This is a genomic window from Aeromonas sp. Y311-2, from assembly GCF_027706025.1.
In the GTDB taxonomy this organism is placed as follows: Bacteria; Pseudomonadota; Gammaproteobacteria; order Enterobacterales; family Aeromonadaceae; genus Aeromonas; species Aeromonas veronii.
On record NZ_JAPDCL010000030.1, the window covers coordinates 1 to 46761 of the forward strand.

47 protein-coding genes, 1 pseudogene and 1 other annotated feature are annotated in these 46761 nt (G+C 55.3%); of the genes and pseudogenes, 20 read left to right on the forward strand and 28 right to left on the reverse strand.

What is annotated here, in order from left to right:
- Nucleotides 1–82 precede the first annotated feature (82 nt).
- On the reverse strand, nucleotides 83–1138 hold the full coding sequence (gene dinB / locus OKC42_RS20330; protein ID WP_080559470.1) for a DNA polymerase IV: 1056 nt from the start codon (nucleotides 1136–1138) through the stop codon (nucleotides 83–85).
- Nucleotides 1139–1269: 131 nt separating this feature from the next.
- Here dinB and OKC42_RS20335 point away from each other — a divergent pair, with 131 nt between their 5' ends.
- A complete protein-coding gene (locus OKC42_RS20335) occupies nucleotides 1270–1476 on the forward strand; it encodes a hypothetical protein (protein ID WP_106842353.1) in 207 nt (68 codons plus the stop codon).
- 111 nt (nucleotides 1477–1587) lie between these two features.
- Here OKC42_RS20335 and OKC42_RS20340 read toward each other — a convergent pair whose 3' ends face one another.
- Together OKC42_RS20340 and OKC42_RS20345 are read right to left on the reverse strand one after the other, a co-directional pair.
- On the reverse strand, nucleotides 1588–2148 hold the full coding sequence (locus OKC42_RS20340) for a DJ-1 family glyoxalase III (protein WP_139405774.1): 561 nt from the start codon (nucleotides 2146–2148) through the stop codon (nucleotides 1588–1590).
- A gap of 37 nt (nucleotides 2149–2185) precedes the next feature.
- Entirely contained in the window at nucleotides 2186–3139 is a 954-nt protein-coding gene (locus tag OKC42_RS20345; protein ID WP_139405772.1) for a ketopantoate reductase family protein, read from the reverse strand.
- Nucleotides 3140–3339: 200 nt separating this feature from the next.
- Between OKC42_RS20345 and OKC42_RS20350 the strand changes: the two genes are divergently transcribed.
- A complete protein-coding gene (locus OKC42_RS20350) occupies nucleotides 3340–3822 on the forward strand; it encodes a YajQ family cyclic di-GMP-binding protein (protein WP_005338634.1) in 483 nt (160 codons plus the stop codon).
- A gap of 108 nt (nucleotides 3823–3930) precedes the next feature.
- Here OKC42_RS20350 and OKC42_RS20355 read toward each other — a convergent pair whose 3' ends face one another.
- The 5 genes from OKC42_RS20355 to OKC42_RS20375 form a co-directional block, all read right to left on the reverse strand.
- Complete coding sequence (locus tag OKC42_RS20355; protein ID WP_069554294.1) at nucleotides 3931–4773, reverse strand: nucleoside-specific channel-forming Tsx family protein; 843 nt, start codon at nucleotides 4771–4773, stop codon at nucleotides 3931–3933.
- Nucleotides 4774–4929: 156 nt separating this feature from the next.
- Nucleotides 4930–6309 (reverse strand): AmpG family muropeptide MFS transporter, encoded by a 1380-nt coding sequence (locus OKC42_RS20360; protein WP_151286741.1) that lies wholly within the window; start codon nucleotides 6307–6309, stop codon nucleotides 4930–4932.
- A gap of 173 nt (nucleotides 6310–6482) precedes the next feature.
- Complete coding sequence (locus OKC42_RS20365) at nucleotides 6483–7058, reverse strand: peptidylprolyl isomerase (RefSeq protein ID WP_151286756.1); 576 nt, start codon at nucleotides 7056–7058, stop codon at nucleotides 6483–6485.
- A gap of 2 nt (nucleotides 7059–7060) precedes the next feature.
- Nucleotides 7061–7645: a YajG family lipoprotein gene (locus OKC42_RS20370; RefSeq protein ID WP_005349692.1), complete on the reverse strand. Its 585-nt coding sequence runs from the start codon at nucleotides 7643–7645 to the stop codon at nucleotides 7061–7063.
- A gap of 17 nt (nucleotides 7646–7662) precedes the next feature.
- A complete protein-coding gene (locus OKC42_RS20375; RefSeq protein WP_270820775.1) occupies nucleotides 7663–8796 on the reverse strand; it encodes a methyltransferase in 1134 nt (377 codons plus the stop codon).
- Between the two features lie 204 nt (nucleotides 8797–9000).
- Here OKC42_RS20375 and OKC42_RS20380 point away from each other — a divergent pair, with 204 nt between their 5' ends.
- The 9 genes from OKC42_RS20380 to nqrM all read left to right on the forward strand — a co-directional run bounded on the left by OKC42_RS20380 (nucleotide 9001) and on the right by nqrM (nucleotide 16860).
- On the forward strand, nucleotides 9001–9315 hold the full coding sequence (locus OKC42_RS20380; RefSeq protein ID WP_270820776.1) for a BolA family protein: 315 nt from the start codon (nucleotides 9001–9003) through the stop codon (nucleotides 9313–9315).
- A 434-nt stretch (nucleotides 9316–9749) separates the two neighbouring features.
- Complete coding sequence (locus OKC42_RS20385) at nucleotides 9750–11093, forward strand: Na(+)-translocating NADH-quinone reductase subunit A (RefSeq protein WP_005349684.1); 1344 nt, start codon at nucleotides 9750–9752, stop codon at nucleotides 11091–11093.
- A gap of 3 nt (nucleotides 11094–11096) precedes the next feature.
- Nucleotides 11097–12326: an NADH:ubiquinone reductase (Na(+)-transporting) subunit B gene (locus tag OKC42_RS20390; protein ID WP_005338642.1), complete on the forward strand. Its 1230-nt coding sequence runs from the start codon at nucleotides 11097–11099 to the stop codon at nucleotides 12324–12326.
- On the forward strand, nucleotides 12316–13104 hold the full coding sequence (locus OKC42_RS20395; RefSeq protein ID WP_005349682.1) for a Na(+)-translocating NADH-quinone reductase subunit C: 789 nt from the start codon (nucleotides 12316–12318) through the stop codon (nucleotides 13102–13104). Before OKC42_RS20390 ends, OKC42_RS20395 begins: the two co-directional genes overlap by 11 nt.
- Nucleotides 13097–13729: an NADH:ubiquinone reductase (Na(+)-transporting) subunit D gene (locus OKC42_RS20400; RefSeq protein ID WP_005338644.1), complete on the forward strand. Its 633-nt coding sequence runs from the start codon at nucleotides 13097–13099 to the stop codon at nucleotides 13727–13729. The genes OKC42_RS20395 and OKC42_RS20400 overlap by 8 nt, the downstream gene beginning before the upstream one ends.
- Nucleotides 13730–13732: 3 nt before the next feature.
- Nucleotides 13733–14329 (forward strand): NADH:ubiquinone reductase (Na(+)-transporting) subunit E, encoded by a 597-nt coding sequence (gene nqrE / locus OKC42_RS20405; RefSeq protein WP_005338645.1) that lies wholly within the window; start codon nucleotides 13733–13735, stop codon nucleotides 14327–14329.
- Between the two features lie 32 nt (nucleotides 14330–14361).
- Nucleotides 14362–15585, forward strand: coding sequence for an NADH:ubiquinone reductase (Na(+)-transporting) subunit F (gene nqrF / locus OKC42_RS20410; RefSeq protein ID WP_005338656.1), 1224 nt, complete (start codon nucleotides 14362–14364; stop codon nucleotides 15583–15585).
- Between the two features lie 3 nt (nucleotides 15586–15588).
- A complete protein-coding gene (locus OKC42_RS20415; protein ID WP_257725688.1) occupies nucleotides 15589–16626 on the forward strand; it encodes an FAD:protein FMN transferase in 1038 nt (345 codons plus the stop codon).
- A gap of 9 nt (nucleotides 16627–16635) precedes the next feature.
- Complete coding sequence (gene nqrM / locus OKC42_RS20420; protein ID WP_005338668.1) at nucleotides 16636–16860, forward strand: (Na+)-NQR maturation NqrM; 225 nt, start codon at nucleotides 16636–16638, stop codon at nucleotides 16858–16860.
- Between the two features lie 73 nt (nucleotides 16861–16933).
- Here nqrM and OKC42_RS20425 read toward each other — a convergent pair whose 3' ends face one another.
- The 17 genes from OKC42_RS20425 to OKC42_RS20505 form a co-directional block, all read right to left on the reverse strand.
- The gene (locus tag OKC42_RS20425) at nucleotides 16934–17473 is read right to left on the reverse strand and encodes a DUF3833 domain-containing protein (protein WP_139440013.1); all 540 of its coding nucleotides are present in this window, start codon (nucleotides 17471–17473) and stop codon (nucleotides 16934–16936) included.
- Nucleotides 17474–17487: 14 nt separating this feature from the next.
- On the reverse strand, nucleotides 17488–18030 hold the full coding sequence (locus OKC42_RS20430) for a chalcone isomerase family protein (RefSeq protein WP_162628351.1): 543 nt from the start codon (nucleotides 18028–18030) through the stop codon (nucleotides 17488–17490).
- Nucleotides 17987–18205: a TIGR02450 family Trp-rich protein gene (locus OKC42_RS20435; RefSeq protein WP_123174202.1), complete on the reverse strand. Its 219-nt coding sequence runs from the start codon at nucleotides 18203–18205 to the stop codon at nucleotides 17987–17989. The genes OKC42_RS20430 and OKC42_RS20435 overlap by 44 nt, the downstream gene beginning before the upstream one ends.
- On the reverse strand, nucleotides 18205–18681 hold the full coding sequence (locus OKC42_RS20440; RefSeq protein ID WP_167556722.1) for a DUF2878 domain-containing protein: 477 nt from the start codon (nucleotides 18679–18681) through the stop codon (nucleotides 18205–18207). The genes OKC42_RS20435 and OKC42_RS20440 overlap by 1 nt, the downstream gene beginning before the upstream one ends.
- A 2-nt stretch (nucleotides 18682–18683) precedes the next feature.
- Nucleotides 18684–19940, reverse strand: a complete 1257-nt coding sequence (locus OKC42_RS20445; protein ID WP_236315798.1) for an SAM-dependent methyltransferase — start codon at nucleotides 19938–19940, stop codon at nucleotides 18684–18686.
- Nucleotides 19940–20722 (reverse strand): DUF1365 domain-containing protein, encoded by a 783-nt coding sequence (locus OKC42_RS20450; RefSeq protein ID WP_106842345.1) that lies wholly within the window; start codon nucleotides 20720–20722, stop codon nucleotides 19940–19942. The genes OKC42_RS20445 and OKC42_RS20450 overlap by 1 nt, the downstream gene beginning before the upstream one ends.
- On the reverse strand, nucleotides 20719–21978 hold the full coding sequence (locus tag OKC42_RS20455; protein ID WP_270820781.1) for an NAD(P)/FAD-dependent oxidoreductase: 1260 nt from the start codon (nucleotides 21976–21978) through the stop codon (nucleotides 20719–20721). Before OKC42_RS20455 ends, OKC42_RS20450 begins: the two co-directional genes overlap by 4 nt.
- Nucleotides 21975–22709 carry an SDR family NAD(P)-dependent oxidoreductase gene (locus OKC42_RS20460; protein ID WP_270820782.1) on the reverse strand — a complete coding sequence of 245 codons (735 nt, stop codon included), beginning with the start codon at nucleotides 22707–22709 and terminating at the stop codon, nucleotides 21975–21977. The genes OKC42_RS20455 and OKC42_RS20460 overlap by 4 nt, the downstream gene beginning before the upstream one ends.
- Entirely contained in the window at nucleotides 22706–23134 is a 429-nt protein-coding gene (locus OKC42_RS20465) for a nuclear transport factor 2 family protein (protein ID WP_270820784.1), read from the reverse strand. The genes OKC42_RS20460 and OKC42_RS20465 overlap by 4 nt, the downstream gene beginning before the upstream one ends.
- A gap of 1 nt (nucleotide 23135) precedes the next feature.
- Nucleotides 23136–24557, reverse strand: a complete 1422-nt coding sequence (gene phrB, locus OKC42_RS20470; protein WP_270820786.1) for a deoxyribodipyrimidine photo-lyase — start codon at nucleotides 24555–24557, stop codon at nucleotides 23136–23138.
- The gene (locus OKC42_RS20475) at nucleotides 24554–25441 is read right to left on the reverse strand and encodes a MerR family transcriptional regulator (RefSeq protein ID WP_106842340.1); all 888 of its coding nucleotides are present in this window, start codon (nucleotides 25439–25441) and stop codon (nucleotides 24554–24556) included. The genes phrB and OKC42_RS20475 overlap by 4 nt, the downstream gene beginning before the upstream one ends.
- Nucleotides 25442–25510: 69 nt before the next feature.
- Complete coding sequence (locus OKC42_RS20480) at nucleotides 25511–26458, reverse strand: YbgA family protein (RefSeq protein WP_005343644.1); 948 nt, start codon at nucleotides 26456–26458, stop codon at nucleotides 25511–25513.
- A 180-nt stretch (nucleotides 26459–26638) separates the two neighbouring features.
- Nucleotides 26639–27280, reverse strand: coding sequence for an outer membrane beta-barrel protein (locus tag OKC42_RS20485; RefSeq protein WP_139463028.1), 642 nt, complete (start codon nucleotides 27278–27280; stop codon nucleotides 26639–26641).
- 189 nt (nucleotides 27281–27469) lie between these two features.
- Nucleotides 27470–28042, reverse strand: coding sequence for a DUF3157 family protein (locus OKC42_RS20490; RefSeq protein WP_151286745.1), 573 nt, complete (start codon nucleotides 28040–28042; stop codon nucleotides 27470–27472).
- A 106-nt stretch (nucleotides 28043–28148) separates the two neighbouring features.
- Nucleotides 28149–28985 carry a hypothetical protein gene (locus tag OKC42_RS20495; RefSeq protein ID WP_019445107.1) on the reverse strand — a complete coding sequence of 279 codons (837 nt, stop codon included), beginning with the start codon at nucleotides 28983–28985 and terminating at the stop codon, nucleotides 28149–28151.
- Nucleotides 28986–29064: 79 nt separating this feature from the next.
- A complete protein-coding gene (locus tag OKC42_RS20500; RefSeq protein ID WP_005338699.1) occupies nucleotides 29065–29343 on the reverse strand; it encodes a DUF6482 family protein in 279 nt (92 codons plus the stop codon).
- A gap of 18 nt (nucleotides 29344–29361) precedes the next feature.
- Nucleotides 29362–29973, reverse strand: a complete 612-nt coding sequence (locus tag OKC42_RS20505) for an HAD family hydrolase (protein ID WP_151286746.1) — start codon at nucleotides 29971–29973, stop codon at nucleotides 29362–29364.
- Between the two features lie 170 nt (nucleotides 29974–30143).
- Nucleotides 30144–30265 (forward strand) — a sequence feature (Phe leader region).
- A gap of 38 nt (nucleotides 30266–30303) precedes the next feature.
- On the opposite strand from OKC42_RS20505, the gene pheA reads away from it, so the two are divergent.
- Entirely contained in the window at nucleotides 30304–31476 is a 1173-nt protein-coding gene (pheA, locus tag OKC42_RS20510) for a prephenate dehydratase (protein WP_101323838.1), read from the forward strand.
- A 76-nt stretch (nucleotides 31477–31552) separates the two neighbouring features.
- Here the strand turns inward: pheA and OKC42_RS20515 are convergent, their stop codons facing one another.
- The gene (locus tag OKC42_RS20515) at nucleotides 31553–31978 is read right to left on the reverse strand and encodes an LPP20 family lipoprotein (protein ID WP_005349622.1); all 426 of its coding nucleotides are present in this window, start codon (nucleotides 31976–31978) and stop codon (nucleotides 31553–31555) included.
- 10 nt (nucleotides 31979–31988) lie between these two features.
- Nucleotides 31989–32609, reverse strand: a complete 621-nt coding sequence (locus OKC42_RS20520; protein ID WP_139741875.1) for a FlgO family outer membrane protein — start codon at nucleotides 32607–32609, stop codon at nucleotides 31989–31991.
- 206 nt (nucleotides 32610–32815) lie between these two features.
- Between OKC42_RS20520 and OKC42_RS20525 the strand changes: the two genes are divergently transcribed.
- From OKC42_RS20525 to OKC42_RS20540, 4 genes are all read left to right on the forward strand, one after another.
- Entirely contained in the window at nucleotides 32816–33970 is a 1155-nt protein-coding gene (locus tag OKC42_RS20525; RefSeq protein ID WP_151286747.1) for a flagellar assembly protein FlgT, read from the forward strand.
- Nucleotides 33971–34316: 346 nt separating this feature from the next.
- Nucleotides 34317–35858: a tyrosine-type recombinase/integrase gene (locus OKC42_RS20530; RefSeq protein ID WP_201983953.1), complete on the forward strand. Its 1542-nt coding sequence runs from the start codon at nucleotides 34317–34319 to the stop codon at nucleotides 35856–35858.
- A 281-nt stretch (nucleotides 35859–36139) separates the two neighbouring features.
- Entirely contained in the window at nucleotides 36140–36538 is a 399-nt protein-coding gene (locus tag OKC42_RS20535) for an antitoxin Xre/MbcA/ParS toxin-binding domain-containing protein (protein WP_134697305.1), read from the forward strand.
- A 127-nt stretch (nucleotides 36539–36665) separates the two neighbouring features.
- Nucleotides 36666–37697, forward strand: a complete 1032-nt coding sequence (locus OKC42_RS20540) for an IS630 family transposase (protein ID WP_049636875.1) — start codon at nucleotides 36666–36668, stop codon at nucleotides 37695–37697.
- Nucleotides 37698–38162: 465 nt separating this feature from the next.
- On the opposite strand, the gene OKC42_RS20545 is transcribed toward OKC42_RS20540, so the two are convergent.
- Nucleotides 38163–39281, reverse strand: a complete 1119-nt coding sequence (locus OKC42_RS20545) for a hypothetical protein (RefSeq protein WP_270820788.1) — start codon at nucleotides 39279–39281, stop codon at nucleotides 38163–38165.
- Between the two features lie 186 nt (nucleotides 39282–39467).
- Here OKC42_RS20545 and OKC42_RS20550 point away from each other — a divergent pair.
- From OKC42_RS20550 to OKC42_RS20570, 4 genes and pseudogenes are all read left to right on the forward strand, one after another.
- A pseudogene (locus OKC42_RS20550) lies at nucleotides 39468–40013 on the forward strand (transposase); the annotation flags it as partial.
- 358 nt (nucleotides 40014–40371) lie between these two features.
- Nucleotides 40372–42228 (forward strand): metallophosphoesterase family protein, encoded by a 1857-nt coding sequence (locus OKC42_RS20560; protein ID WP_100654370.1) that lies wholly within the window; start codon nucleotides 40372–40374, stop codon nucleotides 42226–42228.
- Between the two features lie 761 nt (nucleotides 42229–42989).
- A complete protein-coding gene (locus OKC42_RS20565) occupies nucleotides 42990–44030 on the forward strand; it encodes an IS481-like element ISAs19 family transposase (protein ID WP_100654372.1) in 1041 nt (346 codons plus the stop codon).
- A 245-nt stretch (nucleotides 44031–44275) separates the two neighbouring features.
- A complete protein-coding gene (locus OKC42_RS20570) occupies nucleotides 44276–46153 on the forward strand; it encodes a methyl-accepting chemotaxis protein (RefSeq protein ID WP_100654373.1) in 1878 nt (625 codons plus the stop codon).
- Nucleotides 46154–46761: the final 608 nt, after the last annotated feature.

Sequence of the window (46761 nt, forward strand, 5' to 3'; positions counted from 1 at the left end):
CTCATGATGAACCCTGTTCCATGGCTCCAGATGACAAACATGATCTCATATCAGGGACTTGTTCGCACCTTCCCTAACTCTCTCACAGCAAATCCAGCGAGAGTTGATTAACTTCACCCTCTTTTGGCAAACCCACCACCAAGCCCAGCAGGCGAACCGAACGCCCTTGCGCCCGCTGTAGCCCCTCTTTGAGCAGGGGAACGAACAAGGCTGGCTGATAGCCACCCTGACTGCGATAGACGGTGGTCTGGTGGAAGTCGGCAAACTTGAGTTTAATCCCCTGCCCCATCACCTGCTCGGCAGGGCACGCCAGCTGAAATCGCCGCTCAAGCTCCGGCAGCAGTTGCTGCAATACCGTCAGGCAGGCGGCTTCGTCACAAACATCGCTCGCCAAAGTGGTCTCCACCCCGATGGTTTTGCGGATCCGGTGCGCCTGCACCGGCTGTTCATCCAGCCCCCAGATCCGGGTCGTCAACATCTCCCCCAGCTTGCCAAAACGGCTGCACAGCTCTTGTGCCGACAAGGCCCGCGCATCCTCACAGGTGTAAAGCCCCTGAGCCTCCAGCCGCTCGGCAGTCTTGCGCCCCACCCCGGGCAGTTTGCCGAGGGGCAACTGGCAGACAAATTCGGCCACTTCGTCGGGACGAATGACAAACAGACCATCGGGTTTGCGCTGCTCCGAGGCGAGCTTGGCGAGAAACTTGTTGGGGGCCACTCCGGCCGAGGCGGTCAACCCCAGTTCGGTGACGATGGCTTGCCGGATCTCTTGCGCCATCAGGGTGGCGCTACCGCCACAACAGCGACTGTGGGTCACGTCGAGGTAAGCCTCGTCCAGCGACAGTGGTTCAACCTGATCGGTATAGCGCAGGAAAATGGCCCTGAGCTGACGGGAGATATCCTTGTACACCGCCATTCGCCCCGGGATAAGTACCAGCGGCGGGCAGAGTTTTTTCGCCAGCGCGCTCGGCATGGCGGAGCGCACCCCGAACCGGCGCGCCACATAGTTGCAGGTCGAGATGACACCGCGCCGCTCGGAGGACCCACCGATGGCGAGCGGCACCTCCCGCAATGCGGGGTTATCTCGCATCTCCACCGCGGCAAAAAAACAGTCCATGTCGATATGGATGATCTTGCGCATAACACTGTATAAATAAACAGACATGGCATCATCTTACCCCAAGGATAACCGCAGCTCTATCTCTCTCGTTGCGGCTAAAATAGTAGACTCCAAGGAGACCTTTACTACCACAATGACAAGGAGCGTTCGGGATGAAATATCTTTGGTTGGGACTCTGTTTGCTGCCGTTGACCGGCATCGGCAAGAACAACCCGACGGCAGAGTGCCGCTGGCTCTACGACCGGATTGAGATACTGGAACAGGCCATCAAGAAAGGGGACAAGCTCGGCACAGAACAAGAGTTGTCACGCTGGCGTGAAGAGTTTCGCAAGAAGAAGTGCAAACAGTACGACTACTGAGCCGGACAAGATGGCGTGACCGACAACGGCAGATAACAAACGGGCCCCGATCAAGATAACCGGGGCCCATTTTTCAAAGCATGACCAGCTGGATTCTGCAGCAGAGTGCGCTCAAGGCAGCACCATAGGGCCAGCGACAGTGGCCGCCACCTCATCCCCACGCAGCACCCGGACTAGTTCAAGCGCAAACTCGATGGCACTGCCCGGCCCCTGACTGGTGATAAGGCGATGAGCCTCATCCCTGACGACCCGCTCATGTGACAGCTGCGATGTCGGCAGTCGGGACTGAAAGCCGGGATGACAGGTGACGATGGCACCATCCAGCAGCGCGTGATGTTGCAACACCACCACAGGGGCGGCGCAGATGGCAGCGCGCCAGCGGCCAAGAGCGGCCTGCTCTTTGAGCAGATCGATGGCCAGCGGGGTATCGCGGATCACTTCGCTGCCGGGCAGACCACCGGGTACCACGATGGCTTCAAAGTCCCGACGGGTCAGCTCGTCGATATGACAATCAGCCACCAGCTGTACCCCACGCGATGCCTTCACCTGCCGAGACCCGGCAGGGCAGCAAGAGGCCTGCACCACCTCGATGCTGGCGCGCACTAGGGTATCGACAATCGCAACCGTCTCGATCTCTTCCGACCCGGGGGCCACCAGCACCAGTACACTCACGTTCGCCTCCTTGCTGCTTGCTCTGTCATGTAAGGGCTCAGGCGGCCTGACTCTTCTCTTTGATCGCCTGATAGAGACCCTGATTGACCGGTACGGCAATACCATGCCGGGCAGCTTTGGCCAGCAGGAAGCCGGTGATGGCCTCAATCTCGGTCTCGCGTCCAAGCTCCATATCCTGATGCATGGAGGAGTAATTGTCAGCAGTCAGCTCCACCACTGTCATCACCCGACGCTGCAACTCCTCTGCCGTGGTCGCAACTCCTTCGGCGCACATCACATCCGCCACCTCCACGCAGATCTGCTGCAGGGCATCGGCAAAACGGGGGCCAGCCAGCTCGCCATTTTTCAGCTTGTAGAGGGCCGTCAGGGGATTGATGGCACAGTTGATGGCCAGCTTTTGCCACTGGCGCGTCAATACCTGCTCATCCCAACCAGCCTGCCCCAGTGCCAGCGCCAGCTCGTCCGCGAGCGCGGCATGGGCCTTGGCGGCATCGTTGATCGGGCCAAGCCAGGTTTCACCCTTGCCAGTATGACGGAAGACAAAATGGCCGCACTGCATGGCGCCATGGCTGGTGACACCGGCAATCACCGGATTGTGCGGGAACATCTCGACCACCTGCTCGGCAATGCCCATCCCGTTGTGCAGCAGCACGATCGGCACGCCGGCATCGAGCTTACCCACCAGCGGCGTCAGTGCGGCAATCACCTGACTGGCCTTGGTCATCACCAGCAGACGCTGGATCTTGCCGGGGTTGCTGACAAATCCGCGTTCGATATTGAGCAGCTGGACATGCCCCTCCAGCGAGGTGAAATCGATCCCCGGATGGAGCGTGGACTTATGATGTTCGCGCAACAAGACACGGGTGGATTGACCACTCTGGGTCAGCAGGGAGGCAAAAACGCCGCCGAGGGCGCCACAACCCAACAGTGACCACTTCGGAGTAACGGGTGGAATAACGGGCTGTCGGGAATTTTTTAATCCGCTTGGCATGGTGTGACTCTGTCAGGGTAAGGGTTGCAATCCTCTCAACCTGTTACCGGGGATAAGTGAAGATGTCGCTGGTGGACACTAACGGGTCCACCCGTCCTGTGCGCAGGGGATTCTAGCAGAGCAACCCCATCAAAATCAGCAAATTTGCCCGTTTTCTGGTAGATTTGCCCCCCGATAACGCAACATGAGGAGCTCCGGCTATGCCGTCATTCGATATTGTCTCTGAAGTCAAAATGAACGAGGTGTTGAACGCTGTCGACAACGCCAATCGTGAACTGGCCACCCGTTTCGATTTTCGTGGGGTAGAAGCCAGCTTCGAGTTGAACAAGGAAGAGGTAAAACTGGAAGCCGATGCCGATTTCCAGCTCAAGCAGATGGTCGAAATCCTGCGCGGCGCCCTGCTCAAGCGCAACATCGAAAACAGCTCCATGGAAGTGGGTGACTCGGTTCACTCCGGCAAGCGTTTCCACCTGACCGTCAAATTCAAGCAGGGGATCGAGAAAGAGATCGCCAAGAAGCTGGTCAAGCTGATCAAGGACTCCAAAATCAAGGTACAGGTCGCCATCCAGGGTGATGAAGTACGTGTCACCGGCAAGAAGCGTGACGATCTGCAAGAGACCATGGCACTGGTCCGTGGCGCCGAACTGGGTCAACCGATGCAGTTCCAGAACTTCCGCGACTGATTTATCCACTCAGCCGTGGCGCACTTGATGACTCGCGCCACGCTATCTAAATCGCGGCCATAAAAAAAACCGGAGCAGATGCTCCGGTTTTTTGTACCCCAAGTTTTATTAGAACTTGTAGGTAACAGAGAAGTAGTGGCTGAAGCCGGTGCTCTTCCAAGGAGTACCATCGTATGCAGTGGAACCATCTTTGGTACCATAAGCATCCATAAAGTACTTCAGACCGTAACCAACGGCATAACGATCGGAGTGCCAGTAGATACCGTGGAAAGTAGCCAGGTTGTCGCTGGTACGGTCAGCACGGTCATGGGTATCCAGACCGAACTGATAATCCAGATAGCCTTGGTAGGAGACAAAGCTGCCATTGCCGAAGGTGTAGAAGGGCTTGAACCAGTTCATGGAGAACTGATAACCGTTCCAGTCGCCTTCTTCTTCAGTAAAGAACTGGTTCTCAGTGGAATGACGGGCATACAGGTTCATGCCTACCTTGCCAAACCAAGGAACCATCACATCGGCGCCCAGACCAATCTGATTTTCCATCTGCTTGTCGCCAACGTTGTTCAGGTTGGCAATGTAGAGCTCTTGCACAGGACCAAAGGAGAGATCTTTACCAGTCAGAGCATCCAGAGACATGCGCGGCGCAAACTTCATGAACAGGTTCTGACCATGGTGTTTGTTGCTGTGGCGGGAGTCGAAAATATCGAATACGTCGACATAGCCATACAGATCAAACAGACCGGAGCGACCACCGAATTCCATTTCAAAATAGGTATCGTTGTAGTCCTCTTCACCGGTGGTGAAAGGGCGCTGGTCGATGGTGTGCATTACGTTGAACTGCATCCACTTGTAGTCATTCTTGTGGATATCACCGCTGTAGTCAGCAGCGAAGGCCGGGGTAGCGGCAGCAGCCAGCAGACCGGCAGCGATCAGAGTCTTGGTAAATTTGGCCATTTTATTGGTCTCTTGTGCGTTAGTTGAGGTTTTCCGTAGCCTGCCCACAAGGAGCGAGAGGGATTCTAATCAAATAAAATTGGGGGTGAAACAACTTCTCGGGAACTTTATCCGGAAGTGTGAATCTAATCACCCCCGATTCTACGCAAACGCTTGCTATTTGTCAGCCGTTGAGAGCAACTCACTCCCTTTTCTGGCGACAAGCACAATCAACAACAACACGGGCAAGCCCAGTAAACTGGTTCCGACAAAGAAGGCACTGTAGCCAATCTGCTCCACAACCTGTCCGGAAAAACCGGCCAGCAACTTGGGTAGCAGCAACATTACCGAGCTGAACAGGGCGTACTGAGTGGCCGAAAATGCCACATTGGTCAGGCTGGAGAGATAGGTCACGAAGGCCGCGGTAGCAATACCGGCACTGAGGTTATCCAGCGAGATGATCAGCGTCAGCAGTTCCAGATTGTGACCAACCTGATTGAGCAGAGCAAACAGCAGGTTGGTGCTGGCGGTGAGCAGCGCCCCCAAGAACAGGATGCGCAGCGTGCCGAAGCGCATCACCAGCACGCCCCCCAGCGCCGCACCCACTAACGTCATGATGACGCCAAACACCTTGGTAATGGTGGCAACCTCAGTTTTGCTGAACTGCATATCCACATAGAAGCTGTTGGACATCACCCCCATCACCACATCGGCAACCCGATAGCAGGCGATCAGAGCCAGGATCAGCAGCGCCGAGCTGCCATAGCGACGAAAGAAGTCGGCAAACGGACACCAGACGGCCTCATAGCCCCAGGCCACCGCACTCGCCAGCAGAGTAGGCCACCCTTTTTCCAGGAGCTGCGCCTTGCGTTCGGCCTGTTGTTTACCCTGCTCGGCCAGATCGATATCCGGCTCGTGGCAAAACAGCGTGGTGATAACCCCGAGTGACATCAGACCCGCCATCACCAGATAGGTAATCTGCCAGCCACGATAGTCATAGCCGCTGTTGCTGCCAAACCAGGCTGCCAGCGCCAGCGCACCGGCGCCCGCCATGATCATCGCCAGCCGGTAACCGGTCATGTAGGAGGCAGCCATCGCTGCCTGCAGCCGCTCGGGGGCAGATTCGATGCGATAGGCATCGATAACGATATCCTGCGTGGCCGAGGCAAAGGCCACCAGCAGGGCAAACATCGCCAGCTGGGCCAGCTCGGTCTTGGGATCGCAGAACGCCATGCCGACCAGCGCGGAGGCAATCAGCAGCTGGGAGAAGAACATCCAGCTGCGGCGACGCCCCAGCAGCGTGGAGAGCAACGGCAGCGGCATGCGATCCACCAGCGGCGACCACAGCCATTTAAAGCCATAGGCAAGCGCCACCCAGCTCATATAGCCGATATCGGTCAGGCTGACATCGGCCTCACGCAACCAGAATGAGAGAGTACCGAACACCAGTAGCAACGGCAGACCCGATGAAAACCCCATGGCAAAGAGAATAAACACCCGAAATTCGAGATAAACGGCGAGGGACTCTCTCCAGCTTGGTTTGCGGATCATGTTCAACTACCTGACGACTTTGGAAAAGTGCGTCATTTTGGCAGGTTGATTGCAGATAGCCAAGGCGAGCAAAGAGATAGGCAAAAGAAGTCCGGATAGAGAAAAGGCCCATCCTGAACGGGATGAGCCTTGTATTGTGACCTGACGAGGGCGAGGTGACGAACCGCGTCCGGCGAGAGTTACTTGCCCGCTTTCTTGTCTGCCGGAGTTTCTGCCAGCAAGACCACCTTCTTCAGAATGATGGGACTGGTCGGCACATCGTTGGCGCGCAAAATGGGGCTGTAACCGGTCTGTACCTGAGCCAGTTTGTCGAGCACTTCCATCCCTTGCACCACCTGACCAAATACCGTGTAACCGGCACCGCCATCGGCGTTGAGGTTGTTGTTGTCGACCAGATTGAAATAGAACTGGCGAGTGGCGCTATCGACCGCCTGGGTACGGGCCATGGCGATGGTGCCGCGCTTGTTGGGCAGGCCGCCACGGGATTCGTTGACTACCGGTTCATAGGTCGGCAGCTGCTGGAACTGCTGGTTGTAGCCCCCCCCCTGCACCACGAAATCCTGGATCACCCGGTGGAAGATGCTGCCGTCATAGCTGCCATCCGCCACGTAGCGCAGGAAGTTCTTCACCGTCTGGGGCGCCTGCTTGGACGCCAGCTCCACCACGATATTGCCGTGGTTGGTCTCCATTCTGACTTTCGGGCCTGCGAACGCCAGCGGGGCGATAAGCATGGCCAGCAACCAGAGTTTTTTCATCATCAAACCCCTGCACCATTCGGTTGACCTTTCAGGTAACCGCGCAGCGCATCATCGGCCATGATCTGCTGCAGCACGCTACCCAGTTGCAGGTTCAGTGTAGACTCCAGATCGGCCATGCTTGGCTCGCTCGGGCTCTCCTTGCTGGAGGACATGTTGAACTGCTTGGTCAGACGGTTGCCCTGGAAATCGGCGATCACCTGCAGGCTGACGCGGGACTTGGTGACATAGGTAAAGGTCTTCTCTTCCACATTGACTGCGGCGTTGGAGATCACCAGCGTCAGGTTGGTGGTGCCACTGTTGCCCACTTCCAGACCCTGGCTGCGCAGACCTTCGGCCAGCCGCTCGGCCATCAGCAGGTTGAGCGGACGCTCGCTGTTGACCAGCACGGGGGCTTTCTCTTTATGTTTGATGGAGAAGACGTAGGCAGCCTCACGCTTGTCTACCCCTTCCATGGTGATGCGATTGCCAGAGTAGTATTGCTGGTTGGCGGGTATCACCTGCGGATTGAGCAGCGCTGTCTCCGGCCAATGAGTTGCACACCCGCCCAGCATCAGGGCGGCCAGCAGCAAGAGTGACTTTTTCATCATGGTTTCCTTTGGCTTTAGCGTTTGATGGCTTTCAAAATAACGAATTTGCTGTTCGACGCAACGACTTGTGCGTTGGCAAACAAGCGCTTGAGTTTGTTGTGATAGTCCAGATGACGGTTGCCTACTATCCAGAGTTCACCCCCCTGAGGCAACACCCGGTGCGCATCGCTGAACATCTGCCAGGCGATATGATCGGTGATCGCCTGTAACTGATGGAAAGGAGGGTTGCAGAGGATCCGCTCCGCCGAGCCGACCGCCACCCCGTCGAGACAGTTATTGACCATAAAGCGGGCGCGCGGCAGTGCATCGGGCAGATTGTGCTCGACGTTGAGCTGTGCCGAGGCGACTGCCATATAGGATTCATCGATAAAGGTCACCTCCACCTCGCTGTCTTTGGCGAGCAGCGACAGACCCAGCACCCCGTTGCCACAGCCCAGATCGATCACCTTGCGGGCACTGTGGATGGGCAGGTTGTCCAGCATAAAGCGGGCACCGATATCGAGACTGGTGCGCGAGAAGACGTTGGCATGGTTGTGGATGAGCATGCCACTCCCCTCCAGCGGCCAGACCGTCGGGAAGGGGTTGGCAAGCGCGGGACGTTCTGCCTGCGGCTCGCAGTGAATGAGGCGCGCCTTCTTCCAGGCCAGCGAGGTACGGGTAGGCCCCAAATACTTCTCGAACAACTTGAGGGTGGAGGTATGAATATCCTTCGCCTTGCCGGCAGCGATAACGCGGGTTGCCGGTGTCACCACCTCCCGCAGCGCAAGCAGTTGCTGCTCCAGCAGTGCCTGATATTTGGAGACCTTGATCACCACCAGCGCAGGGGCATCGGGCAGCGGCGCCAGCGCATCCTGCAAGCGGATCCCGCCTGCATCCAGCCCGTTTTCGGCCAGATTGGCCAGGGTCGCCCGCTCACTGATGTAGGAGTCGGTGACGCAGCAGGGGGAGTGTGGATGCAGATAGGCGGCCAGCGCGCCAAAACCGTCATTCATGATGATGACGGGGCCCGCCTGCTCGAGGGGAGACTCCACCTGGGTGTTGATCAGGTATTCGTCAGCCGCATCCCAGGCTTGCAGGGTCTCCTGACTCTGGCGCGGATAGCGGTAGAGCGTGAGCTGGCAATGGGGAGTGTCGAGAAGGGTTTGCATAGGAAGAGTCCAACCTCGGCTTTATTCGTGTATACAGGCGCCAGGGGCGACGCAAAGTGGCGCTATTCTAGCGAGGAGCAGGAATTTCACCAGTTCGATGCGCATCAAGGGAGCAACTGACGGGTGATTTCCCTCTTACGGGGGCTTATTCCATCCCGCGACTGCCGATAGAATGGCCCGACATTCACTCTGGAAGCCGATCCGATGACTATCCAACAACTGATTGAAGCCAAGCTGACCGCCGCCCTCTCCCCCTCCGTGCTGGAGGTGATCAACGAGAGCCACATGCACCGTGTGGAACCAGGATCTGAGAGCCACTTCAAGGTTGTGATCGTCAGCGAGCAATTTGCAGGGCAGCGGCTGCTGGCACGCCATCGTCAGGTCAATTCGGTGCTGGCCGACGAGCTGGCCGGTGCCGTTCATGCACTGGCACTGCATACCTACACAGAGAGCGAGTGGCAGGAAAAAGGCCGCGCCCCGCGCACCCCGAGCTGCGTTGGCAAACCGTCACTCTCCTGAAACCGGTTGTACCACTGGATTCCCCTCGAGAACCTGCCAACAAAAATTAAACATATTTCCCCCATTGGCCCCGAAAAGGCTACATCCAAGGGGGTATATTTCGGCATCAAGGCTTTTTGCTGATAGTAGAGACAAAGGCAAATACCCCCATCGAGGTATCGAAATAAAAAAACCTTTAAAACCACTACTTACAAGGTGTCAGGGGCTTATTCATTGCAGGTTAATTTTGTGATGGCACGGGGATTTTGCCCATTTGGCATGGCAGAAAATGCACCTTAAGTGGTAAACTCAAGCGCTTTTGAGTGAGCCTGCATGTTGAATAATTGTTGAGCCTGCCCACCTGGCGCAACCACAACATCGACTCATTCAACCACCCGTCGTGATGTATTTCTCGGCGCTAACCAACCTCTCCCGTAACGGTAGTGCAAGTAAGTATGATTACAATCAAAAGAGGACTGGACATCCCCGTGCTGGGTGCGCCAGAGCAAGTAATCTACGATGGCCCCGCCATCACCCGTGTTGCGACACTGGGCGAGGAGTTTGTGGGGATGCGACCTACTATGTTCGTCAAAGTAGGTGATCGCGTCATCAAAGGTCAGGATCTTTTTGAAGACAAGAAGAATCCGGGCGTTAAATTCACAGCTCCTGCCACCGGTGTGGTTTCAGAGATCAACCGTGGTGCCAAACGTGTTCTCCAGTCTGTGGTCATCGACCTCGACGGTTCCGATGAACAGGTGACGTTTGAGCATTTTGCCTCTGCCGAGCTGGCCAAGCTCGAGCGCAGCAAGGTGCAAGAGATCCTGGTCGCATCAGGTCAGTGGACTGCTTTGCGTACCCGTCCGTTCAGCAAAGTCCCCGCGGTAGCGTCAGCCCCGCGCGCCATCTTTGTGACTGCAATGGACACCAACCCGCTGGCAGCCGATGCCGAGCTGATTATCAAGGAACAGCCGCAGGCCTTCCTCGATGGTCTGGCCGTATTGACCCGCCTGACCGATGGCGCCGTCTACGTCTGTAAAGGCGAAGGCAGTCTGCCCCACTCTCCGCTGGCTCAGGTCAAGGAAGAGATCTTCGTTGGTCCGCACCCTGCCGGTCTGCCGGGTACCCATATCCACTTCCTGGATCCGGTCAGCAGCACCAAGGTGCAGTGGCACATCAACTATCAGGATGTGATCGCATTCGGCAAGCTGTTCACCACCGGTCAGATCTTCACTGACAAGGTGATCGCGCTGGCTGGCCCGAACGTGCTCAAGCCGCGTCTGCTGCGTACCCGTCTGGGCGCCTGCATCAGCCAGCTCACCAACAATGAGCTGCGTGCCGACGAAAACCGTATCATCTCCGGTTCTATCCTGAGTGGTGCCAAAGCCGAAGGTGTTCACGACTACCTGGGCCGCTACCACAATCAGGTTTGCGTGCTGGGTGAAGGTCGCGAGAAAGAGTTCCTGGGCTGGATCAACCCCAGCGCCAACAAGTTCTCTATCACCCGTACCACCCTCTCTCATCTGATGAAGGGCAAGCTGATCAACTTCACCACCACTACCAACGGTAGTGACCGTTCCATGGTGCCTATCGGCAACTATGAGCGGGTGATGCCACTCGACATCCTGCCAACCCTGCTGCTGCGGGACATGGTCTCCGGCGATACCGACGGTGCGCAAGCACTGGGCTGCCTGGAGCTGGATGAGGAAGATTTGGCGCTCTGTACCTTTGTCTGCCCCGGCAAGACAGAGTACGGCCCGATCTTGCGTGAGTGCCTGACCAAGATTGAACTGGAAGGTTAAGCGATGAGTTTCAAGCAACTTCTTGAAAATATGGAACACCACTTCGAACCGGGTGGAAAGTACGCCAAGTACTATGCCCTGTTCGAAGCGGCGTACACCCTGTTCTACACCCCGGGTAGCGTTACCCGCAACGCCTCCCACGTTCGTGATGCGCTCGATCTGAAGCGCATGATGATCATGGTGTGGCTGGCCGTGTTCCCGGCCATGTTCTGGGGCATGTACAACGTTGGTAACCAGGCGATTGCCGCCATTGCCCACATGGGCTCGGCTGCTGGTGCCAGCAGCTGGCAATATGCCCTGGCTACCATGCTGGGCGCCTCCCTCGATCCGGCTGTAGCCGGTATCGGCAGCAAGATGCTGATCGGCGCCACCCACTTCTTCCCGATCTACATCACCGTCTTCTTTGTCGGTGGTTTCTGGGAAGTGCTGTTCGCCATGGTGCGCAAACACGAGATCAACGAAGGCTTCTTCGTGACCTCCATTCTGTTTGCCCTGATCGTGCCGCCCGAGCTGCCCCTGTGGCAAGCTGCGCTGGGTATCACCTTCGGTGTGGTGATGGCCAAAGAGGTGTTCGGTGGTACCGGCAAGAACTTCCTGAACCCGGCGCTGGCTGGTCGTGCGTTCCTGTTCTTCGCCTACCCGGGCCAGATCTCCGGTGACGCCGTGTGGGTTGCCGTTGACGGCTTCTCCGGCGCGACTGCCCTGAGCCAGTGGGCCCAAGGCGGCCAAATGGCGCTGATCAACGGTGCAACCGGCCAGGCTATCAGCTGGATGGACGCTTTCCTGGGTAACCTGCCGGGTTCCATCGGTGAAGTCTCTACCCTGATGATCCTGCTGGGTGCCGCCATGATCGTCTACATGCGCATCGCCTCCTGGCGCATCATCGCCGGCGTGATGATCGGTATGATCGCCACCTCCCTGCTGTTCAACGTCATCGGTTCCGATACCAACCCCATGTTCAACATGCCGTGGCACTGGCATCTGGTACTGGGTGGCTTCGCCTTCGGTATGGCCTTCATGGCGACCGACCCTGTCTCCGCAGCCTTTACCAACAAAGGCAAGTGGTGGTATGGCGCCCTGATCGGCGTAATGGTCGTGCTGGTTCGCGTGGTCAACCCTGCGTTCCCGGAAGGCATGATGCTGGCCATTCTGTTTGCGAACCTGTTTGCTCCCCTGTTTGACCACTTCGTCGCTCAGGCAAACATCAAGCGGAGGATTGCTCGTGGCGTTTAATAAAGATTCAACCCTCGGCACCGTCAGCGTGGTCACCGGCCTCTGTCTGGCCTGTTCCATCGTGGTATCCGTTGCCGCCGTGGGCCTGCGTTCTACCCAGCAGGAAAACAAGGCGCTGGACAAGCAGAGCAACATTCTCGCCGTAGCCGGTGTGGATGTGAGCGAAGTGGCCAAACGCGACCTGGCCAAACTGTACGGCGAGAAGATCGAAGCGCGTCTGGTGGATCTGGCAACCGGTGACTTTGTTGACGGCGATGCCGACAACTTCGACACCAAGCTGGCAGCCAAAGATCCGGCCCGCAGCATCCGTCTTGCCGCCGCTGACGACAAGGCCAGCCTGCGTCAGATCTCCAAGCAGATCCCGGTATTCTTCGCCAAGGATGCCGAAGGCAAGATCGACAGCATCATCCTGCCCATCTACGGTCAGGGTCTGTGGTCGACCATGTATGCCTTCGTCGCCGTTGCCGCTGATGGCCAGACCATCAAGGGCATCACCTACTATGACCACGGTGAAACACCGGGTCTGGGTGGCGAGATCGAAAACCCGGCCTGGCAGGCGCTGTTCAAGGACAAGAAACTGTTCGACCAGAATGGCATGCCGGCGCTGCGCGTCATCAAGGGCCATGCTCCGGCGGGCTCCGAGCACGAGATCGATGGTCTCTCCGGTGCCACTCTGACCGGTAACGGCGTACAGCATACCTTCGACTTCTGGATGGGTCCCAAGGGCTTCGGTCCTTTCCTGGCCAAGGTTCGTGCAGGAGAAATCAACAATGGCTGACAAGAGCGAAATGAAGAAGTTGCTGTTGACGCCTGTGCTGGGTAACAACCCCATCGCCTTGCAGGTGCTGGGCGTCTGTTCTGCACTGGCGGTTACCAGCCAGATGAAAACTGCGTTTGTAATGACCCTCGCGGTCATGGCGGTCACCGCCTTCTCAAACCTGTTCATCTCCCTGATCCGCAACCAGATCCCGAACAGCGTCCGGATCATCGTGCAGATGGCGATCATCGCCTCACTGGTTATCGTGGTTGACCAGGTGCTCAAGGCGTATGCCTATGACATCTCCAAGCAACTGTCGGTCTTCGTGGGTCTGATCATCACCAACTGTATCGTAATGGGCCGCGCTGAAGCGTACGCCATGAAGAGTGCCCCGCTGCCCTCCTTCCTGGATGGTATCGGCAACGGTCTGGGCTATGGTGCCATTCTGCTGAGTGTCGCGACCGTGCGTGAACTGCTGGGCTCCGGCACCTGGTTCGGCATCGAGCTGCTGCCGCTGGTGAACAACGGTGGCTGGTATGTGCCCAACGGCCTGCTGCTGCTGCCGCCAAGTGCATTCTTCATCATTGGTCTGATCATTTGGGGCGTACGCACCAAGGATCCCAAGCAGGTGGAGGCGAAGGATTAAGGTATGGAACACTATCTGAGTCTGTTGATTAAATCGATCTTCATCGAAAACCTGGCACTCTCCTTCTTCCTGGGGATGTGTACCTTCCTGGCAGTGTCCAAGAAGGTAAAGACCTCCATGGGTCTGGGTATTGCCGTTATTGTGGTGCAGACCATCGCGGTTCCTGCCAACAACCTGATCTACAACTACGTGCTTAAAGATGGCGCTCTGGTATCCGGTCTGGATCTGAGCTTCCTGAGCTTCATCACCTTCATCGGTGTGATTGCAGCACTGGTACAGATCCTGGAGATGGCGCTGGACAAGTACTTCCCGGCACTCTACAACGCGCTGGGTATCTTCCTGCCGCTCATCACCGTGAACTGCGCCATCTTCGGTGGCGTCTCCTTCATGGTGCAGCGTGACTACAACTTCATGGAGTCTGTGGTCTACGGTGTGGGTTCAGGGGCAGGCTGGATGCTGGCGATCGTTGCGCTGGCTGGTATCCGCGAGAAGATGAAGTATTCCGATGTTCCGGAAGGCCTGCGCGGTCTGGGCATCACCTTCATCACCGCCGGTCTGATGGCGCTGGGCTTCATGTCCTTCTCTGGTATCTCCCTGTAATCGGCTTTCCTGCAATCAGAAAGGAACGATAGATGGAAATTATTTTGGGTGTGGTCATGTTTACCGTGATCCTGCTGGCACTGGTGGCAGTCATTCTGTTCGCCAAGTCCAAGCTGGTGACCGCGGGCGACGTGACAATCAGCATCAATGGTGACCCGGCCAAGGCTGTGACCAGCCCGGCCGGTGGCAAGCTGCTCGGCGTGCTGGCTGGCAGCGGTATCTTCGTCTCCTCCGCCTGTGGCGGCGGTGGCTCCTGCGGCCAGTGCAAGGTACGGGTGAAATCCGGTGGCGGCGACATTCTGCCGACCGAACTGGATCACATCAGCAAGGGCGAAGCCCGTCATGGCGAGCGTCTGGCCTGTCAGGTTACCGTTCGCTCCGACATGGATATCGAACTGCCGGAAGAGATCTTCGGGGTGAAGAAGTGGGAATGTACTGTTATCTCCAACGATAACAAGGCCACCTTCATCAAGGAGCTCAAGCTGCAGATCCCCGATGGCGAGAGCGTGCCGTTCCGCGCCGGTGGTTATATCCAGATTGAAGCCCCGGCTCACCACGTGCACTACAAGAACTTCGATATTCCCGAGGAGTATCGCGGTGACTGGGATCGCTTCAAGATTTTTGAGCTGGAGTCCAAGGTCGATGAGCCAATCATCCGTGCCTACTCCATGGCCAACTATCCGGAAGAGTTCGGCATCATCATGCTGAACGTGCGTATCGCGACCCCGCCCCCGAGCAACTGGACTGCCCCTCCGGGACAGATGTCCTCCTACATCTTCAGCCTGAAGGCTGGCGACAAGGTGACTATCTCCGGTCCGTTCGGTGAGTTCTTCGCCAAGGATACCGATGCCGAAATGGTATTCATCGGTGGTGGTGCAGGTATGGCGCCGATGCGTTCCCATATCTTCGACCAGCTGCGTCGCCTGAAGTCCAAGCGCAAGATGAGCTTCTGGTACGGTGCCCGTTCCAAGCGCGAAATGTTCTATGTCGAAGACTTTGACATGCTCGCCGCCGAGAACGAGAACTTCACCTGGAACGTCGCCCTGTCTGATCCGCAACCGGAAGACAACTGGGACGGCTACACCGGCTTCATCCACAACGTGCTCTACGAGAACTATCTCAAGAACCACGAAGCACCGGAAGATTGCGAGTTCTACATGTGTGGACCTCCGGTGATGAACGCTGCCGTCATCAACATGCTCAAAGACTTGGGCGTTGAAGACGAAAACATCCTGTTGGATGACTTTGGTGGTTAATCCATGCACAGTGTTGTAAAGACCTGGCTAGCCTTCGGGCTAGCCTTTTTCTTGACTGGGTGCGGTCAGGAGACGGTCCAATCCAAACCGGAGATCCACATCACCGGTAGCACCATGGGCACTTACTACTCCATCAAGGTGGCGGACAGCGCCATCACCGATCCAGCCAAGCTTCAAGCTGAGGTGGATGTCTTGCTGGAGCGGGTCAACGATCAGATGTCGACCTATCGCCCCGATTCCGAGTTGTCGCGCTTCAACCAGAGCCGTGACAACAAACCGGTAGTGGTCTCCCGCGATACCGCACGGGTCGTCACAGAGGCCATTCACATTGGCCGTGAGAGCCAGGGGGCGCTGGACGTCACCGTTGGCCCCTTGGTCAATCTGTGGGGCTTTGGCCCGGACAAGAAGCCGACCAAGGTCCCCTCCGACGAGCTGATCACCCAGACTCGCCAGAAGACCGGTCTGGGCAACCTGCACGTCATCACCTCGGTGGATGCCGATACCCTGCAAAAAGATATTCCGGATCTCTACGTCGATCTCTCCGCCATCGCCAAGGGCTTTGGTGTGGACAAGGTAGCCGAGTATCTGGAGTCACTGGGTGCGCGCAACTATCTGGTGGAGATTGGCGGCGAGCTGCGGATCAATGGCGTCAACGGCAAGGGTCACCCTTGGCGCGTGGCCATCGAGAAGCCCACCGCAGGCACCGGCACGGTGCAAGAGGTGATCGTGCCCGGTGACAACGGGGTGGCCACCTCCGGCGATTACCGCAACTACTATGAACTGGATGGTCAGCGCTTCTCCCACACCATAGATCCGCGCAGCGGCAAGCCGATCCAACACCGTCTGGTGTCGGTCACCGTGATCCATCCCTCCTGCATGACCGCAGACGGGTTGGCCACCGTGTTTATGGTGATGGGGACCGAGAAGAGCCTGGCCTATGCCAACGAGCGCGGCCTGGCGATCTTCGTGATCACCAAGACGGACAACGGCTTTGAAGAGGCTTACTCCGATGCCTTCAAGCCCTATCTGGCCAAGAAGTAAGAGGTAGAGATGCAGATTTTTCTGATCACCTTCGGGGTATTCATGCTGGTGATAGCCGCCATGGCTATCGGTTACATCTTCCAGAAGAAGACCATCTCCGGCTCCTGCGGCGGTTTGGGTAGCGTCGGCATCGAGAAAGAGTGCGATTGCCCGGAACCCTGCGACAACCGCAAGAAGAAGATGGCCAAGGAAGAAGCCCGTCGCAAGATGCTGGAAGAGAACCGCATCATCTGATGACTCTGGTTTTTCGGTAAACAAAAGCGCGCCATCGGCGCGCTTTTTACTGGCCGTTATCTTGCGTTAACGGTCAGGGCTGACGTTCGATGTAGAGGATCACCTCGCCAAGATGGATACCGAACTTGCTGATCTCGGCACGATTGATCAGACGATCTTCGTCCAGCAGATACATCCAGTCATCGAAGCTCACCCGCACTACCTCGCCATCCGGCAGCGCCAGATCAAGCTGATAACGCCAGTTGAGGGCAAACCCTTGGCTTTTACCCATCGCCTCCCCCACCACATCGGAAGCAGTACCTCGCCAGTGACCGTCAACCCCCTTGCTCAGATACCAGGTACGGGTCTGCTGGCGGCCATCATCAAAGTAGAACTGCTCGAACAGCTCTCCCTTGCCATCCTTCCAACGACCCACCATCTCGACCCGAAAGCGACTAGTCACTTCGCCGCTGCGGTCGGTTACCAGGCCGTGAGCCACCAGTTTGCCGTTGAAGAAACGGGCGAGATCCCAGTTTGGCCCCTGCCCACGATAGTCATCGAGACTGGCACCACAGCCACTCAGCAGCAAAAAGGGGAGCAACAGCAACCAGCGGTATGCACGATAGAAAGGCATCAGAGACTCCATGTTCAGGGTTGGCCACGCAGGCGGCGGGTCAGGGCAGGATCGCGGCTGTTGTCAGCCAGCCAGATGGCGAGAAAAGCGGCCGAGAATTGCGGATCGGCCAGAGTGCCGAGGGGTTTTTCTTGCCACCAGAAGTGGCCTGCCCCGCCCTTGTCGACATAGAAGGTGAGCTTGTCGCCTGCCTGCACATCGGGCCAGAGTGCAGCGAGCTGGCCGAGCCAGCGCTGACGCTCGGCGTCAGAGCCAAGACCGAGCCGCTGCCACTCCACGGCAGTAGCGCTCAGCAGGTCTTCCCGCTCGATGGATCTGGCATAGGTGAGGGTCAGGGCCTGCGGATAGTGACCGGGCTGATAGTGCCCGCTTTCACTGTAGAGGGTGGCATCGTAGAGCTTGAACCAGAGCCAGTTCATCTCCCCCTGACCGACCGGGCGCAGCTGCTGCCAGGGGGCGGCAGAAGCCTGCACTGCGGTTGCAGCCAAGAGCGTAAACGCCAGCAGCAGCGGGTTAATTCCACCCCATATGCCAGTGGTTGGGGTCTTCCAGTTCATGCCAGTCCATCTCCTGTTCCTGCAGGGTGTTGATATCCTGCATCACCACCTGCACCAGCTGCCCTTGCGCATCCCGCTGGCAGGCAACCACCAGATAGAAGCGATCAGTCAGCTCATGCTGGCTCTCTTTGGTCCATTTGGAAAAAAGCAACGAGTCGGTCGAAAAGGTGTTTATCATGACTCACCCTCCAGCTTGACCATTACCCACAGGAGTACGGGTAACCACCACATCCAGATCACAGCCAGCAGCGCCGTGCTGATCCAGATGCCCCAGGGTAAGTGTACTGCCCCCATGGCAGCCCCCGCCACATAGGAGGAGGCACCGCCAAACACGCCAAACAGCGCCTGCTGCCAGCGAGGCAAGCGCAGCAGCCAGCGCATACCGTGGGCCAGCGTCAGGGCAAAACCGAGCCAGAGCAGCACCAGCCAGAGGGGAAAACCGGACGGGAACCGGAACAGGCCGAGCTGCCAGAGCAGCACATCCAGCAGACAGCCGGCCACCGCGATGGGGAGCAGCCGCCAGTCACGCAGGCGGCTGGGTGAGAAGAGAAAGTGCAGCAGCAAGATTGCCAGCAGCGGGCCCGGCTGCTGCCACTTCACCGCCAGCAACCAGTAGAGGTTGAACCCCAGCAGGTGAGCCCACTGCCACATGATCAGTGACCGCTTACTGGCACATCACCCGACCAGCCAGCGGGCCCCGGCTTGGCGGCCTCCAACTGCACCAGACTGATGGTGCGCTCCCAGAATCCCCCCTCGCAATAGGCGAAGTAGAAGTGCCACAGCCGGATGAAATCCTGGCTGTAACCGAGCTTGGGCAGCTCGGGCGCCAACGCCAGAAAGCGCTCGCACCAGTGAGCTAGGGTGCGGGCATAGTGATGGCCGTGATCGTGCAACCGCACCAGCTGCATGTCGGTCTCCCGCGCCAGCAACCCCGCCATCTGGGAGACACTCGGCAGGCAGCCACCGGGGAAGATGTAGCGCTGGATGAAATCAACACCGCGCAGATACTGGGCATGGCGCTGATCGGCGATGGTGATGGCCTGGATGAGCAGGCGACCACCAGGCTTGAGCAGCCGTGACAACTGGCGGAAATAGTCGGGCAGGAAGGCGTGGCCCACCGCCTCGATCATCTCGATGGAGACCAGCTTGTCATAGGTCCCCTCCAGCTTGCGGTAATCCTCCAGCAGCAAGGTGATGCGATCCCCCAGCCCCTCCCGCGCAATCCACTCCTTGGCATAGTCATGTTGGGCCCGGGAGATAGTCGTGGTGGTCACCCGGCAGCCATAGTGGCGGGCGGCATAGACAGCAAGGCCGCCCCAGCCGGTGCCGATCTCCAGCAGATGATCGTCAGGCCCTAACTCGAGCCGCTCGCAGATGGTGCGCAGCTTGGCCTGCTGCCCCTCTTCGAGGGTGGCCTCGGTGCTCGGATAGATGGCGCTCGAGTACTGCATATGGCTGTCGAGAAACCCCTGATAGAGGGTATTGCCGAGATCGTAGTGGGCGGCGATGTTGGAGCGCGAACCGGTCAGAGTATTGCGGTTGAGCCAGTGGCGCACCTTGTTGAACGGGAAACTGAGCCAGCCGAGGCGCCGCTCGAGGGAGTCGAGCAGGGCCAGATTGCGGGCCAGCAGCCGCACCAGCGCCACCGGATCCGGGCTGGTCCAGAGCCCCTCTACCCAGGTTTCCCCAGCGGCAATGCTGCCCCCCAGCAACAGGCGACGATAGAAGGCAGGATCCTGCACCACCAGTTCGGCATGCAGATCGGTGCCAGCGACGCCAAAGCTGTGGCGCTCACCGCCATCCCGCAGCAGCAGCTGGCCATGTTCGAGGCGACCCAGCAGATTGAGCAGCAGTTGCCTTGCCCCCTTGTCGATAAAAGAGGCAGAGAGGGTTGATTGAGCAAGTTCCATTAGCGGCTCTCCGGATGGGTAAAAATCGGGGTTCGTTTGATAAAAAGACGCAGGGCCTGCCAGTAGATCCCGAGCAGCACCTTCATGGTCATCCATGGCCAGCGGGCCAGCAGGGCCACCAGCCCCTTGCGCGACAAGGGTTCGCGAGTGAGCGCCAGGGTGGCGTCAAACAGCTTGGCTTCACCGGATACGGGATGACTCTCGATATGGATCAGTGTCTCCTGCGCGGGCGGCCTGATCCGCCAGTGATAACGCATCGCCAGCCCCATAAAGGGGGAGACGTGAAAATCCTTGTCATGGGGTGCCAGCGCTGCCAGATCCAGCAGGTAGTAGTGACGCTCGTTCCAGGGAGTGTTCGACACCTCTGCCAGCAGATAGCGCGCCTCGCCCTGCCGGTAGCAGAAGTAGAAGTTGACCGGGCTGAAGTAAAACCCGAGACAGCGCACATTGCCGAGCAGCAGTACCCGCCCCTCAGGGTCGGCATCGCCACCCAGTTCGCTCACCTTCTGCCACACCGCCTGCTTGAGGCTTCCCTCACTCCCCTTGAGATAGTCATGGCGGTGAAACGAGAGCAGCCCCGAGCGCTCCACCCCGAACCAGCGCCCCTGATCGAGCTGCGGCAATTCGTCGAGATCCAGTCCCAGCATAAAGAGGCTGTAGGAGAAGGCGTGGGGCCGCGGTGCAAAACGGCGGTGGCGCACCGAGCCCTGCCAGATGGCGCTGGTGACTCCGGCCAGTTCGTTGGCCCCCTCATGTTCGGTGGCCACAGTGGCGCCGTTCATAGCTCGGCTCCGAAGCGCCTGGCGACATCCAGCGCGCTGCGCACCCCATCCTCATGAAAGCCGTTGTACCAGTAGGCGCCGCAGAAGTGGGTGTGCTGCTGGCCGCAGATCTCCGCGCGCCGCTGCTGGGCAGCGATGGAAGCCTGATTGAACACCGGATGGTGGTAGACGAAGCGGCGCAGCACCTTGCTCTCATCTACCTTGCCCTTGGGGTTGAGGCTGACGCAGAAGGGCTCCGGCGAGTTCACCCCCTGCAGGATGTTCATGTTGTAGCTCACCAGTGGCCGCGCCTCGTCATTGCCATCGAGCTGATAGTTCCAGCTTGCCCATGCCTTGCGGCGGGTGGGCAGGCAGCGAGCATCGGTATGGAGCCAGACATCGTTGGCCTGATAGGGCATATCGCCGAGAATAGCCAGCTCCCGCTCGCCGGGATCTGCCAGCAGCGCCAGCGCCTGATCGCTGTGGCAGGCGAAGATCACCTCGTCAAACCGCTCCTCGCCGTAACTGCTCTGGATCACCACGCCATCCGCGTCCCGCCGTACGCTCTGCACCGGACAGGCGAGGCGGACCTGCGACTGCCAACCCGCGGTAAGGGGGCCGATATATTCCCGCGAGCCGCCCGGAATCACGTACCACTGGGGGCGATTGGCCACATCGAGCAGGCCGTGGTTGGCAAAAAAACGCAGGAAGAAGCCAAGGGGGAAGGCGCGCATATCGGCCAGGGTCGATGACCAGATTGCCGCCCCCATCGGTAAGATGTAGTGGCGGGCGAAGTAGTCGCTAAACTCCCCCGCCAGCAGAAAGTCTCCCAGGGTCAGCTCGGGGCCAGCCCCTTGATGTTGACCATCCGCCAGCCAGGCCCGTGCCTCCCGGTTGAACCGCAAGATCTCGGCGACAAAACCGTAGAAACGGGGGCTCAACAGATTGCTGCGCTGGGCAAACAGGGTGTCGAGGTTATGGCCGTTATACTCCAGGCCCTCCGGGCTTTTTACCGAAAAGCTCATCTCGGCCGGTTGGCGCGCCATGCCGATCCGTGCCAGCAACTTCAAGAAGTTGGGGTAGGTGCGATCATTGAAGACGATAAAGCCGGTGTCGATGGCATAGCTACGGCCAGCCTGATTCACATCGACAGTGGCTGTGTGCCCCCCCAGAGTCGGCGCCGCCTCGAACAGGGTTATGTCATGGCGTTTGTGGAGCAGAAAACCGGCGGTGAGCCCCGAGATCCCTGAACCGACGATGGCGATCTTTTTCTTCATGAATGGCTTCCTTTCGATACGAGTGCGCGGCCAAGGCGCAGCCAGAGCCCCACCGGCAGCGCACCAAGCAGGCGCAGCAACCAGATGAAACGGCGGGGAAAGTGGATCTGGTGACGACCAGCGGTCAGCCCGTCCATGATGGCTCGGGAGGCCTGCTCCACCGTCACCAGACAGGGCATGGGAAAATCATTTTTGGCGGTGAGCGGCGTCTGGACAAAGCCGGGGCGGATCAGGGTCACCCCGATCCCTTTGCTGGCCAAATCTAGGCGCAAGGTATCCGCCAGATAGTCGAGGGCCGCCTTGGAGGCGCCATAGGCCTCGGCTCGCGGCAGCGGCAGCCAGCTCACCGACGAGCTGACAATGGCCAGCCGAGATCCTGCACCTAGCAGCGGCAAGAAGGCGGCCAGCGCATGACCGGTGGCGATCAGATTGGTCTCAATCACCCGGGCAAACAGCTCGCTGTCAAACCCCTCGCCGACCTCCATGTACTCGCAGTTGCCTGCGTTGAGGATCAGCAGATCGAGGGATGGCAGCGTGGCAGCTACCCCGCTCATCACGGCCAGATCACGGGCATCGAACTGCAGCGGGGTAATGCCGTGCAGCCCCAGCTCCTGTAGTCGTTCGCCATCGCGACCACAACCCCACACCTGCCAGCCTGCACGCCGGTAATCAAGCGCCAACTGGCGACCGATGCCGGAGGTTGCCCCGGTAATGAGCACCCGGCCGCTCATGCGCCCAGTCTCCCCTTGATAGCGCGTACCACGGGCCCGAGCAGCGGCAACTGCTCGTAGAGCATGGCGCCCAGGTCAAAATAGTCCCGGTGCTGACACACCTTGCCCACCTCGTCGAACTCGAGGCGGGTGGCCCCCTCCACCGTCACCGGCTCACCACCGCGCAATCTGGGGTGGGAGAAGGTCATGGTCCAGCCGAGCCAGGCCTGCGACCCTTGCTGCTGCTGACTGGTGATGACGAAACGGCAGTAGGCGAGGCGCTGATAGAGGGCGGCAAAATAGTCGCCAAGGGCCGCTAACCCCTCGATGCGGTGGGCCGGATCGGTAAAGACCACCTGTTCGGCATAGACCTCGGGCAAGCGGTGCAACTGCTGTTTGTCCAGTTGCTGATAGAGGCCAATAAAGCGGGCCAGCGGCTCGTTCATCCTATTTCTCCAGAGAGCGAAACATCTCGATGGCTCTCACCCGGGCAACGGCGTGATCCACCATGGGTGCCGGATAATCCTGTCGCCCCTTGAGCCGCAGCCAGTCGTGGGGCTGATGCACATAAGCGGCGGGAATATCGGCAAGTTCAGTTACCCAGGTACGGATAAACTCCCCTTGTGGATCAAATCGTTGCCCCTGAGTGGTGGGGTTGAACACCCGGAAATAGGGCGCTGCATCGGCGCCGGTACCCGCAGCCCACTGCCAGCCGCCGTTGTTGGCCGCCAGATCGCCATCGATGAGCCGACTCATGAAGTAATCCTCCCCGAGCCGCCAGTGGATATGGAGATCCTTGGTGAGAAAGCTCGCCACTATCATCCGCAACCGGTTGTGCATCCAGCCGGTGGCGTTGAGGCAGCGCATCGCCGCATCGACGATAGGGTAGCCGGTTCGTCCCTCGCACCAGGCGGCGAAGGCATCCGGATCCCAGCTCCACGGCAAGGCCGCCGTCTCGGGCTTGAAGGGGCGATTCATGGAGAGGGTCGGGATCAGCACCAGCAGGTGGCGATAGAACTCGCGCCAGATGAGCTCATTGAGCCAGACAAAGCCGGGCTGGGCATTCGACTGGGGCCGATAACCGAGCCGCTGCTGGAGCGCCGCCACACACTGACGGGGGCTGATGATGCCCGCCGCCAGATAGGGGGAGAGCACGGAGGTGCCTGCGATGGCAGGAAAATCCCGGGTCTCGCCATAGTCGAGCACCGCCTGCTCCAGAAAATCGTTCAAACGGCGCCGGGCTTCCGCCTCCCCCACTGGCCAGCGGGGATCAACCGTCAGCTCGCCGAGAGCTTCATCAACCCACGCCCGCTCAGCCAGCGGCTGCCACGGCAAAGGCTCGCCACGCGGTGTCGGCGCGCGATGAATGACAAACCCCTCCTCGTCGAGGGCCTTGAGCCAGGCGCGGCTGAAAGGGGTGAAGACCTTGAACATCTCACCCGAGCCGGTCAGTACCCGCCCCGGCGGCAATACGCAGCAGCCGTTGAACCAGTGACAACTCACCACCTGCTCTGCCAGCGCGGCGCTGACGGCGTGATCGCGGCGCTGCTCATCGATCTCGATAGCCTGATTGGCGTAGAGCTGGGTCACCCCCTGCTCGCGGCAGAGGTTTGCCAACACAGCGGGCACCTCGGCAAAAGTCTCCACTCGCAGCAGATGGAGCTGGATGCCGAGCGCCGCCAGCTCACGGCCCAACTCATCCACCTGCGCCAACATAAAGCGCTGACGGATGGGGGCCATTTTGTGCTGCCGCCATTGGGTAGGAGGGATGATAAAGAGCGCGGCGACCGGCTCATCACCGGCGCAGGCATGCCGCAGCGCGGGGTTGTCGGCAAGGCGCAGATCGTTGCGAAACCAGACCAGTTTCATGATTTTTTCCTCCCGCGTCCGCTGGTGCCAGCAGCATCTGGGGCATCCGCCATCAGCTCGGCAAGGCTCGCCTGCCAGCCGTGGGCTTTAAGCCACTCATCATCGTAGAGACGCCCCAGTTCGCCAAACAGGCACGTGCCTGCGGGCCACCCGGCGGCCAGCTCCTGCTTGCCAAGCCCGGCTCCCAGCAATACCAGCCAGGGGGTAACGGCACGCCCCTCCAGCAAGCTGGCATGGCGCGGCTCGACCGCCCCTAGCAGTTGCACCTCATAACCCTGACCGATCAACTCGTAGGCGACCCAGACCAGATCGAGGGGGCCAACCTGTCCCCAGCTCGCCAGCGTGATCGGCACGCCTTTCTCCTGCTCGATCAGGTGGCGGGCGAAGCGGGTATGGAACCAGCCCAGCCACACATGTTGCAGCAGCTCGCCATCGGGCCGCTCGCGCCACAACCCCAGCAGCCGCTCCACCAGCGGTTGCAGTACCCGGCTGCGCACCAGATCGAACGGGTAGCTCGCCAGCAGATCGTTGAGCTCAGCCTCCGCCTTGCGCTGGTTGAAGGCGAGTAACGCCTGACTGAACTGCTCCAGGGTCTGCTGCCAGTGATCGCTCACCGGCTCGGAATGGGGTTCGCTCAGGAGCCCCTTCACCTGCCCGATACTCACTCCCCGCTCCAGCCAGCTCAGGATCTCGCCGATCTGGCGAATATCCTGCTCGCTGTAGAGGCGGTGGCCCTTTTCGGTGCGAGCCGGTTGTACCAACCCGTAGCGGCGCTGCCAGGCGCGCAGGGTCACGGCGTTGACGCCGGTGAGACGGGAGACCTCGCGAATGGGGTAGATCCCCTCATCAGCGAGAGGAGCAATTTCTTGCGGTAAATCAGACATGACAACGTCCATCAAACAGAGGGGTAAAGCGCCCCGGCGCAAACCATGCGCCGGGGCAACAGAACGGATTCAGAGCCCGTAACGCAATTTGAGCGTATCGGGGTGCGGATTGAGATAAACCTGCTCGGCAAGATAGGGATTGGGGTATTCGCGCAGGTAGTGGCGGATCAGGGTGAGCGGCACCAGCAAGGGGAAGATGCCGGTGCGGTACTTGTCGATGGTATCGGCCAGCTCCTGCTTCTGGGCCGGGGTCAGCACACGCTTGAAGTAGCCCTGCAGGTGCATCAGCACATTGGTGTGGCTGCGACGGTTGGCCCGCAGGGTCAGCGCCGTCATCAATCCCTTGATGTAGTTGTCGGCCACCTCCTGCAAATTGGTGGACTTGCCCAGATTGCCGAGCAGCTTGCCAAGCGCCCGGTAGTGGGTGGTGGCGTGGGAGAGCACCAGATACTTGTAGCGGGAGTGGAAGCGGATTAGCGCAGAGGCGGTAATGCCGCGGGCGCAGAGTTGCTGCCAGTCATGGTAGGCGAAGACCCGCAGCACGAAGTTCTCGCGCAGGATGGGGTCGCACAGGCGGCCATCCTCTTCCACCGGCAACAAGGGGTTGGCCTCCATCAACGCCTTGGCAAAGAGGCCAATCCCCTCCTTGGCGCTCCCCTCGTTGTTGGCGCCATAGACCTTGACCCGCTCCATGCCACAGCTGGGTGATTTGGCACAGAGGATATAACCGGAGATAAAGTCGAGCTGACGTGCCTTCTGCTCGCTGAAGGCAATCAGCTTTTCGGTGACATCGAAGCTGCCGTTGCTCGCCTCGGCGCGGATCTCGCCGTTGCGCTTGACCAGCCGGATGGCGGCGCGGGGCGCCCCCAGGCCAATGGCCATCTCGGGACAGACGGGGTGATAGTCAAAGTGAGCGCCAAGATCCCGTTCACAGAAGCTGGAGCGCTTGTGGCCCCCATCGAAACGTACCTCTTGTCCCAGCAGGCAGGCACTGATACCGACTTTAATCTTGTACATGATGGCACTCCTTGTATAAGCACTGATTCAGTTATAGCAGTTATACAAAAAAATGAAAGTTGTATAACTATTGCCGACTGATACGACACAAGGAGAAAAAAGAGATCACTGGAAAACGAAAAAACCCATGGCGAACGCCATGGGTAAAAATCAAGACACTACGGACTACTGGAAGGAGGATTAGAAGCTGTACTTCACACCCAGGCTGGAGATGGAACCTTTTTGCAGATCCCAGTTGCGATAGGTGTAATCGGCAGTCAGCGCCCAGTTCTGGTTGAGCTTGTAAGCACCGCCCACCTTGAAGTCGTGCATATCGTCGGTCATGTTGGCGTAGCGGTAGGCAGTAGAGAGCTCGACATTGCCGATGTCGTAGCGCAGACCCACTTCGCCGTACATGCTGCCGCTATCTTTGCGAGCAACAGCATCCCACCCTTTGTTAGCGATATCGCTGGCAAGTTCACGCTCCAGCATGTAGCCGGTCACACCGGTTTCACCGTAGAGGTTCAGACCCGTGCTCAGCGGGGTAAATACACCGACACCGATGCTGGAGATCGACATGCTGTCGTTGCCGTTGCTGCGAGAGGTGTATTCAGTGCTGCCGCGACCATAGAAATTGGATCCGAAGCTCTTGGAGAGATCCAGGCTCAGACCGCCAAAATCACGGGTTCCTTTGCTGTCATTGCTGAAGGTACCGTTGAGATAATCGGATTTGGTGTGCGCCCAGGTGGCCGCGCCCTTGGCGTAGCTGAAGGCATCCTGCGCCATGGCGGAAGTAGAGGCAAACCCGGCCAGAACCAGAAGAGAGACAGTTGCTTTTTTCATGATGATAACTCCATGTGATTGGGCCCGTTGCTAGCGAGCTGGTATGGAGTCATTGTGCGATCAGGTTCCCGGCTTGCCGAGCTGCAAGCTGTTGCAGAACCATGTCAGATGTAAGCAGATATTGCAGGGGGTGTCAGCGGCAACAAGTTGCCGGCCCACACGGTTTGCATGGGCCGGAACAACGCCAAATCAGCGGAAGACCACCTCGTCAATTTCGACCCGCACCAGCGGCTGACCGGTCAATCCGGCTGGACGGGGGATCTCGAGGGCCAGCGACGGACGGGCTTGCCCCTTGCGCAGATAGGTCTCCGGCAGGCGATTCTCGGCAACCCAGAAGCGGGCCTCCTGGCGGCTCAGCTGCACTCCTTCAGCACTAAACAGGGTCACCATGCCACGCACCCCGACTACATTGCGGGTGCCGGTATTGCTCACCATAAAGGTCAGCACCAGCGGGTCAGATCCCTCGATCTTGTCCAGCTTGACCACCACACCGTCACGCGCCATCTGGGCAAGCAGTTCCGGATTGGCCTTGGCCTGATCGGTCAGCACCGGAGCAGCGACGGTCACCACGGCCCCAGCCTTCCCATCAGCAGCCACGCCCTGCACGGACTCGGCCGGTTTGACCACCAGATACTCCCAGGTGAAGTCGTCGTTAAGCTGAACCTGCCGGCCATCGGGCAGCGTCACCTGAGAAAGAGGGGCAGCCTGCGCCAATACGGGGGAGAGGCACAGGGCAATCAGCAGACGGGAGAAGGGTTTCATAGGGCGAAGCTCGGTAACGGGTGAAAGGGCGACAGTATAAACAGTCCCGTCGCCCCTTGCCTATGACAGCACTCACGTTCTGGCACCCGCATCGCTTGCCCGCAGGCTAGATGGCGAGATCGTGCCGCTCTTTCTGTGCCATATCCAGGGTCACAAGATCGAACTTGCTCCCCTTGAGGGCGGACAAAATATCCGATTGCATATCAAAGGCCTGCGCACGCTGATGCTCGGGTAGACGCACCCGGGCCAGGGTGGTGGAGCAGTCGCACAGGGTATGGAAAAAGACCTGTGCCTCGTCCAGCCCCATGTCGGCCAGCATCTGCTCTGCCTGATCCACCATTCGCAGATAACGCTGCTCAAGCTGCCGTGGATTGGTGAAGCGATTGCTGAGGCAACCATTGCTCCCCTTGCCCCAACGACCGAGCTGACGCTTGTTGAAGCCGTAACGATAATCGCGGCGCATCAATCCATTGTCGGCAAAAAACCAGATGGAGTTGGCAGGCAGAGACCCGAACTGGGCAAGATAATCATCACGCTCCTCCACCGCTGCCGGAACCAGCAACGGCAGATGAGCCCATTCCGGACGAGTCTGCACATACTCACCAATGCGGCGAACCGGGTCGATCAGCCCTTCAATATTTGGCAGGCGATCGCAAAAGACGATCTCGTCACTCTTGATGACCCAGTGATCGATGCCATAACGCTGGCAATAACGGCGGGCACGGGCCACTTCGCTGCGACTGCGGGTCGGATTATCGAGGGTAATTGCGTGGATTTTTACACCGGCAGCGCGGCACAGCTCGATGCTGTAGCAGGATTCCAACCGTCCCGAAAAAGAGACAACCAGCTCGTCAAAACTTGCCAGTCGCTCAATCAGCAGCTGTTCCCTGGCTTGAAAAGAGTGATCATATCCCTGATTCAGTACAACTACATTGGCACCCATTAAACAGCTCCGGATGATGAACAGGTGCAGTATTGTGCGGCAAACAAACTGAATAGACCCTTAAAGAGTCTGGTTAAAATTAAAACTTGATGATTATTTCCTGTGATTCTGCTGCTAAATCTTCATTTTGGGCGTCATAAATTCGTAATCTTGCTTGGTGAACCCGATGGGCTCGCAAGAAACCCTGCGCCTGATCCAGCGAGGTGAAGGTCAAGCGCCCTCCCTCACTGTCGGTCAGGCAGAGGCACTCCCCTTCTGCCTCAACACAGAGCTGATAACCGCTGCCATCCTTGCAGGCGATGATCAGGGTCGCCTCGGGATAGTGACTGAGCCAATTGCGAAACCGGCCATGCTCCATAGTGCTCCTAGAGGGGCATCACCCCTTGCCGGTGGCGGGCAAACAGCCCAGCTCACCCAGTTGCTGGCGGCAACTCGCCGCGTCGGTAAAGACGATCCCCCTGATACCGAGGGCCTCGGCGGCCGAGATGTTGGCGGGACTGTCATCGATGAAGAGACACTCTGCCGGTTTCAGATCGAACGACACCAGCAGATAGCGGTAGATATCCGGCTCCGGCTTCATCATCCGCACCCGCGCCGAGACCACCTTGCCGCTAAAGAAGCGCCAGAAATCCTGATGCTGTTCCAACCAGTCGATGCTGGCATGACCCATGTTGGAGAGGGCATACAGGGTGTGCCCCGCCCCGTGCAGCTCGGCTATCAGGGTTAGCATAGCGGGATCTGGCTGCAGGGAGGCGGGAACTGCCTGTAAAATGGCCAGATTCTGTGCCGCCGAGAGGCCGGTGCGCGTTTGTGCTTCCCGGGCCATGGTGTGGAGCGACATGGTGCCTCTGTCCACCTCCAGCCAGTCCGGGTGGTCAAAGAGCTGCTCAGCCAACTGTTCGGCCCCTTGCGGGCCACGCACCGAACGCACTATGTCTACCGGATCCCAGCTCACCACCACCCGTCCCAGATCGAAAATAATCGCCATCGTCTTTACCTCCCCCACTGGGTGTCAGTCATCAAAACAGAGTCAATAGAACATCGCTCATACGCCATTTTCTTAACCGGATACCCTGCCCCCATCCCCGCCCGCGGGCAAGTTTTACTTGCATCAGACCGGCAAATCCCTTAATGGTTATGACGTTACTTCAAGGACACACCTATGCACGCACCATTCTTCTTTGCTTTCTCGTTTATCCGGCCCGCTTGAGGGAAGGCCTGTCGTCGTGTGAACAGAAAGCAAAGACGAATCGAGCCTCCCCTAGCGGAGGCTTTTTTTTGCATTAATATCAATCGATTACTTGGATAGGGAACAATCATGGCAACGCTCGACGAGATCAGACAAGACATCACCCGGTTGGATCAGGAGCTGCTTGCCCTGCTGGCGAAACGCAAGGCCCTCAGCATCGAGGTCGCCCGTGCCAAGCAAGCCAACCCGCGCCCCATTCGTGACCACCAGCGGGAGCAGGAGCTGCTGGTTGCCCTGATCCAGAAAGGGCGCGTGCTGGGGTTGGATGCCCAGTACATCACTCGCATCTATCACACCATCATCGAAGACTCTGTGCTCTCCCAGCAGGCCTATCTGCAGAGCCTGCTCAACCCGGAGCAGCAGGAGCCGATGACCAGCGTCGCCTATCTTGGGCCGCGCGGTTCCTATTCCAGCCTGGCCGCACGCAAATATCTGGCGCGCTACAAGGATCAGGTGATCGAAGTAAACTGCCAGAACTTCCGTGAAGTACTGGATGCGGTGGAGTCGGGTCGCGCCGCCTTTGGCGTGCTGCCCATCGAAAACACCAGCTCGGGCTCCATCAACGAAGTCTATGACGTGATGCAGCACACCAGCCTCTCCATCGTCGGCGAGCTGACCTACCCCATTGAGCACTGCATTCTCACCGCCGTGCCGACCGAGCTGAGTCGCATCAAAACCTTCTATGCCCACCCGCAGGTGTTCCAGCAGTGCTCCCACTATCTGAGCAAGCTGGAAGGAGCCCGTCACGAGATCTGCGACTCCTCCTCCAGCGCCATGATGAAGGTGAAAGAACTGGCAAGCCCGGAGGCCGCCGCCATCGGCAGCGCCGCCGGTGGCGAGCTCTATGGCCTGGACGTGCTGGCCGAGCAGCTTGCCAACCAGAAAGAGAACTACAGCCGCTTTATCGTGGTGGCGCGCAAGCCCATCGACGTGGCGCCGCAGATCCCGGCCAAGACCACCCTCATCATGTCCACCTCCCAGAAACCGGGCTCGCTGGTCGAGGCGCTGCTGGTGCTGCGCAGCCACGAGATCAACATGACCAAACTGGAGTCCCGTCCGGTGCAGGGCAACCCGTGGGAAGAGATGTTCTATCTGGATGTCTCCGCCAACCTGCAGACTCCGGCGATGCAGGCCGCACTGGTGGAACTGACCAAGATCACCCGCTATATCAAGGTGCTTGGCTGCTACCCGAGCGAGGATGTGAAACCCACCGCAGTACCGCCGGTGCTGATGGGAAGCTAACCAGCCCACAACGACAAAAGGCGAGCACCTGCTCGCCTTTTGTTTTGATGCCGATTTTCACGGCAAGCCCATCAACTCAGAACTGACCCGCCATCAACTGATTGATATTGTAGAGGGCACGGGTATCGAGCTCCATCTCGGTGGCATAGGTGTTGCCGCGCGGATAGGAGGCCACCACCCGGGCACCACGCACCACACCAGCGACCGACACATCCAGCGAGTTGGAGGTCTGGGTCAGGTCGCGGTAGCTGCTCTGACCGCGCACCTGCTGACCATTGAGCTGCTCTGCCAGCTCGCGATAAGCATCCATCTTGGAGGCGCGAATGGCTTGCAGCATCTTCTCCGACTGGGAGGGACCGGGCTGGATGTCGATCACCGCATACCCCACCGCCTTGAGCACCGGAAAATCATCGGGCTTGCCACCCTGGGTGTAATCCACCACCCGGTTGTAGCTGCAACCGGTGAGCAAGAGTGCCAACAGGCAACCAAACAGGATCTTCATGACTCGCTCCTCACGGGGTCAGGTTGACCAGATGACCGCCCGGCCGGGCCTGACTGTCACGCATCAGATAACCGCGATTGATCGATGCCCGACCAAACGAATTGTTGGCACCGAACAGATATTTTTGCGGGATCAGGCTCTGGGCCGTGGTCTCCACCATCTTGGTGCGCATGTCGATAACGCGGGCGTTGACCAGGATCCCCTTGTTATTGCGGCTGAAGGTGCCGACCAGAATGCGGGAGATCGGCAAACGGGAAGAGAGCTCCTTGTAGTTGCGGCTCAGCACGAAGTCCCCCTGCGGCGTCACCTTGATGCTACCGGTCAGCTTGAAGTCCACCACCACCTCGCCGCGGCGGTTGAGCTCGTAGATAAAGCTCTCCTCAATCTGCTGCCCCATCCAGTTGGTATCCTGCAGGGTGTCGAGATCAACGAAAGAGGCCACCGCGATGGGCTCGGTCAGGGTGGTCAGCGATTTGCGCTCCATCAGCTGATCGGTCATGCGCGCCACCAGCCAGTTGAGCTCCATCCCCTGCGCCGCCTGGCGGGGGTCACCCTGATCCCGATTGATAGGGTCGGAGCCGCACCCGGTCAATGCCAGGGCAAGCGCCAACGCCGTGATGAGTTTGTTCATGGATACCTTTCCTGTATCTGCACCTGACTTATTATCGGACGCGCCGGACAAAGCTTGAGCCGGGAATGAGGCATGATTCTTGCTTTTTAATGGTCATCGTCAGCGCCAACGTGCGCTGCCACTTGGAACGTGTTGTGATCCATGTCGGCCAGCAGGCGCCATTTCCTCAAAATGGCTCGGCTGCCCGCCAACTCAAGGTATCTGCTATGAAATTACCGCTGCTGTTGACCCTGCTGCTGGCCAGCCTGAGCGCCCGCGCCGAGCTTATCGAAGCGCAGGGCAGCGCCGCCATTCTGGGGGGCGATGAGGTCTATGCCCGCGAGCAGGCGACCCGCGACGCCCTGCGTCAGGCGCTGCTGGCCAGCGGCGCGGCCGTTTCCAGCGTCCAGCGTCTGGAAAATGGCAGCCTGCGATCCGAGCAGATCCAGATCCGCTCCGGCGGCGACATTCGCCAGTACCGGCTCAAGCGGGAAGAGGTGCGCAACGGCCGCATGTATATCACCTTAGTGGCCGACATTCAGGCCGAGCGCCAGATCTGCCAGACCCAGCACTTCGCCAAGGATTTGACACTGGTGCGGCTGCGGATGCGCTATCCGGACCAAGCCAGCTACGGCGCCATGGACGACATGCCGGAAAACCTCTCGCGCCGGCTATTCGAAACTCTCGCCAATGCGCCGCAAGGGGTCGCGGTGCGCCAGTGGCTGGATGAAAACCTGCGCATCGACCCGCTGCATCTGCAACAGGGGGATCGCAGTGCCCTTGAAGAGATCAAGGCGCTCAGCCTGCGTACCGACAGCCAGTATCTGGTGCTCGGCAGCATCGACGATCTCTCCATCGAGCCCCAGGGCAACCAGCTGACCAGCTGGTATGAGGATCCCGTGCGCAACTTTCGCATGCAGCTCTACCTGTTCGACGGCATCAACGGCAGTCTGGTCAACCGCAAGGTCTACGAAGGACGTGCCACCTGGACCTTTGGCAAGCGGGAACAGGTGGGCAGCAGCAGCGGCCAGTTCTGGCAATCGAGCTATGGCCAGGAGGTCAACTACCAGTTGCAGCAGGCGGCTCAAGATCTGGTAGCCCAGCTCACCTGCGCCCCGGTCACCGCCCGGGTGGTAGGCCAGAACGAACGTGGCCCCTACATCAATCTGGGGCGGCGCAACGGCGTCAAACTCGGCGACCAGTTCAGGATCCAGCACAACGCCGACTTCATCGACTCCTACGGCAAGTCCCGCATGATGCGCAACCCAGCCGACGGCCTGTTCGAAGTGGTGCAGGTATTCGACGATGGCGCCATCATCAGTAGCCAGAACAAATATTCGCCGTTTAACATCCAGAATGGGGATTTGGCAGTATTGGAATAAGAATCAAGGGTTTAAAAGGGAGTTGCTTCTTGTATAATGCCCGCCACACAGCTCCCGTAGCTCAGCAGGATAGAGCGGTCCCCTCCTAAGGGATGTTTATTGCTTAAAAATCTATCTAAATAGGCTGTTATAAGATTTTTTAAATATTAGGAATTATAAATATTTACTTTAAAAACATAGACTTATAGATCAAAAAGCATTCATAAACAACCAGGCTGCTTGTTTTGTGAGCGGCGCAATCGATGCCCGTTTTGCGCTATTTAAGAGCTATTCACGCCATTCAACTCTACTTTTGCGCTATTTTGCCGCTATAATGTCTCAATAGAACATTTTTCGGTGGTACCCAATGGCTCCCAAAAATCCGGCTACATCCATACGCAAAGAAGAGTTCGATCTTAAGACGCTGCTCCAGGGTCACCCTGCGGCCATAATTAAAGGGAAATTCTCATTTACCTTTAAAGACCAGTACATAGATAGTCTTCCATTTATTAATGATAAAAATAAATGTGTTGAATTAACGCACTATAGTTCTGACGATGAAAAATATAATGAAAAGAACAAACCAAGATTAAAACTAAGAATCGGAAACAGTGTTAAGACATTCTATATTGTTTACGATAAAAATCGGAGGCAGAAAATTGGCAATTGGACGCCTCGCACTAAAAGTGGACATTACCAAAAAGGTTTTTTTAGCGTTACACAGGCTAAGGAAGAGTTTAAGAGATTAGTTAGTGATGCTGAAAAGATTAATCCAGAAAAGTGGAAATATCAGTCTTTTACATTGAGAACATATCTTTTAGAGCATTATAAAAACGACCGGGAAAATAAATCAAACAAGAGAAATTCATTAAGCCCTGTTACCGACAAAACAATAAGGGAAATCTCATCTGCCTTTGAACCATGGTTAGACCTAAAGCTATCTGAATTTAATGAAGATCATCCAGTAATATTCAAAAAGTATTGGCAGAACAAAGAAACGCCAATAACATCAGAAACAATGAGGAAATACTATTCCTTATTAAATAGCTTGTTTAATATGTGTGTTACGTGCACCTATTTACCAAAGAATAAAATTGATAGGCATATTTTTCTGTTCCCCAGAAACCCTAAGAGGCCTGTCACAACATATACTGACCCCACAAATGAAGTCGTAGAATTTATTTTTAATGAAGACACTCCAGGTGGTGGGGATTCCAAGATCATAGTTGCAACCATGTTCCTATGCGGGGCAAGAAACTCTGAAATATATAGAAACACAAGCAACAACTTTAATATTAATGATAGAACCATACGTATTCCTGAGCACATTAGTAAAAACAAGGCTGCACGCATTGTTGCTATTGAGTCAGACTCATACTGGAATTATGTAGCGAAATACAAAACTCTAAAAAGCTTGAGTGATAGAGAGGGTGAGTTAATGTTTCCTTGTTGTCGCGAAGCAAAGGCCCCCCATGTAACTTCGAGCCTTTATCAGAAAACTTGGCAGGCAGTTAAAAAAGAGTTTAATTTTCCTAAGATAGGCCGATTATATGATGCCAGACATACTTTTGCCAAAAAAGCACTAGAAAGCGGAGTGCCTATTCAAGATTTATCCAAGATCACTGGACATAGCCTCCAAACGCTGATGGATTACTATATTGACAACAACATCAGCAAAGCCACAAGAGAAAAGTTAAGGGATGCAACAAATTCTAATGCAGCTATAAAGGTGCAACAGGAAACAAATTTCCCTCCATCTGTTAATAGCCTATATGAAAGCTATATTAGGAGATGTATAAAGAAGAATATAAAAGAGGAACTCTCTACGTTCGTACAAGAAATGAAAGATTTGGGTGACCAAAACCAACTAAATGCAGAGCAAATTTTTTGGCTTAAAGAAATGCTGTAGCTTGAATATACAGCTATTATTTTCTTGAAATGGACTTGCTGAATGAGGCCATATTTCTAGGTATAGGCTATGAACATGATTCAGTTCGTTCATTCGCTAATGGAGGGGGCGGGTGCCCTCCATATCAGCAACATCAACAATTATAACCAGTGAGGTAACTGTCAGAAAATCTGAACATGGAGTACGATGATGAGAACAAATCATTGTCAATACTGGAACAGTAAAATATGTCACTTTCAGTTTATCAACCCAGTACGCAGGCTAGTTCAGCCCCCACCCTTATGACGACTCTCAACATCCCTCAAGATCCACTGAGTGCACATCTCTGGATCATAGCTGGCGTAGCTCCTGGCATCATTCATCGACTAGCTGAATTGATGAGCACAGACTTAGGTTTGATATGCCGCTTAGCAGGCATTAGCCGGAGCACTGTTGCTCGCAAGCTGAGGATTGAGGCTCCCCTATCAATCTCGCAGGGTGCCAGGGTATACGGCGTTGTACAGGCACTCGAAGCTGTTCTCTCCCTCCACAGAAACAATACCGTCAGAACAATGTCATGGTTACATCGCCCAGCTTGGGGATTAGGTGGTAAACGGCCAGCAGAGGTGCTGTCGACAGCTTTAGGGGCTCAGGCAGTAATAGTACTTGTAGGACGAATCCAACATGGGGTGTGCACCTAGAGCGAGGTAGCTGATAGGCTAAATAGCTGTTCCGAATAGTAGATCACAGGAGGAAGGGAACTCAGTCCAGTTTGTGCGATCTCATTAGGCGCGAAACAAAACAAGCCACACCAAAAGGACTGAGTTGATGCCTATCCTACCACCCCTGCCACGACCACAACGGCGCCGCATTCACAAAATCATCCATGCCACGCGTGATAAAGGGCATGCTCGTCGCTTGATGGCCATCTTGCTGTTACATGAAGGACGCACGATCACTGATGTTCATCACCTTACCGGCGCTGCTCGCTCGACCATCGGCCGTTGGCTTCGGTGGTATCGGGATGAAGGTGTGGGGGCGTTAGAAGCCTTACCGGCTGGCCGTGCCCCGATCTTACCTGTCGCCAAGATTGTCACCTTACTGGTGCTGCTCATGCAGTTTTCTCCGCAAGATTTTGGTTATCAGCGCAGCCGTTGGTGTACCGAACTATTGGCTATCAAAATCAATCGGTTAATGGGGCTCAATATGGCAGCCTCCACGCTCCGCCGATGGTTACCGCGTATGGGCATTGTCTGGCGAAGGCCCGTGCCGACCTTGCGGATAAAAGACCCTGCCTATCAGGAGAAAATGGCTAATATCGACGCGGCACTGGCCCGCTGTGATGCAGATAATCCGGTGTTTTATGAGGATGAAGTCGATATAGACCTTAATCCCAAATTAGGGGCCGACTGGATGTTCAGAGCGCAGCAAAAGCGGGTTGTCACACCTGGAAAGAACGCCAAACATTACCTGGCAGGCGTTCTCCATGCAGGCAATGGAAGAGTACTTTACGTCAGCGGGATAAAGAAAAACTCATCGCTGTTTATCGCCATGCTGGAAAAGCTACGTCGCCACTACCGACGAGCCAAAACCATCACACTGATCCTCGATAACTACATCATTCACAAAAGCAAACAGACCGAGCGATGGTTGAAGAAGAACCCCAAGTTCTGCCTGGTGTTCCAGCCAGTTTACAGCCCTTGGGTTAATCACATCGAACGGCTGTGGCACAAGTTACATGAAACCATCACGCGCAATCATCAATGCAGAGGAATGGCCAGCCTGCTGGCCCGAGTGAAACACTTCATGGATACCGTGTCTCCTTTCCCGGGGAATGGCTATGGTACAGCGAAGGTGTAGCACTATTGGGATCAGTTATTTAGCCCCCCCTTAAGAATGCTTCAAAAATAACCAACCTCATCTTTTTTTGAGATTTTTTCATTTACCCCACTTGAAAAAATCGAAAAACTGTCCATTTACTATTATTGAGAACAATTAAAAAATTTAAGAATTTCAACATTCCGCTGCTTCGCAGCGAAGATAATCCAGATTTTTAATTCCTTCGAGCTAGCTTTCCTTAAAGTAAGAAAATTGCACTTACAATAAGAAATTACTAAAATATAGTGTGTCAACACTCATTTTTTGAGTGAATTATCTTTTGTTAAAGTAATTAGCACACCTAACTCAGCAAAATCTAAATGTAGTGCGTGAGAGGCAATGATTATTTTCACGTTTTAACACGCCTCTCACACTGTCGACAGCTGTCGATTACAAATAAAAACTCAACACAAAAGATAAAGAATATCTTTTCTAGTTAATCCCGCCTTAGTCATATGAGCCGTGATATTCAAATACGATTAAATCATCAAAATGTTCTTGACATAGCTTATCTACGACTCGCTGAGCCTTGTGATGCAAGACCATATCTAGGATTGGTAATGTCAGTGCAGGAAAAGACTGCCCTTGAATTATGAATGTATTCTTGTCACTACCCGCAAATACATCATAAGTTGTCGATGTATCGACCTCATTCAGTAGGTCATACCCAATACACTCTGCAAGAAGTACCCATATCCAACAACGATATAAGTCCTCTTTTTCATAGTTGCTAATCAACTTGTGCATTGCATTGATAGACCCTTTTAATGCGGCTCTAATCCACCAGTAATGTGCATGCTGCATATTTCCAGCATCTTCGCATTTGACTGCTACAGTTTCATGATACGTGTAGTCTTTTAATACATTCATATATAAAGAAACATCAAGCCGATGGGTTGACAGTAACTCTATAGCCTCTATGTCAAACCTCATAGCTGATTTTTTCAAGTGCTGGAGCCAAAGCGAGTATCGTTCTCTATCATTATCAACTAATCCGCCTACATCTGTATCATTAAACTCACCAGCCAGTTTATAAAATTCTTGATGAAGCTCGTATTGTGGGAACGATGAAGCATTTCGGTCTGCAAATGCACTTAACTGGACCAATCCCTGGTGTACTAATGGCGAATTAAATTCATTCTGTTTAAACATATTCATTAATTCCCCAGCATAATGGTCTGAGGAGCTAAAGCGGCTAGCAGTAGTCGAATTAGGAGGAAGTTGACCATGCTTAGTCATGTCATCGTCGTTAACACGACGCCTTAAAATCTCTCTTACACGTAGGCTTATAATACCCGCCTGCACTAACGATGTGGCCAATTTCTGAGCGGCAAGCTCAGGAATACTAATACCCAGAATATTAGCTCTAGCCTCAATTGCACTTACATCCAACGCAACCTGCCATTTCGTATTACTGAGCAGAATCGCATCAGCTTGCAATGACGCGTAAGTACTGTAGCCATAGGCCGCAGCAATCATCTCGTAGATATGACTACGTTTGAGGGAGATGCCTAGTACATCTTTGAGCTCAAGCTGGGTTGTGTGGACGAAAGCTTTGATGGTCATGATCCAATCTCCTAGTCCTACCCTGGGGTATACATCGCACGTTTAATCCATCCAAGGTGAGGATTTGAGGTTGAGATCATGTGGCTTGAGAGTAGTAACCATTTTGACTCGTGCGAAAGTCTGGCTGGTCAGCCGAGACAAATCATATCCGAATTGACAGAACAGTCCAAGAGAATCATGGACTACGGGCGTAGCCAGTTCTACACCGATCAGATCATCGTCACTTTCCTGATTGTTAAGGGGATTTTCAACCTCACTATGCGGGCTACTCAGGGACTATACGACTCCATGTTAGAGCTGATGAATGTGCCACTGCTCACAACGGGTATAGCTATGTCAGCAGGTTAGCACGCACGGTGACGGTGACTTATCGACAACCCGCATTACCGTCTTGGTTATCGACTCAACCGGGTTGAAGGTGTTTGCTGAAGGCGAGTAGAAGATCAGAAAACATGGTGGCGAGTCTGGCGCAAGTTGCATCTGGCAGTAGAGCCGGTGACCCACGATATCGTGACGGCGGAAGTCTCGTTGGAAAATGTCCATGATGCCGAGGTGTTGCCCACCTTGCTCAACCCTCTGCGGCGGCGCAAGCTGGGGCGTATCAAACACCTAATGCACTCCGCTAAAGCTTACCATGAGACAACTCCTTGCAACCCCAGCAGGGGCAATCAACAGGCGGATAGTAAGAAACCACGAACAGGCGGAGCAGTTTCAGTCCTGACACTGGAGGGGGCTCGGAAGAATTGCCGCTGTGCTGGTTGAAGCGATCCTCCAACTCAGTAATACGGCCTGGCAGCTTATTTATGAACTCGTCGGTCTGCTCGAGGGCCAGAGAGTTAACTGCCTGTGTCGGATGCTTTATGGTCATGCCAGAAAGCAATACGGGAGGGACCATCTGCAAGCAGAATACGCCGCCTTCCCAATATTGTTACTTTTTCCATCGTCGCTAATTACAAAGCTGACTGTGAGCTGAATGTAACTCATATTTATCGGCAGTTATAAACACGCTACTCCACTGTGTAATAAAAACTTAAGATTGCAGTCTTATTCTCGCACTCACCAAACCAAAATTAATCATCAATGAGTAATTATGTTGCATTTTAAAAAACTAGCATTGAGTGTTGTAGTTAGCTCCATTTTATTAGCAGGCTGTAATGACAATCACAGTCAAACTGACCAATATATTGACAGCGAAAATGTTCAAACATTAAAGATTTCGATTGTTACCGATACACATCTATATGATGGTAGTATGGGGGATGATATTAATGGCGAGATGTTTCAAGCCGCTATTAGTAGCGACCGCAAGGCGTTTTTGCAAAGTCAAGAATTACTTGATCATGCAATTCAAGAAATGATTAAAAACGGTACCAACGTTATTTTAGTACCAGGTGATTTGACCAAGGATGGGGAACGAATTAACCATAAAAAAGTACGTACAAGCTTGCAGCGTGCTAGAGAACAAGGAATCAAAGTCTATGTGGTGCCGGGTAACCACGATATGAATAACCCCTATGGTTATAAAGAATCCCTGACCCAAACCCTGACCGCCAAAGGAGCTGTCTATCTGGAAGGAAATGAGCAGAATGTTGTCCCTGGCAGCATGGCGCCGCATATGACTAACACCACTGGCGAACCTATGTTTATGGAGAACTGGGATAATTTCTACCAAGATTTTGGTTTTAATGAAGCCATTGCCCGAGACCCTAACTCTTTCTCCTTTGTTGCCGAACCAACAGAGGGCGTGCGAATCCTCGCAATAGACTCCATTACCTCCTCCATCAAAGATGTGCAACAGCACTGGCAAGCTAATAGTCCGGATTATAGTAAAACTGGCGGATCTCTGCTGACGCCTGAGCGTTTGAGCACTCTGGAGTGGATTAAACAGCAGGCACAGGAAGCCAAAGATCAAGGAAAGATATTGCTGGCAATGAACCATGCTGGTGTTATTGAACATTTCCCTAGCAAGAGTGCTTTAATCCCTGGTTATGTCATCGATGGTGAAAAAACCTCATTTCATGATAGTATCGATGTACCCACCTATATAGAAGAATTTACCAACACATACACTGGTAAGAAGAGCAAAACCCTCTATACCAGCACCAGTGAGTATATATCAAAAATCTTGGCGCAAGCAGGTGTGAACATTGTGTTTACTGGTCACTTCCACGCTAATGATATTACCAAACGTCAATATGAGGATGGTAGTTGGATCTATGATATTCAAACAGGTGCCTCAGTGAGCTATCCCGCACCTTATCGCTCGGTATTGGTCGATATTAAAAACAAATTGATAACCACAGATGTTGACAACACAACGGTTATGGAATCAGTTCCTGATGCAAATTTAGTTGGTTTGGTCGATGGTTTGAGCCAAAATATTTTCGCGGCACTCGGTGTTGATATTGATGGACCATTGCTGGAGATCCTTGACAATTCACTAACAAAAAAACCTGTGGCCAAAACCATGCTGGATGTCTATAAGCGTGAGAATTGCCAAAAATTTATCTGTCAAGATTCGGAATGGCAACCCCTGTTTGAAGCAGATGTGTTAGCTGATTCAGGGCTTACCTGGAATGAGCTGTATAAGACAACCCTCAGCCAGTTGATCGGTGCGGTGCTCAAAGCCCATTACCATGGTGATGAAGAGAACTCAGAACAAATCGATGATAAAATGCGCTTTGTTTTAAACTGGGCTCGTGAATATGGCCAAAAACATAATGTTAGCAAACAGGAATTGGCAGACGAAGTCACCAAACTTAAGACTTTGACGCTTTCCCAAGAGTGGGACCCTAGCAAGGATCTCAGCAACCTCCTTGGCGATAAAATGCTGGCGCCAATTTATGGCCTACTAGGTACCGTCGGTGAAGGGATTATCTATGATCCGGTACCAGACCTGAATATCCAGATTGACATGACAAACGGCCAATTTGAAAACCTAAAATAATTAGGCCTATCGTACCAGCCGAACCGCTCCCCCTTATGGTGAGCGGTTTTTTTATTAACTGTGGCCATCAAACACAATGCATAAGTGTAATACTCATTATTAATCTGCTATTTGGACACAACACTGATGTCCATACTACCTATTTATGCCGAACTACTCTTCCTACTATTTGTCTTGGGAAGGTGCGAATAAGTACCCTATGTGCCAAAACTAAAAAGTTTAGCCATTTAATATCAATAATTTAGAATGGTGTGTTTTTGTTGTGCCAAGTGACTTGTTAGCACCTTCCCTAGATGTACCACATAGTTAGCTCAGTGAGAACTACAGACTTGAACAAAAATCCGCATGTATCAAATAAATTCGCTAAAGCTATAACCATATATCATACAGCATTATATATTTTTGCAATGATTATTATTGGGTCGACCTCTGGTTGAACTGATTATTACATTTAGATAATGTTACTCCATTGAAACATTGGTGATTACTTTACAAATTCCAACAACCTAAAAACAGGTTACACAATAACTTACTATATATAATTTCAGTCAATGAATGGTTGGTTGGTTGGTTGGTTGGTTGGTTGGTTGGTTGGTTGGTTGGTATAGGCAACCTATTGAACTTTGATAATTCAAAATTTTTTAAATACAGTCTGTATGGAGATGGTATTCACCTGACAGTTGCCCACAAAAGGGAGTGGTCATACGGCTTCAAACCGGATAACAAAACGGTACCCCTACCGTGTTATCTGGAGTCACCATATGACCACCAACGAGAAAGTAGCACGTCATAAACTCAGCCTGCTAGAGCTCGCCAAAGAGCTCAATAACGTCAGAAAAGCCTGCAAGCTCATCGGCTACAGCCGCCAGCAGTTCTACGAGATTCGCCGTAACTACCAGACCTATGGCGCCGAGGGCTTGCTCGACAAACTCCCCGGCTGTAAAGGCGCTCATCCCAACCGGGTCGCTCCCGAGATTGAGCAAGCCATCCTCGATTACTCTCTCACCAGACCAACCCATGGCCCGCTGCGGGTCGCGCAAGAACTGGCTCTGCAAGGCATCAACGTCAGTGCGGGCGGTGTGCGTGGCGTGTGGCAACGTCACGACTTGCTCTCCAAGCATGACCGCTTGTTGCGCCTCGAGAAAACCCATAGGGAACAGACGATTGAGCTCAATGACGAGCAGATCCGCCTGCTCGAGCGCTTCAGCCCCGAGTTTCGCGAACGCCAAATTGAGGTTCACTACACCGGGGAACTGGTGGCGGTCGACACCTTCTTCGTCGGCGCACTCAAAGGGGTTGGCAAGGTGTATCTGCAAACCGTGCTGGACTGCTACAGCCGCCACGCCTGGGGACGGCTCTACACCAGCAAGCTGCCGGTGACCTCGGTTCATGTGCTCAACGAAACGGTCCTGCCGTTCTTCGAAGCCCATGAGGCTCGGGTCTATACCATCTTGTCGAACAACGGGCGCGAGTTCTGTGGGCGCCCTGACCATCATCCCTACGAGCTGTTCCTGCAACTGGAGGGGATTGAGCACCGGACCACCAAGGTACGCAGACCGCAGAGCAACGGCTTTATCGAGCGGCTACATCGTACCCTGCTGGATGAACACTTCCGTATCAAGGGGAGGACAACCTGGTATGAGTCGGTAGAGCAGATGCAGACAGACCTGGATAGCTACCTGGAGCACTACAACATCCAGCGGCCACATCAGGGCAGGATGATGGAAGGACAGACTCCCTACAGCATGTTCAAAAAGGGTCTGAAATTGATACCGAAGGAAGTGCGCACTAAAGTAGCGTAAACAAGACACCGGTTTGAGGCCGGTGTCAGGTGATAACTAGATCTGTACAGCTCCGCTCAGTTCACTTGTCGCCTGACAGGGGATCTCCTGTTGGGACTTGCCCATCTGACTCTCTAGGTTGGTTGAGTCAGAGGATCAGCTCCCCGGATTCGCTGAAAATTTCGGATTTAGTCAATAACCCACTAAAATTCCACAATAATTAAATTTTTTCCTACACTCAGACTAACGCTCACAGGGATGTCACTATGAACTTATCCATTAAAAACAAGCTGGTCTTGGCTATCGGGATCATCATCCTGGTGATCACCGGCCTGCAAGTCTGGTACAACACCTCACAACTGCGCACTGAAACCCAGAGACTGGTCTGGAGCATCATTGACGAAAGCTCCATGGCCAACGTCAAGGGTATCTCCAACTGGGTCGATGCCCGCATCAGCATGGTCAGTACCACCAAGGAAGCATTCACCAAAGAAGATGAACCCATCAGCCATCTGGCCCAAGCCATGAATGCCGGTGGCTTTGAGGGGGTCTATGCCGGTACTGCTGACGGCAAGATGCTCGAGAGTACCCCCTCCGGCCTGCCAGCCGATTATGACCCCCGTCAACGCACCTGGTACAAGGATGCAGTTGCCGCCGGTAAACTGGTCATCACTGCGCCCTACGCCGATGTCTCTAACGGCAGTTTGATCGTCACCATCGCCGAGCCATTCCAGCGTGGCAACACCCAGGGGGTTATCGCCGGAGATGTCTCTATCAGCGCCCTTATCTCGGATATTCTGACGGTCACTACCGAGGGGACTTACGCCATTCTGGTCGACAGCAACGGCACCATCATCGCCCACCCCGATGCCTCCCTGAGTCTGAAACCCGCCACAACGCTAGCCCCCGAGTTGACCGCGTCTTACATCAATCAGATCGCTCATGACGGTACGATCAACGAGCTGGTGATCAGCGGTAAGAAAGAGGTCTTTGACTTTAACGCGATCCCCAACACCAATTGGTATTACGGCATGATGGTGGATGACGAAACCGCTTACCAGTCGGTACGCCGCATGGTCACCTCCTCACTTATTCAGGGACTTATCACCATATTGATCGTGGCTGGCTTCTCCTATGTCGCCATCAACAGCTCGCTAGCGCCTCTGAAAACCCTGGGCGAGGCAATTGCCGATCTCTCCCGTGGCAACGGCGATTTGACCCGCCGCCTCAAGATCGAGCGTGAAGATGAGGTGAGCGCGGTTGCCAAACACGTCAATACCTTCATTGAGCGGCTCCATGCTATGGTGCAGGACATTTCCAACTCCTCCGGCCAACTCAACCAGCAGGCCAAGTCCTCCCACAGCATGGCGGAGAAGGCCAATGAGGGGCTGGCTCGCCAGCAAAACGAGATCACTCAGATCGCCACTGCGGTCCATGAGATGTCGGCAACTGCGGTCGATGTTGCCAGCAACGCCGAGCAAACTGCCGAAGCGGCCCGCAGCTCCTCCAGCAGTTGCGAGCATGGCAAACAGGTGATCGCCCGCAACCAGCGCTCCATCACCGATCTGGCCACCCAGGTGGAACAGGCCTCCAACATCATTCAGGAACTGGAGAAAAACGCTCAGGAGATCAACACCATCCTCTCCACCATTCAGGGCATCGCCGAGCAGACCAACCTGCTGGCGCTCAACGCTGCCATTGAAGCGGCGCGTGCCGGTGAACAGGGCCGTGGCTTTGCGGTAGTGGCCGACGAGGTGCGCGTTTTGTCACAGCGTACCCACAGCTCGACTGTCGAGATCCGCAGCATGATCGAAACCCTGCAACGCAATACCCAGGGAGCGGTCAGCACCATGCACGAAGGCCAGCAGCTGGCCCAGAACAGCGTGGATGACGCCAACAACGCCACCCATGCGCTGGAGCAGATCACCACCTCGATCAACCAGATCTCCGACATGGCGACCCAGATCTCCAGCGCAGCCGAAGAGCAACGAGCCGTCACCGACGAGGTAAGCCGCAACATTCAGGCGGTCAAAGATGTCTCGGACGAACTGGCGTTGGATGCAGACAGTTCACGTCATCTCTCTGAACAACTTAAAAATATTTCGGATGAACTGAGTAATCAGGTCGGTATGTTCCGCATTTGAGTATGAGTAAAGGGGGCGTATATGCCAAATGCCACTCAGTTAAGGCTCCAGAGGCCGCTCCCCTGATGTGTAAAAATCCGAAACCTTTTGATTTGGTTTCGGATTTTTTATGCTTATCGACTAAGGAAGAGGCGAACAAGTTGATTGCTCCTTCATCATAATCAGCCTACTCACGTTTATAATTTCATTACTCCATTCGCACCGTCCTAAAAACATCCGATTACATCTCTATCTTGTTGATATGAAACTGATATATCCATAGCTTACATTAAGTAACGTTAAAAACGTTTGCCATAGTTCTTACATGTGATTGAATATTCGCCGCTCAATTTTTGAGCATGCAAAGGTTATGGATATTAGAATGGATAGTGCAATGTTGTTGCCTGCGGAAAATGCGGGTCATACGAGCCCACCTCGTATGACCCTTTTATTATCTCGTCTGCAATTTGGGGCGAAGATGAATGTTTTGATGGGACTTATGTTGTTGTTAAGGAAGGTGCGAATAAGCGGGGAAATTCTTCTCGGCTGACGCAGTCATTTCATTTCTTCATGTTTGAGCCGATTTTTTCTCCCGTAAATGCCTTGAATCAGCCTATTTAGACCGTTTC

Bases quoted from the DNA above. Each gene is read 5' to 3' on its own strand.
- dinB (WP_080559470.1), bottom strand. From the start codon at position 1,138: ATGCGCAAGATCATCCATATCGACATGGACTGTTTTTTTGCCGCGGTG.
- OKC42_RS20335 (WP_106842353.1), top strand. From the start codon at position 1,270: ATGAAATATCTTTGGTTGGGACTCTGTTTGCTGCCGTTGACCGGCATC.
- OKC42_RS20345 (WP_139405772.1), bottom strand. From the start codon at position 3,139: ATGCCAAGCGGATTAAAAAATTCCCGACAGCCCGTTATTCCACCCGTT.
- OKC42_RS20350 (WP_005338634.1), top strand. From the start codon at position 3,340: ATGCCGTCATTCGATATTGTCTCTGAAGTCAAAATGAACGAGGTGTTG.
- OKC42_RS20355 (WP_069554294.1), bottom strand. From the start codon at position 4,773: ATGGCCAAATTTACCAAGACTCTGATCGCTGCCGGTCTGCTGGCTGCT.
- OKC42_RS20365 (WP_151286756.1), bottom strand. From the start codon at position 7,058: ATGAAAAAACTCTGGTTGCTGGCCATGCTTATCGCCCCGCTGGCGTTC.
- OKC42_RS20370 (WP_005349692.1), bottom strand. From the start codon at position 7,645: ATGAAAAAGTCACTCTTGCTGCTGGCCGCCCTGATGCTGGGCGGGTGT.
- OKC42_RS20375 (WP_270820775.1), bottom strand. From the start codon at position 8,796: ATGCAAACCCTTCTCGACACTCCCCATTGCCAGCTCACGCTCTACCGC.
- OKC42_RS20380 (WP_270820776.1), top strand. From the start codon at position 9,001: ATGACTATCCAACAACTGATTGAAGCCAAGCTGACCGCCGCCCTCTCC.
- OKC42_RS20385 (WP_005349684.1), top strand. From the start codon at position 9,750: ATGATTACAATCAAAAGAGGACTGGACATCCCCGTGCTGGGTGCGCCA.
- OKC42_RS20390 (WP_005338642.1), top strand. From the start codon at position 11,097: ATGAGTTTCAAGCAACTTCTTGAAAATATGGAACACCACTTCGAACCG.
- OKC42_RS20400 (WP_005338644.1), top strand. From the start codon at position 13,097: ATGGCTGACAAGAGCGAAATGAAGAAGTTGCTGTTGACGCCTGTGCTG.
- nqrE (WP_005338645.1), top strand. From the start codon at position 13,733: ATGGAACACTATCTGAGTCTGTTGATTAAATCGATCTTCATCGAAAAC.
- nqrF (WP_005338656.1), top strand. From the start codon at position 14,362: ATGGAAATTATTTTGGGTGTGGTCATGTTTACCGTGATCCTGCTGGCA.
- OKC42_RS20415 (WP_257725688.1), top strand. From the start codon at position 15,589: ATGCACAGTGTTGTAAAGACCTGGCTAGCCTTCGGGCTAGCCTTTTTC.
- nqrM (WP_005338668.1), top strand. From the start codon at position 16,636: ATGCAGATTTTTCTGATCACCTTCGGGGTATTCATGCTGGTGATAGCC.
- OKC42_RS20425 (WP_139440013.1), bottom strand. From the start codon at position 17,473: ATGCCTTTCTATCGTGCATACCGCTGGTTGCTGTTGCTCCCCTTTTTG.
- OKC42_RS20430 (WP_162628351.1), bottom strand. From the start codon at position 18,030: ATGAACTGGAAGACCCCAACCACTGGCATATGGGGTGGAATTAACCCG.
- OKC42_RS20440 (WP_167556722.1), bottom strand. From the start codon at position 18,681: ATGTGGCAGTGGGCTCACCTGCTGGGGTTCAACCTCTACTGGTTGCTG.
- OKC42_RS20445 (WP_236315798.1), bottom strand. From the start codon at position 19,940: ATGGAACTTGCTCAATCAACCCTCTCTGCCTCTTTTATCGACAAGGGG.
- OKC42_RS20450 (WP_106842345.1), bottom strand. From the start codon at position 20,722: ATGAACGGCGCCACTGTGGCCACCGAACATGAGGGGGCCAACGAACTG.
- OKC42_RS20455 (WP_270820781.1), bottom strand. From the start codon at position 21,978: ATGAAGAAAAAGATCGCCATCGTCGGTTCAGGGATCTCGGGGCTCACC.
- OKC42_RS20460 (WP_270820782.1), bottom strand. From the start codon at position 22,709: ATGAGCGGCCGGGTGCTCATTACCGGGGCAACCTCCGGCATCGGTCGC.
- OKC42_RS20465 (WP_270820784.1), bottom strand. From the start codon at position 23,134: ATGAACGAGCCGCTGGCCCGCTTTATTGGCCTCTATCAGCAACTGGAC.
- phrB (WP_270820786.1), bottom strand. From the start codon at position 24,557: ATGAAACTGGTCTGGTTTCGCAACGATCTGCGCCTTGCCGACAACCCC.
- OKC42_RS20475 (WP_106842340.1), bottom strand. From the start codon at position 25,441: ATGTCTGATTTACCGCAAGAAATTGCTCCTCTCGCTGATGAGGGGATC.
- OKC42_RS20480 (WP_005343644.1), bottom strand. From the start codon at position 26,458: ATGTACAAGATTAAAGTCGGTATCAGTGCCTGCCTGCTGGGACAAGAG.
- OKC42_RS20485 (WP_139463028.1), bottom strand. From the start codon at position 27,280: ATGAAAAAAGCAACTGTCTCTCTTCTGGTTCTGGCCGGGTTTGCCTCT.
- OKC42_RS20490 (WP_151286745.1), bottom strand. From the start codon at position 28,042: ATGAAACCCTTCTCCCGTCTGCTGATTGCCCTGTGCCTCTCCCCCGTA.
- OKC42_RS20495 (WP_019445107.1), bottom strand. From the start codon at position 28,985: ATGGGTGCCAATGTAGTTGTACTGAATCAGGGATATGATCACTCTTTT.
- OKC42_RS20500 (WP_005338699.1), bottom strand. From the start codon at position 29,343: ATGGAGCATGGCCGGTTTCGCAATTGGCTCAGTCACTATCCCGAGGCG.
- OKC42_RS20505 (WP_151286746.1), bottom strand. From the start codon at position 29,973: ATGGCGATTATTTTCGATCTGGGACGGGTGGTGGTGAGCTGGGATCCG.
- pheA (WP_101323838.1), top strand. From the start codon at position 30,304: ATGGCAACGCTCGACGAGATCAGACAAGACATCACCCGGTTGGATCAG.
- OKC42_RS20515 (WP_005349622.1), bottom strand. From the start codon at position 31,978: ATGAAGATCCTGTTTGGTTGCCTGTTGGCACTCTTGCTCACCGGTTGC.
- OKC42_RS20520 (WP_139741875.1), bottom strand. From the start codon at position 32,609: ATGAACAAACTCATCACGGCGTTGGCGCTTGCCCTGGCATTGACCGGG.
- OKC42_RS20525 (WP_151286747.1), top strand. From the start codon at position 32,816: ATGAAATTACCGCTGCTGTTGACCCTGCTGCTGGCCAGCCTGAGCGCC.
- OKC42_RS20530 (WP_201983953.1), top strand. From the start codon at position 34,317: ATGGCTCCCAAAAATCCGGCTACATCCATACGCAAAGAAGAGTTCGAT.
- OKC42_RS20535 (WP_134697305.1), top strand. From the start codon at position 36,140: ATGACGACTCTCAACATCCCTCAAGATCCACTGAGTGCACATCTCTGG.
- OKC42_RS20540 (WP_049636875.1), top strand. From the start codon at position 36,666: ATGCCTATCCTACCACCCCTGCCACGACCACAACGGCGCCGCATTCAC.
- OKC42_RS20545 (WP_270820788.1), bottom strand. From the start codon at position 39,281: ATGACCATCAAAGCTTTCGTCCACACAACCCAGCTTGAGCTCAAAGAT.
- OKC42_RS20560 (WP_100654370.1), top strand. From the start codon at position 40,372: ATGTTGCATTTTAAAAAACTAGCATTGAGTGTTGTAGTTAGCTCCATT.
- OKC42_RS20565 (WP_100654372.1), top strand. From the start codon at position 42,990: ATGACCACCAACGAGAAAGTAGCACGTCATAAACTCAGCCTGCTAGAG.
- OKC42_RS20570 (WP_100654373.1), top strand. From the start codon at position 44,276: ATGAACTTATCCATTAAAAACAAGCTGGTCTTGGCTATCGGGATCATC.